General features: G+C 71.2%; 46 protein-coding genes (1 of these 46 running past the window's edge). 20 read left to right on the top strand and 26 right to left on the bottom strand.

What is annotated here, in order from left to right; all coding sequences use genetic code 11:
• From ACIRPK_RS32920 to ACIRPK_RS32910, 3 genes are all read left to right on the top strand, one after another.
• Positions 1 to 971, top strand: the 3' end of a protein-coding gene (locus tag ACIRPK_RS32920; protein ID WP_403045526.1) for an MMPL family transporter. 1189 nt of this gene lie to the left of the window's left edge; the window shows 971 of its 2160 coding nt (coding positions 1190-2160); the start codon falls outside the window, past its left edge; its stop codon occupies positions 969 to 971.
• Positions 972 to 1272: 301 nt separating this feature from the next.
• Positions 1273 to 1479 carry a cold-shock protein gene (locus ACIRPK_RS32915; RefSeq protein ID WP_403045523.1) on the top strand — a complete coding sequence of 69 codons (207 nt, stop codon included), beginning with the start codon at positions 1273 to 1275 and terminating at the stop codon, positions 1477 to 1479.
• A gap of 182 nt (positions 1480 to 1661) precedes the next feature.
• A complete protein-coding gene (locus ACIRPK_RS32910; protein ID WP_403045521.1) occupies positions 1662 to 3338 on the top strand; it encodes a DEAD/DEAH box helicase in 1677 nt (558 codons plus the stop codon).
• Positions 3339 to 3732: 394 nt separating this feature from the next.
• On the opposite strand, the gene ACIRPK_RS32905 is transcribed toward ACIRPK_RS32910, so the two are convergent.
• The 11 genes from ACIRPK_RS32905 to ACIRPK_RS32855 all read right to left on the bottom strand — a co-directional run bounded on the left by ACIRPK_RS32905 (position 3733) and on the right by ACIRPK_RS32855 (position 13418).
• Positions 3733 to 4494 carry a sirohydrochlorin chelatase gene (locus tag ACIRPK_RS32905; protein ID WP_403045536.1) on the bottom strand — a complete coding sequence of 254 codons (762 nt, stop codon included), beginning with the start codon at positions 4492 to 4494 and terminating at the stop codon, positions 3733 to 3735.
• A 10-nt stretch (positions 4495 to 4504) separates the two neighbouring features.
• The gene (locus ACIRPK_RS32900) at positions 4505 to 5413 is read right to left on the bottom strand and encodes an ABC transporter permease (RefSeq protein ID WP_403045518.1); all 909 of its coding nucleotides are present in this window, start codon (positions 5411 to 5413) and stop codon (positions 4505 to 4507) included.
• On the bottom strand, positions 5400 to 6203 hold the full coding sequence (locus ACIRPK_RS32895) for an ABC transporter ATP-binding protein (RefSeq protein WP_403045515.1): 804 nt from the start codon (positions 6201 to 6203) through the stop codon (positions 5400 to 5402). The genes ACIRPK_RS32900 and ACIRPK_RS32895 overlap by 14 nt, the downstream gene beginning before the upstream one ends.
• Before the next feature lie 130 nt (positions 6204 to 6333).
• Positions 6334 to 7458, bottom strand: a complete 1125-nt coding sequence (locus tag ACIRPK_RS32890; protein WP_403045512.1) for an aliphatic sulfonate ABC transporter substrate-binding protein — start codon at positions 7456 to 7458, stop codon at positions 6334 to 6336.
• Between the two features lie 228 nt (positions 7459 to 7686).
• Complete coding sequence (locus ACIRPK_RS32885) at positions 7687 to 9000, bottom strand: sulfate adenylyltransferase subunit 1 (protein ID WP_403045510.1); 1314 nt, start codon at positions 8998 to 9000, stop codon at positions 7687 to 7689.
• A gap of 2 nt (positions 9001 to 9002) precedes the next feature.
• Positions 9003 to 9938, bottom strand: coding sequence for a sulfate adenylyltransferase subunit CysD (gene cysD / locus ACIRPK_RS32880; protein WP_403045508.1), 936 nt, complete (start codon positions 9936 to 9938; stop codon positions 9003 to 9005).
• A complete protein-coding gene (gene cysC, locus ACIRPK_RS32875; protein WP_403045533.1) occupies positions 9935 to 10516 on the bottom strand; it encodes an adenylyl-sulfate kinase in 582 nt (193 codons plus the stop codon). Before cysC ends, cysD begins: the two co-directional genes overlap by 4 nt.
• A gap of 55 nt (positions 10517 to 10571) precedes the next feature.
• Positions 10572 to 11270 (bottom strand): phosphoadenylyl-sulfate reductase, encoded by a 699-nt coding sequence (locus ACIRPK_RS32870; protein ID WP_403045505.1) that lies wholly within the window; start codon positions 11268 to 11270, stop codon positions 10572 to 10574.
• Entirely contained in the window at positions 11254 to 11430 is a 177-nt protein-coding gene (locus tag ACIRPK_RS32865) for a hypothetical protein (protein WP_403045503.1), read from the bottom strand. Before ACIRPK_RS32865 ends, ACIRPK_RS32870 begins: the two co-directional genes overlap by 17 nt.
• Positions 11427 to 13151, bottom strand: coding sequence for a nitrite/sulfite reductase (locus ACIRPK_RS32860; protein WP_403045500.1), 1725 nt, complete (start codon positions 13149 to 13151; stop codon positions 11427 to 11429). Before ACIRPK_RS32860 ends, ACIRPK_RS32865 begins: the two co-directional genes overlap by 4 nt.
• Positions 13152 to 13334: 183 nt before the next feature.
• Complete coding sequence (locus ACIRPK_RS32855; protein ID WP_310593185.1) at positions 13335 to 13418, bottom strand: putative leader peptide; 84 nt, start codon at positions 13416 to 13418, stop codon at positions 13335 to 13337.
• A 168-nt stretch (positions 13419 to 13586) separates the two neighbouring features.
• Here ACIRPK_RS32855 and ACIRPK_RS32850 point away from each other — a divergent pair, with 168 nt between their 5' ends.
• Entirely contained in the window at positions 13587 to 14837 is a 1251-nt protein-coding gene (locus ACIRPK_RS32850) for a YihY/virulence factor BrkB family protein (protein ID WP_403045498.1), read from the top strand.
• 310 nt (positions 14838 to 15147) lie between these two features.
• Positions 15148 to 16248 (top strand): ribosome small subunit-dependent GTPase A, encoded by a 1101-nt coding sequence (rsgA, locus tag ACIRPK_RS32845; RefSeq protein WP_403045495.1) that lies wholly within the window; start codon positions 15148 to 15150, stop codon positions 16246 to 16248.
• Between the two features lie 63 nt (positions 16249 to 16311).
• Here the strand turns inward: rsgA and ACIRPK_RS32840 are convergent, their stop codons facing one another.
• From ACIRPK_RS32840 to ACIRPK_RS32825, 4 genes are all read right to left on the bottom strand, one after another.
• Entirely contained in the window at positions 16312 to 17736 is a 1425-nt protein-coding gene (locus tag ACIRPK_RS32840; RefSeq protein WP_403045493.1) for a GH1 family beta-glucosidase, read from the bottom strand.
• 32 nt (positions 17737 to 17768) lie between these two features.
• Positions 17769 to 18647, bottom strand: a complete 879-nt coding sequence (locus tag ACIRPK_RS32835) for a carbohydrate ABC transporter permease (RefSeq protein WP_403045491.1) — start codon at positions 18645 to 18647, stop codon at positions 17769 to 17771.
• A gap of 4 nt (positions 18648 to 18651) precedes the next feature.
• Complete coding sequence (locus tag ACIRPK_RS32830) at positions 18652 to 19590, bottom strand: carbohydrate ABC transporter permease (RefSeq protein WP_403045489.1); 939 nt, start codon at positions 19588 to 19590, stop codon at positions 18652 to 18654.
• A 65-nt stretch (positions 19591 to 19655) separates the two neighbouring features.
• Positions 19656 to 20960 carry an extracellular solute-binding protein gene (locus tag ACIRPK_RS32825; RefSeq protein ID WP_403045486.1) on the bottom strand — a complete coding sequence of 435 codons (1305 nt, stop codon included), beginning with the start codon at positions 20958 to 20960 and terminating at the stop codon, positions 19656 to 19658.
• A gap of 308 nt (positions 20961 to 21268) precedes the next feature.
• On the opposite strand from ACIRPK_RS32825, the gene ACIRPK_RS32820 reads away from it, so the two are divergent.
• From ACIRPK_RS32820 to ACIRPK_RS32805, 4 genes are all read left to right on the top strand, one after another.
• Positions 21269 to 24154, top strand: coding sequence for a glycosyl hydrolase (locus ACIRPK_RS32820; protein ID WP_403045484.1), 2886 nt, complete (start codon positions 21269 to 21271; stop codon positions 24152 to 24154).
• A gap of 96 nt (positions 24155 to 24250) precedes the next feature.
• Positions 24251 to 24802 carry a hypothetical protein gene (locus tag ACIRPK_RS32815; protein ID WP_403045481.1) on the top strand — a complete coding sequence of 184 codons (552 nt, stop codon included), beginning with the start codon at positions 24251 to 24253 and terminating at the stop codon, positions 24800 to 24802.
• A 111-nt stretch (positions 24803 to 24913) separates the two neighbouring features.
• Positions 24914 to 25483 carry an NADPH-dependent FMN reductase gene (locus ACIRPK_RS32810; protein ID WP_403045479.1) on the top strand — a complete coding sequence of 190 codons (570 nt, stop codon included), beginning with the start codon at positions 24914 to 24916 and terminating at the stop codon, positions 25481 to 25483.
• 25 nt (positions 25484 to 25508) lie between these two features.
• A complete protein-coding gene (locus tag ACIRPK_RS32805; protein ID WP_403045476.1) occupies positions 25509 to 26207 on the top strand; it encodes an RraA family protein in 699 nt (232 codons plus the stop codon).
• A gap of 91 nt (positions 26208 to 26298) precedes the next feature.
• On the opposite strand, the gene ACIRPK_RS32800 is transcribed toward ACIRPK_RS32805, so the two are convergent.
• Genes ACIRPK_RS32800 through ACIRPK_RS32790 form a run of 3 tightly spaced genes read right to left on the bottom strand, consistent with a single transcriptional unit; the run spans position 26299 to position 28304 of the window.
• Positions 26299 to 26862, bottom strand: coding sequence for a Fic/DOC family protein (locus tag ACIRPK_RS32800; protein WP_403045473.1), 564 nt, complete (start codon positions 26860 to 26862; stop codon positions 26299 to 26301).
• Between the two features lie 12 nt (positions 26863 to 26874).
• Positions 26875 to 27210, bottom strand: coding sequence for a type II toxin-antitoxin system Phd/YefM family antitoxin (locus ACIRPK_RS32795; RefSeq protein WP_403045471.1), 336 nt, complete (start codon positions 27208 to 27210; stop codon positions 26875 to 26877).
• Positions 27211 to 27245: 35 nt separating this feature from the next.
• Positions 27246 to 28304 carry a LacI family DNA-binding transcriptional regulator gene (locus ACIRPK_RS32790; protein ID WP_403045468.1) on the bottom strand — a complete coding sequence of 353 codons (1059 nt, stop codon included), beginning with the start codon at positions 28302 to 28304 and terminating at the stop codon, positions 27246 to 27248.
• Positions 28305 to 28505: 201 nt separating this feature from the next.
• Here ACIRPK_RS32790 and ACIRPK_RS32785 point away from each other — a divergent pair, with 201 nt between their 5' ends.
• A complete protein-coding gene (locus ACIRPK_RS32785) occupies positions 28506 to 30050 on the top strand; it encodes an AlkA N-terminal domain-containing protein (protein ID WP_403045465.1) in 1545 nt (514 codons plus the stop codon).
• Complete coding sequence (locus tag ACIRPK_RS32780) at positions 30047 to 30550, top strand: methylated-DNA--[protein]-cysteine S-methyltransferase (RefSeq protein WP_403045463.1); 504 nt, start codon at positions 30047 to 30049, stop codon at positions 30548 to 30550. The genes ACIRPK_RS32785 and ACIRPK_RS32780 overlap by 4 nt, the downstream gene beginning before the upstream one ends.
• Before the next feature lie 32 nt (positions 30551 to 30582).
• On the opposite strand, the gene ACIRPK_RS32775 is transcribed toward ACIRPK_RS32780, so the two are convergent.
• Positions 30583 to 31128, bottom strand: a complete 546-nt coding sequence (locus tag ACIRPK_RS32775; protein WP_403045460.1) for a MarR family winged helix-turn-helix transcriptional regulator — start codon at positions 31126 to 31128, stop codon at positions 30583 to 30585.
• Positions 31129 to 31266: 138 nt separating this feature from the next.
• Between ACIRPK_RS32775 and ACIRPK_RS32770 the strand changes: the two genes are divergently transcribed.
• Positions 31267 to 32700 (top strand): MFS transporter, encoded by a 1434-nt coding sequence (locus tag ACIRPK_RS32770; protein ID WP_403045457.1) that lies wholly within the window; start codon positions 31267 to 31269, stop codon positions 32698 to 32700.
• A gap of 73 nt (positions 32701 to 32773) precedes the next feature.
• Here ACIRPK_RS32770 and ACIRPK_RS32765 read toward each other — a convergent pair whose 3' ends face one another.
• The 3 genes from ACIRPK_RS32765 to ACIRPK_RS32755 all read right to left on the bottom strand — a co-directional run bounded on the left by ACIRPK_RS32765 (position 32774) and on the right by ACIRPK_RS32755 (position 34755).
• Complete coding sequence (locus ACIRPK_RS32765) at positions 32774 to 33469, bottom strand: DUF305 domain-containing protein (RefSeq protein ID WP_403045455.1); 696 nt, start codon at positions 33467 to 33469, stop codon at positions 32774 to 32776.
• Complete coding sequence (locus ACIRPK_RS32760) at positions 33451 to 34134, bottom strand: DUF3105 domain-containing protein (RefSeq protein ID WP_403045452.1); 684 nt, start codon at positions 34132 to 34134, stop codon at positions 33451 to 33453. The genes ACIRPK_RS32765 and ACIRPK_RS32760 overlap by 19 nt, the downstream gene beginning before the upstream one ends.
• Positions 34135 to 34272: 138 nt before the next feature.
• Positions 34273 to 34755: a hypothetical protein gene (locus ACIRPK_RS32755; protein ID WP_403045449.1), complete on the bottom strand. Its 483-nt coding sequence runs from the start codon at positions 34753 to 34755 to the stop codon at positions 34273 to 34275.
• A 251-nt stretch (positions 34756 to 35006) separates the two neighbouring features.
• Here ACIRPK_RS32755 and ACIRPK_RS32750 point away from each other — a divergent pair, with 251 nt between their 5' ends.
• Entirely contained in the window at positions 35007 to 36506 is a 1500-nt protein-coding gene (locus ACIRPK_RS32750; RefSeq protein WP_403045446.1) for a protein phosphatase 2C domain-containing protein, read from the top strand.
• A gap of 80 nt (positions 36507 to 36586) precedes the next feature.
• A complete protein-coding gene (locus tag ACIRPK_RS32745) occupies positions 36587 to 36916 on the top strand; it encodes a deoxyxylulose-5-phosphate synthase (protein ID WP_403045443.1) in 330 nt (109 codons plus the stop codon).
• Between the two features lie 7 nt (positions 36917 to 36923).
• Here the strand turns inward: ACIRPK_RS32745 and ACIRPK_RS32740 are convergent, their stop codons facing one another.
• Positions 36924 to 37523, bottom strand: coding sequence for a TetR family transcriptional regulator C-terminal domain-containing protein (locus ACIRPK_RS32740; protein WP_403045441.1), 600 nt, complete (start codon positions 37521 to 37523; stop codon positions 36924 to 36926).
• A gap of 145 nt (positions 37524 to 37668) precedes the next feature.
• Between ACIRPK_RS32740 and ACIRPK_RS32735 the strand changes: the two genes are divergently transcribed.
• Positions 37669 to 38115 carry a DNA-binding protein gene (locus tag ACIRPK_RS32735; RefSeq protein WP_403045439.1) on the top strand — a complete coding sequence of 149 codons (447 nt, stop codon included), beginning with the start codon at positions 37669 to 37671 and terminating at the stop codon, positions 38113 to 38115.
• On the opposite strand, the gene ACIRPK_RS32730 is transcribed toward ACIRPK_RS32735, so the two are convergent.
• On the bottom strand, positions 38100 to 38453 hold the full coding sequence (locus ACIRPK_RS32730; RefSeq protein ID WP_403045437.1) for an HGxxPAAW family protein: 354 nt from the start codon (positions 38451 to 38453) through the stop codon (positions 38100 to 38102). The two genes, ACIRPK_RS32735 and ACIRPK_RS32730, sit on opposite strands and share 16 nt — an antisense overlap.
• A gap of 112 nt (positions 38454 to 38565) precedes the next feature.
• On the opposite strand from ACIRPK_RS32730, the gene ACIRPK_RS32725 reads away from it, so the two are divergent.
• Positions 38566 to 39048: a MarR family transcriptional regulator gene (locus ACIRPK_RS32725; protein WP_403045435.1), complete on the top strand. Its 483-nt coding sequence runs from the start codon at positions 38566 to 38568 to the stop codon at positions 39046 to 39048.
• A 36-nt stretch (positions 39049 to 39084) separates the two neighbouring features.
• On the opposite strand, the gene ACIRPK_RS32720 is transcribed toward ACIRPK_RS32725, so the two are convergent.
• On the bottom strand, positions 39085 to 39798 hold the full coding sequence (locus ACIRPK_RS32720) for a hypothetical protein (protein ID WP_403045433.1): 714 nt from the start codon (positions 39796 to 39798) through the stop codon (positions 39085 to 39087).
• A 368-nt stretch (positions 39799 to 40166) separates the two neighbouring features.
• Between ACIRPK_RS32720 and ACIRPK_RS32715 the strand changes: the two genes are divergently transcribed.
• The 3 genes from ACIRPK_RS32715 to ACIRPK_RS32705 all read left to right on the top strand — a co-directional run bounded on the left by ACIRPK_RS32715 (position 40167) and on the right by ACIRPK_RS32705 (position 56652).
• Positions 40167 to 54815, top strand: a complete 14649-nt coding sequence (locus ACIRPK_RS32715) for an isopeptide-forming domain-containing fimbrial protein (RefSeq protein ID WP_403045430.1) — start codon at positions 40167 to 40169, stop codon at positions 54813 to 54815.
• Positions 54816 to 55086: 271 nt separating this feature from the next.
• Positions 55087 to 55650: a hypothetical protein gene (locus ACIRPK_RS32710; RefSeq protein WP_403045428.1), complete on the top strand. Its 564-nt coding sequence runs from the start codon at positions 55087 to 55089 to the stop codon at positions 55648 to 55650.
• A gap of 117 nt (positions 55651 to 55767) precedes the next feature.
• Entirely contained in the window at positions 55768 to 56652 is an 885-nt protein-coding gene (locus ACIRPK_RS32705; protein ID WP_403045425.1) for a spherulation-specific family 4 protein, read from the top strand.
• Positions 56653 to 56795: 143 nt separating this feature from the next.
• Here ACIRPK_RS32705 and ACIRPK_RS32700 read toward each other — a convergent pair whose 3' ends face one another.
• A complete protein-coding gene (locus tag ACIRPK_RS32700; RefSeq protein WP_403045422.1) occupies positions 56796 to 57320 on the bottom strand; it encodes a flavoprotein in 525 nt (174 codons plus the stop codon).
• Between ACIRPK_RS32700 and ACIRPK_RS32695 the strand changes: the two genes are divergently transcribed.
• A complete protein-coding gene (locus ACIRPK_RS32695; RefSeq protein ID WP_403045419.1) occupies positions 57270 to 57581 on the top strand; it encodes a helix-turn-helix domain-containing protein in 312 nt (103 codons plus the stop codon). The two genes, ACIRPK_RS32700 and ACIRPK_RS32695, sit on opposite strands and share 51 nt — an antisense overlap.
• The last annotated feature ends 90 nt before the right edge of the window (positions 57582 to 57671 follow it).

Genomic DNA, 57671 nt, shown 5'->3' with positions numbered 1-57671 from the left:
CGGCCGGCTCGATGCCGAAGACCAAGGAGTCGATGGTTGTCCAGGACACCCTGATGACGGCGTTCTCGGCCGGCGCCGCCGACCCGAGCCACGTCTACCTGACCGGCAAGGACGGGGCCAAGCTCGACCCGGCCTCGTTCGAGGGCTACGCCGCCGCGCTCGGCAAGGTCGACGGGGTGGCCCAGGCATTCCCGAAGCCCAACCTGAGCCAGGACGGCGGCACCGCCGACTTCACCGTCATGCTCAAGGACGGCCCGGCCACCAACAAGGCGATCGACACCGTCACCGGTCTGCGCGAGGTGGCCCACGCCTCCGCCCCGGCCGGCACCGAGGCGTACGTCGGCGGTCTGACCTCCGTCTACAAGGACATCAACTCCGCGATGGCCCGCGACTACTCGCTGGTTTTCCCGATCGCGGCCGTGCTGATCATGCTGATCCTGGGCCTGCTGCTGCGCAGCGCGGTCGCGCCCTGGTACCTGATGGTGGCCGTCGGTCTCGGCTTCACCGCCACCATCGGCGCCACCAGCCTGATGTTCCAGCACGTCCAGGGCGAGAGCGGCCTGATGTTCATGCTGCCGATGCTGATCTACCTGTTCGTGGTGGCGATCGGCACCGACTACAACATCCTGATGATCGCCCGGCTCCGTGAGGAGGCGGCCGAGGGCCACAGCCCGCGGGAGGCCGCGGCGCTGGCGGTCAAGCACGGCGGTCCGACCGTCGCGGCGGCCGGCTTCATCCTGGCCGGCACCTTCGGCACGATGCTGCTCGCGGGCAACATCTTCTTCAGCGAGATCGGCTTCTCGGTGGCCTTCGGCATCATCGTGTCGGCCTTCGTGATGGCGCTGTTCTTCACCCCGGCGCTGACCGCGCTGCTCGGCAAGGCCGCCTGGTGGCCCGGCCACGCGGCGCTGCCCGGGCACGACCCGCAGCCCTCGCCGGACAAGCAGCCGGAGCCGGCCGGACGGCACTGACCCGGTGTCCGGAGCGGTGGGCGGCGATCATGCCGCCCACCGCTCCGGCGCAGGTGAGCGTGCTACGTGAACGGCGTGTGTCGGTGGGCCGATCGGGGGAAATTCTCCGATCATCTCGGGGGCCGTCGTGCTACAGTCGGAGCAGTTGCAGTTTTGGTTCCCATGAACGTACGTGTGCGCCTGCTGGTACCAACCAACAGGCGCATTTGTTTTGTCCGGTGTTTCAACCTCCGGATGGGGATCGCGGCTACTTGGGGCCTACGAAGTGTGGGTTCCCTTGCCCCAGTAGAAGGAGACGGTTATGGCTACCGGCACCGTGAAGTGGTTCAACAGCGAAAAGGGCTTCGGCTTCATCGAGCAGGAGGGTGGCGGCCCGGACGTGTTCGCCCACTACTCCAACATCCAGGCCAATGGCTTCCGTGAGCTCGTTGAGGGCCAGCACGTGGAGTTCGACGTCACGCAGGGCCAGAAGGGCCCGCAGGCCGAGAACATCCGCCTCGTCGGCTGAACCTGAACAACGCGTAGCGAGGGCCCGCACCGCACGGTGCGGGCCCTCGCTCATGCCGCCGAACGGCCGGGGCGGCACACGACTCCTGACGGCCGAACTCCCCCAGCTCCACGCCGGGGGTGCCACTTTCTGGTCCTTCGCCACGCACCCCGTGGCCATCGGCCGCCCAGGACGGAGAACACATGACCACGCCTGCCCGCCCGCCGCGCAACCGTCGCAGCCCGCAGCAGTCCACCGGCCGCCCGCAGCAGCAGCGCACCGGTACCAGCAGCGGCGGCCTCGCCCGCACCGGCGGTGGCAACCGCCGCCCGCAGCGCGCCGCCGCCCAGCAGCAGCAGCCCGCCGACTTCGCCGTCGTCGAGGGCACCCCGGCCAAGCCGCCGGCCGCCACCTTCGCCGAGCTGGAGATGCCCAAGGGCCTGCTCTCGGCGCTCGGCAAGGAGGGCGTCACCGAGCCCTTCCCGATCCAGTCCGCCACCCTGCCGGACGCGCTGGCCGGCCGTGACGTGCTCGGCCGCGGCCGCACCGGCTCCGGCAAGACCCTCGCCTTCGGTCTGGCGATGCTGGCCCGCACCGCCGGGAAGCGCGCCGACGCCCGCCGTCCGCTGGCCCTGGTGCTGGTGCCGACCCGTGAGCTGGCCCAGCAGGTCACCGACGCGCTCACCCCGTACGCCACCGCGGTCAACCTGCGGATCACCACCGTGGTCGGCGGCATGTCGATCACCCGGCAGGCGAACGCGGTCCGCCGCGGCGCCGAGGTCCTGGTCGCCACCCCCGGCCGGCTGGACGACCTGATCAACCGTCAGGACGTCCGGCTGGACGACGTGCAGATCACCGTGCTGGACGAGGCCGACCAGATGGCCGACATGGGCTTCCTGCCCCAGGTCACCAAGCTGCTGGAGCAGGTCGCCGAGGGCGGCCAGACCATGCTCTTCTCGGCCACCCTGGACCGGAACGTGGACCGCCTGGTGCGCCGCTTCCTGACCGACCCGGTGACCCACTCGGTCGACCCGTCGGCCGGCGCGGTCACCACGATGGACCACCACGTGCTCCAGCTGGACGTGGCGGACAAGGTCTCGGTGACGGCGCACATCGCCTCCCGCGAGGGCCGGATGATCATGTTCGTGCACACCAAGCACGGCGCCGACCGGCTGGCCAAGCAGCTGCTGGCGGCCGGGGTCAAGGCGGCGGCGCTGCACGGCGGCAAGTCCCAGCCGCAGCGCAACCGGGTGCTGGAGCAGTTCCGGGACGGGCAGATCTCCGCGCTGATCGCCACCAACGTGGCGGCCCGTGGCATCCACATCGACGGTCTCGACCTGGTCGTGAACGTGGACCCGCCGATCGACCACAAGGACTACCTGCACCGTGGCGGCCGGACCGCCCGGGCCGGCGAGTCCGGCACCGTGGTGACGCTGGTGCTGCCCGAGCAGCGCCGCGAGGTCACCCGGCTGATGACCACCGCCGGCATCCGGCCGACCACTACCAAGGTCCGCCCCGGCGACGCCGAGCTGGCCCGGATCACCGGCGCCCGCACGCCCACCGGTGTGGCGGTCACGCTGGTCCCGGTGGCCGCCCCCGGCACGGCGCCGGCCGCCCCGGCCCAGCCGCGCCGCCGCGCCGCCCCGAAGCGTTCCGGTCTGCCGGCCGACGTGGACATGAACGGCAACGCCCGCCGCCCGCGCGCCAAGCAGCGGATGGGCGCGGGTGCCGCCACCGGCGCCGGCTCCGGCCGGGCCGGTGCGGGCAACGGCCGGACGGCTGCCGGGTTCATCGGCAAGTCGGCCGCCAGCAAGCCGGGTTCGGGCACCAAGAGCGGCTCCAACTACGGCACCGGCCGGCAGCGCCGCAAGTCCGACTGATCCGACCCGACCCGATCAGGGTTCCCGCCCAGGGGCGACCGGCGAACAGCCGGTCGCCCCTGCGGCGTCTCCGGGCCGCGTTCAGCGGCTGACCGGCAGCCGGTCGAGCCACTCGGAGGTCTCCTGGTCCCGCGGCAGGAAGACCACCGACTGGAGGTCCTCCTCGGCCCGCAGCACCAGCTGGCCGGTCGCAGCAGGCCGGCAGTCTCGTGCGCGATGTCCTTGGCGCTGCCGGCCCGCTCCGGCACCTGGTGCTCGGCCAACCAGCGTGCGGCGTCAGGATGTTCGGTCCCCAGCCGGGCGATCAGCGCGGTCAGCCCCCGGGGACGTGGACCTGCTGGCGGCCGCTGCCTCGGCGGACGCGCTGCGCCTGGCCCGGCTCTGACGCTGCGTCTCAGGCCGCCACGGCGGCCGAGGCGCGGGCCCGGTCGTAGCGCTGGAGCAGCAGGTCGGCGATCTCCGGAGCGGCGCCGAGCACCGGTGCGATCAGCTCGATCCCGGCACCCCGGGCGGCGGTGGTGATCCGGTCCGGCAGCAGGCCCGGCGCCAACAGGTATGGGGCGACCGCGAGTTGACGCAGCCCCCGGGCCCGCAGCGCGGCGACCGCGTCGGCCGGCTGGGGCGGTGCGGCGGAGGCGTGCGCGACCTCGACGGCGGCGAAGCCCCGGGTGCGGCGGTACTCGGCGGCCACCGCGCGGGTGGCGGCGTTGGCGGCCCGGTCGGAGGACCCGGCGGCGGCCAGCACCAGGCCGGTGCGGTGCGCCTCGGCCGGGTCGAAACCGGCCTCGGCGAGCCGGCGGTCCAGGGCGGCCAGCAGCAGCGGCGAGGGCCCGAGCACGTCGGCCAGCGGCAGGTCCAGGCCCGCCTCGGTGAGCGCGGCCGGGATGTCGGTACGGGCGTGGAAGGCCCGGTTGAGCAGCAGCGGGACGGCGACGGCGGTCCGGAACCGGTCGGCCACCTGGGCCAGCCGGGGAGCGGAGTGCTCCAGGTAGGCGGCGCCGACCCGGAGCCCGGGGCGGGTCGAGCCGATCAGCCGGACCAGCTCGTCCACGGTGGCGGCGTGCCGGGGGTCGCGGCTGCCGTGGGCGATCAGCAGCAGGGCGGGACTGCCCGCACCGGTGGTGCGGGCGGGTGCGGGCAGCCGGCCGAGGTGCATGGTCACGGTCCTATCGGTTGCTGACCAGCAGGCCGCGGTTGCGCAGCACGAGGCGCTCCAGCGGGCTGAAGAACAGCAGGTCGATGGCGACGCCGACGATCAGGATCAGGATGATGCCGAGCAGCACGCCGGACATGTCGTTGAACTCGCGCTGGTTCTCCAGGAACCGGCCGAGGCCGACGCCGAGGTCGGGGGAGGCTGCGATCAGTTCGGCGGCCATCAGCGAGCGCCAGGAGAAGGCCCAACCCTGCTTGAGCCCGGCCAGGTAGCCCGGGAGTGCGCCGGGCAGCAGCACGTGCCGGGCCCGGGAGAGGCCGGTGGCGCCCATGGTCCGGCCGGCCCGCAGCAGCAGCGGCGGGACCTGGTCGATGCCGGCCACCAGGCCGTTGGCGACCGAGGGCACCGCGCCGAGCAGGATGACGGCGTACATGGTCGAGGGGTTGACGCCGAGCCAGATCACCGCGGCGGGGACCCAGGCCACCGAGGGCAGCGACTGGAGGCCGGAGAGGATCGGGCCGATGGCGGCGCGGACCGGCTTGACCTGGGCGACCAGCAGGCCGATCGGGGTGCCGATCACCACGGCGGCGGCGAAGCCGGACAGGCCGCGCCAGAGGCTGGTCCAGATGATGCTGAACAGCGTGCCCTGGGCCCACAGGTCGCTGAGCGAGGCCCAGACCATGCCGGGGCTGGGCAGCTTGTACTCGTCGGTCAGCTCCAGGTTGAAGGCGAGCTGCCAGACCCCGAGCACCAGCGCGACCGCGACCAGCGGGGGGAGGGCCTTCTCCCGGAGGACGGTGAGCAGCGGGGTCCGCTGGGTGACCACGGCGTCCAGGGCGTCCAGGCCGGCGCCGACGTCGGCCGCGCCGGTCTTGTCCAGAACGGTCTTCTCCGGGACGGGGGCGGTGTCAGTGCTGGCCATGGCGGCGGATCTCCCCACGGAGTTCGTCAGTGATCTCGATGGACAGGTCGGCCACACCGGCGGACTCGATCCGGCGGGGCTGCGGCAGGTCGATCCGCCACTCCTTGGCGACCCGGCCGGGGCGCGAGGAGAGCAGGACGACCCGCTGGGCGAGGCGGACGGCCTCGCGGACGTTGTGGGTGACGAACAGGACGGTGAGCTTGCGTTCGGCCCAGATCCGGGTGAGCTCGTCGTGCAGCACGTCGCGGGTGATGGCGTCCAGAGCGGCGAACGGCTCGTCCATCAGCAGCACGTCGCTGCCCTGGGCCAGTGCCCGGGCCAGCGCGACGCGCTGGCGCATGCCGCCGGAGAGTTCGTGGACCCGCTTGGTGTGCGAGCCGGTGAGCCGGACCAGCTCCAGCAGGCGCTCCGCCTCGGCGCGCCGTTCGGCCTTCGGGGTGCCGCCGAGCCGCAGCGCCAGCTCGATGTTCTTGCCGGCCGTCAGCCAGGGGAAGAGCGCGTGCTCCTGGAACATCAACGCGGGCCGGTGGCCGGGGAGTTCGATGCTGCCGGCGGAGGGCTTGTCGAGACCGGCGACCAGGTTGAGCAGGGTCGACTTCCCGCAGCCGGAGGCACCCAGCAGGGTGACGAACTCGCCGGGCGCGACATCGAGGGTGATGTCGTCCAGCACGTGGGTGGCGGCGCCGGGGCGGCCGAAGGACTTGTGCACGTGCGAGATCCGGACGGCGGGTGCGCCGTCGAGGACCCCGGCGCCCGTGGCGATCGTAGAGGTGGTCAGTGCCGTGGTCATCCGGGCACCTCCTGGGTGACTGGTCTGGCGGAAGGGGAAGTTCGGGAGCCGGGGTCCGGCCCCGCCCGGCCCGGCGACGGGCATCGACTGGGCTGGGCGGGGGCACGGACCACGGAGCTTGGGAGAACCGCTACTTGGTGCCGAGCCCGGCGTCCGCCACGGCGGCCTGGCTCTTCTCCTTGAGCACCTTGTTGAGCAGGGTCAGGTCGTAGATCCCGGTGAGGGTCGGCTTCTTGAGCAGGCCGGCGGTCACCGCGTTGTCCGCCTCGGTCTGGAGGGTGGCGGCCAGCGGGTCGTCGATGAAGTCGATGTCGGCCCAGGCCGGGTCGAGGACGGCCGCCTCGAGGGCGTTGCCCGCGGCCTCCTTGATCGCGGCGTTGGCGGACTCCTTGGCCTTCGCCGGGTTCGCCTTGATGAAGGCGTTGGTGTTCACCGAGCCGCGCAGCACGGCCTCCACCACGTCCGGGTGCTCCTTGAGGAACTTCTGCGAGACGATGATGTTGGTGATCACGAACTTCTTGTCCGGCCAGAGCGACTTCTCGTTCAGCAACTCCTTGGCGCCCAGCGTGACCAGCTTGGAGGCGGTCGGCTCCGGCACCCAGGCGCCGTCGATGGAGCCCGACTTGTAGGCGTCCGGGGTGACCTTGTTGTCCGAGCGGACCACCGAGACGTCACCGGCACCCGAGTTGGGGTCGACCTTCCAGCCCTTGCCCGCCAGGAAGCTGAGCAGCGCCACGTCCTGGGTGTTGCCGATCTGCGGGGTGGCGATCTTCTTGCCCTTGAGGTCGTCCACCGACTTGATCTTGTCGGGGTTGACGACCAGGCGGACGCCGCCCGAGGCGGAGCCGCTGATGATCTTCAGGGCCTCGCCGTTGGACTTGGTGAAGCCGTTGATCGCGGGGGAGGGGCCGATCCAGCCGATGTCGATCGAGCCCGCGTTCAGCGCCTCGATCTCGGCCGGTCCGGCGTTGAATATCTGGGTCTTGATCTGGGTGCTGCCCAGCTCCTTCTGGAACAGGCCCTCCTTGAGGCCGACCAGCGGGGTGCCGTGGGTCAGGTTGGCAAAGTAGCCGATCTTCACCGTGTCGGCGGAGAGCTTGGCCGCGCCGGAGGAGGAGGCGGCCGGAGCGGCCGCCTTGTCCTTGCTGTCGGAGCCGTAGCCGCAGGCGGTCAGCAGGCCGAAGGCGGTGACGGTGGCCACCGCGGCGACGGCGGTCCGTCTGGTGCGACCGGGGAGGAACTGGTGCGAAGTCATGGAAGTCGTCCTCTTCGTGCAGGAAAGAAAGTAAGTCGGATGAAGGCACGGAACGGTGCCGGCAAGCCGGGGGCGGCTTCTGCTGTGGGAAGCGGCCACCCCCGGTGACAGGGGGTCAGTGCCCCTGTCCGCCCGCACATCGCGTCAGTCCGCCCTGGCCACTGCCGAGGACGCCGCTGCCGATGCGGCCGCCTTCCTTGTCCATGCCCGAGAACGCCTCGCTGGGCATCAGACCCAGTCCTCCCCATCAGCATCGGTACGCACGGTGTCGAACGCCTCGCCCGCCATGCCGGCGGTGAGGGTGGTGCCGTCGGCCGGGTCGATCAGCAGGAACGATCCGGTCCGGCGGTTGACGCGGTAGTCGTCGAGGGCGAGCGGCTCGGCGGTGCGCAGCACCACGTGGCCGATCTCGTTGACCGTCAACCCCTCGGCGCCGGAGCGCTGTTCGAGGGTGTCGATGTCGATCCGGTAGGAGATCTCCTTGACCAGCGCGCGAACCGTCCGGGTGGTGTGCTTGAGCAGCACCTTCGCCCCGACGTGCAGCGGACGGTCACTGAGGTGGCAGACGGTGGCCACCACGTCCTTGGTGGGGACCAGGGTCGCACCGCCCGCGATCAGGTCGCCGCGCGAGATGTCGATGTCCTCGGCCAGGCGCACCGTCACCGACTGGGGTGCCCAGGCGATGTCGGTCTCGACGCCGAGCGCGTCGATCCCCGCGACGGAGGTGGTGTGGCCGCTCGGCAGCACCGTCACCGGGTCGCCGACCCGCAGCACGCCGGAGGCCAACTGCCCTGCGTAGCCCCGGTAGTCGAGGTGCTCGCCGGACTGCGGGCGGATCACGTACTGGACCGGGAAGCGGGCGGGCTGCTCGCTCGGGTCACTGCCCACCGGCACCGTCTCCAGGTGCTCCAGCAGGGTCGGGCCGCCGTACCAGTCCATGTGCGCGGACGGCTCCACCACGTTGTCCCCGGCCAGCGCCGAGATCGGCACCGCCACCACGTCGGTGACGCCCAGCGAGGCGGCGTACGCGGTGAACTCCTCGGCGATGGCCGCGAAGACCGGCTCGGCGTACTCCACCAGGTCCATCTTGTTGACCGCCAGCACCACGTGCGGCACCCGCAGCAGCGCGGCCACCGCGGCGTGCCGACGGGTCTGCTCGACCACGCCGTTGCGGGCGTCCACCAGCACCACGGCCAGCTCGGCGGTGGAGGCACCGGTCACCATGTTCCGGGTGTACTGCACGTGCCCGGGGGTGTCGGCCAGGATGAACCGCCGCCGGGCGGTGGCGAAGTAGCGGTAGGCCACGTCGATGGTGATGCCCTGCTCGCGCTCGGCCCGCAGGCCGTCGGTGAGCAGCGCCAGGTCGGGGGCCTCCTGGCCGCGCTTGCGGGAGGCGTGCTCGACGGCCTCCAACTGGTCGGTGAGCACCGACTTGGAGTCGTGCAGCAGCCGGCCGACCAGGGTCGACTTGCCGTCGTCCACGGATCCGGCGGTGGCGAAGCGGAGCAGCGAGGTGGCGCTGGTCTGGATGATGGTGCTCATGGCTAGAAGTACCCCTCGCGCTTACGGTCTTCCATGGCGGCCTCGGACATCTTGTCGTCCGCCCGGGTGGCGCCACGTTCGGTGAGTCGGCTGGCGGCGATCTCGGTGATCACGTCGGCGATGGTCGCCGCGTCCGAGTCCACCGCACCGGTGCAGGACATGTCGCCCACCGTCCGGTAGCGGATCAGCCGGTTCTCGACCGTCTCGGTGTCCTTCGGGCCGCCCCACTCGCCGGCCGTCAGCCACATGCCGTCGCGCTTGAACACGTCGCGGTGGTGCGCGTAGTAGATCTCCGGGAGCTCGATGCCCTCCCGCTCGATGTACTGCCAGACGTCCAGCTCGGTCCAGTTGGAGAGCGGGAAGACCCGGACGTGCTCGCCGACCGCGTGCTTGCCGTTGTAGAGGCTCCACAGCTCGGGGCGCTGGCGGCGCGGGTCCCAGGCGCCGAACTCGTCCCGGAGCGAGAACACCCGCTCCTTGGCCCGGGCCTTCTCCTCGTCCCGGCGGCCGCCGCCGAACACCGCGTCGAACTTGTTCGACTCGATCGCGTCCAGCAGCGGGACGGTCTGCAGCGGGTTGCGGGTGCCGTCCGGGCGCTCGCGCAGCCGGCCGTCGTCGATGAAGTCCTGGACGTGCGCGACGTGCAGGCGCAGGTTGTGCTTCGCGACGGTGCGGTCCCGGTAGTCGATGACCTCGGGGAAGTTGTGGCCGGTGTCCACGTGCAGCAGGGTGAACGGGACCGGCGCGGGCCAGAACGCCTTGAGCGCCAGGTGCAGCATCACGATCGAGTCCTTGCCGCCGGAGAACAGGATCACCGGCCGCTCGAACTCACCCGCCACCTCGCGGAAGATGTGCACCGACTCCGCTTCGAGGGCGTCCAGGTGGGACAGCGTGAACGGGTTGTCGACGGCCGGCAGACTGTCCGTGGCGGTGGTCATGCGAGGCCCCTCTCGGTCAGGAAGGCGTACAGCTCGGCGGCCGACTCGGCCACCGCGCGGCCCTGGGTCTGCAGGCGCAACTCCGGTTGCTCCGGAGCCTCGTACGGGTCGTCGACCCCGGTGAGACCGGAGATCTCGCCGGCGGCCTGCTGGGCGTACAGGCCCTTGACGTCGCGCTCCGAGCAGAGCTCCACCGGGGTGGCGACGTGGATCTCCAGGAACTCGGTGCCCAGCGCCGCGTGCCGCTCGCGCACCGCCGCCCGGGAGTCGGCGTAGGGCGCGATCACCGGGGCGAGCACCTTCACACCGTTGGCGGCCAGCTTCTCGGCCACGAAGCCGATCCGGGCCACGTTGGTGTGCCGGTCCTCCTTGCTGAACCCCAGCCCCTTGGAGAGGAACTCACGGATCTCGTCACCGTCCAGCACCTCGACCTTGTGGCCCTCGGCGCGCAGCCGCTCGGCCAGCGCGAAGGCCAGCGTGGTCTTGCCCGCGCTGGGGAGCCCGGTCAGCCACACGGTGGCGCCGCGCTCGCAGGCGGCGGCCTGCGGGGCCGCCTCTGCGGCTCCGTCGGCGGCCAGTGTGTCTGTGCTCACGGGGTTCTCTCCTGAAGGTTGTTGACGGCGGATCAGAGGTCTAGAGGTGGATGCCGCACTCGGTCTTGCCCGAGCCGGCCCAACGGCCGGCCCGGCCCTGCTCGCCCTCGCCCGGCTTGGCGGTGCAGGACAGCGGCGAGCAGCCGATCGAGGTGTAGCCCTCCCACAGCAGCGGGTTGAGCAGCACCCCGTTGGCGGCCACGTACGCGTCCACGTCCGCCTGGGTCCAGCGGGCGATCGGGGCCAGCTTGACCTTGCGGCGCTTGGCGTCCCAGGCCACCACGGGGGTGTTCGCCCGGGACGGGGACTCGTCCCGGCGCAGCCCGGTGGCCCAGGCGTCGTAGCCGCCGAGCCCCCGGTTGAGCGGTTCGACCTTGCGCAGCGAGCAGCACAGGTCCGGGTCGCGGTCGTGCAGGTTCGGCCCGTGCTCGGCGTCCTGCTCGGCCACCGTGCGCAGCGGCTTGAGGGTGATGACGTTGACCGGCATCACCGCCGCAACCGCGTCCCGGGTGCCGATGGTCTCGGCGAAGTGGTAGCCGGTGTCCAGGAACACCACGTCCACGCCCGGGTAGACCGAGGAGGCCAGGTGGGCCACCACCGCGTCCTCCATCGAGGACGTGACGCAGAACCGCTTGCCGAAGTGCTCGGCGGCCCACCGCAGGATCTCCTGCGCCGGGGCCTCCTCCAGCTCGACGGCGGCGGTGTTCGCCAGCGCCTCGTAGTCAGTCGCGAGACTCATGTGCCGCACCCCCGTTGGTGGTTGACAGCAGGCCGAGGAACTTCAGCTGGAACGCCCGGCGGCAGCCGTGGCACTCCCAGGACCCGTGCCCGGCCTCGGACGGGCGCAGGTCCTCGTCGCCGCAGTACGGGCAGTGGAAGGGGGCGGCGCGCTCGCTCACGACAGCTGCTCCTCACTGGCCCGGGCGGTCCACTGGGCGAACCGCTCGCCGTCCTTCTTCTCCGCCTGGTAGCGGGTGAGCACGCGCTCGACGTACTCGGGCAGGCCGTCCTTGGTGACCTTGAGGCCGCGGACCTTGCGGCCGAAGCCGGCCTCCAGGCCCAGCGCGCCGCCCAGGTGCACCTGGTAGCCCTCGACCTGCTCGCCGTTCTCGTCGGTCACCAGCTGGCCCTTGAGACCGATGTCCGCGACCTGGATCCGGGCGCAGGCGTTCGGGCAGCCGTTGATGTTGATGGTGAGCGGCTCGGCGAAGTCCGGCAGGCGGGTCTCCAGCTCGTCGATGAGCGTGCGGCCGCGCTCCTTGGTCTCGACGATGGCGAGCTTGCAGTACTCGATGCCGGTGCAGGCCATCGTGCCGCGCCGGAACGGCGAGGGGTTGACCCGCAGGTCCAGCGCCTCCAGGCCGGCCACCAGGGACTCGACCCGGTCGGCCGGGATGTCCAGCACGATCATCTTCTGCTCGGCGGTGGTGCGCAGCCGGTCCGAACCGTGCTCGGCGGCCAGGTCGGCCACCTGGCCGAGCAGCTTGCCGTTGACCCGGCCGACCCGCGGCGCGAAGCCGACGTAGAAGCGGCCGTCCTTCTGCCGGTGCACGCCGACGTGGTCGCGCCAGGTGCCGCTGGGCTCCTTCGGCGCGGGACCGTCGATCAGCTGGTACTTGAGGTAGTCGTCCTCCAGCACCCGGCGGAACTTCTCCACGCCCCAGTCGGCGACCAGGAACTTCAACCGGGCCCGGTTGCGCAGCCGGCGGTAGCCGAAGTCGCGGAAGATCCCGATCACGCCGCCGTACACGTCGGCGACCTCGTCCAGCGGGACCCAGGCGCCGAGCCGGACGCCCAGCTTGGGGTTGGTGGAGAGCCCGCCGCCGACCCAGAGGTCGAAGCCGGGGCCGTGCTCGGGGTGCTCGACGCCGACGAACGCGATGTCGTTGATCTCGTGCGCCACGTCCAGCAGCGGCGAACCCGAGACCGCCGACTTGAACTTGCGCGGCAGGTTGGAGAAGTCCTTGTTGCCGATGAAGCGCCGCATGATCTCGTCGATGGCGGGGGTGCCGTCGATGATCTCGTCCTCGGCGATCCCGGCGACCGGGGAGCCCAGGATCACCCGGGGGGTGTCACCGCAGGCCTCGGTGGTGGAGAGGCCGACCGCTTCCAGCTTCTGCCAGATCGCGGGCATGTCCTCGATCCGGATCCAGTGGTACTGGACGTTCTGGCGGTCGGTCAGGTCGGCGGTGCCCCGGCCGTACTGCTCGGAGACCTCGGCGATCGCCTTCAGCTGGGCCACCGTCAGACGGCCGCCGTCGATCCGGACCCGGAGCATGAAGAACTCGGCGTCCAGCTCGTGCGGCTCCAGGATCGCGGTCTTGCCGCCGTCGATCCCCTCCTTGCGCTGGGTGTACAGACCCCACCAGCGCATCCGGCCGCGCAGGTCGGCCGGGTCGATCGAGGCGAAGCCCTGCTGGGCGTAGATCGTCTCAATGCGTGTCCGCACGTTGAGACCGTCGTCGTCCTTCTTGAACTGCTCGTTGGGGTTGAGCGGGGTGCGGTGACCCATCCCCCACTGGCCCTCGCCACGGTGGCGGGTCACCTTGCGGGCGGCGGCGGGACGGCGCGCCGGGGCGGCGTCGACCGGGGGCTCGACCGGTTCGGGGGTGGGGGCCATGGTGAAGTCCTTACGGCAGTGGCTCTGGTGGCGGCTGTGAGCATCCAGGCGTGGCCCTGCTGTGACCTGCGGTGTTCCGCGAGGATCGGGGAAGCAGTGACCTGGCCGGGGGCTCGCACATCCGCTGCGGCGGGGACGGCGAGGTGGTAAGCGCCGGGTGCGGTGGTGGCGGCGGGGTGGGGCTCAGGTCACCGGACAGATGGCGCTGGACACGCGAAGGAGATCGACGTGAAGTCGACCAACTAGGGTGGTTCCGGCGCTCGGCATGGCAAGAGATTCGCACGGCGCACTGTCCCCGGTCCACTATCGTCCGCATAGTGGACGGAATGGTTTCACGGAGTGAGACTCCGGCGCTGCGCGGCACGCCGGGGGCGGTGGTGAGGGAGCATCAGGCGCCTCGTCGGCCCGCCGTCGTCCGACCGATACCGTAGGGGCGTGCAGCCAGCAGGGGAAACCACCAGGACAACAGCCGAGCGGCCCTCGCGACGACGGGGCAAGGGCGGGCGGCGGGCGCGGCGGTCGACGTGGCGTCAGACGGTCTGGAGCCTGATCAAGGACACCACCAACACCTGCGTCGAGTACCGGGTGACCGGCCTCGCGGCCGAGGCGGCGTTCTTCACCCTGCTCTCCATCCCCCCGCTGCTGCTCTGCCTGGCGGGCACCCTGGGCTACCTCGACGACATCCTCGGGGCCGGCACCATCGAGCGGCTGGAGGAGGACATCATCACGGCCGCCGGGACGGTGCTCTCGCCCAGCTCGGTGAACCAGACCGTCCGGCCGTTGCTCAACAGCGTGTTCGCCGACGGCGGCCGGCCCGACCTGATCTCGATCGGCTTCCTGCTCTCGCTCTGGTCCGGCTCCCGGGCGCTGTACATCTTCATCGACACCATCACGGTGATGTACGGCCTGGACGGCAAGCGCGGCCTGGTGAAGACCCGGCTGATGTCGCTCGGCCTCTACCTGGGCGCGCTGGTGATCGGCTCACTGGTGCTGCCGCTGCTGCTGACCGGCCCCGGGCTGGTGCTGAACGCGCTCCCCGAGTGGTCCGGGCTGATCGACGCGCTGTACTGGCCGGTCGCGATCACCCTGCTGATCGTCTTCCTCACCACCCTCTACCACGTGGCCGTCCCGGTCTCCACGCCCTGGCGGGAGGACATTCCCGGCGCGCTGGTGGCCCTGGTGGTGCTGGTGTTCTGCTCGGTCCTGCTGCGGATCTACCTGGTCAGCTCGGTCGAGGGGCGCTCGGTGTACGGCTCGCTGGCGGCGCCGGTGGCGGTGCTGCTGTGGATCGGCGTGGTCGCGCTCGCGGTGCTGATCGGCGCCGCGATGAACGCCGCCATAGACCGCCGCTGGCCGACCGTGCAGACCGCCGACGCCCGCGCCGAGAACGAGCGGGCCAGCGAGGAGGCGGCCGCCGCCGTGGTCCGCGAGGTCACCGCCCGGCGCGCGGTGGAGCGGGCCCGGCTGGCCCGCGAGCTCGGCCTGGCCGAGGGCGTGGAGGAGGACCTGGACGAGGACGACGACGACCACGTGCCGTCCGAGTACCCCGAGCGCTGGGCCGACTTCCTGCCGCCGGGCAACGTGCGCGGCCGGATCTCCTCCGGCGGCGCGCACCGCCGTCGCCGCCCGCCGCCGCCCCCGGACACCGACCGGCCGGCCCCGCGCAGCCCGTGGGACGGGATCTGACCGTCCGGCCTTCTCAGCATCCGAGACGACGGTCTTACCGTCCGTGCGGCCCGGAGAACCGCAGGTCAGAAACGGGATGCGCGCCCTCGGACCGGTCCGCTAGCGTGATCGTCTGTTGGCGCCCGTGGAAGAAGCGGGCCGAGTACGGAAAACAGGAGGTGAGCCTCGTGGCTGTCACCCAGGTCACGGCTGCCCAGGGCAGCTCGCGCACACACCTCTCCGTCCCGGCCGTCGGCTGACCTCGTCACAGCTCTCCACGCAGCAGCCGCCGCCCACCGGGACAGCATTCCTCCCGAAGGGCCCCACCGCGTTGCTTCACGCATCCAGCATTTCCCCTGACACCTCCGTCCTCGCCGACTACGGCTGGACTCCCGAGCTCGACGAGCTCTTCGCCCCCCTCGCCGAGGGCGGGCTCACCCCCGCGCGGATCACCCGGGTCGACCGGGGGATGTGCGACGTGCTGTTCACCGACCCAGGGTCGGGCGAGCTGTGCACCGTCCGCGCCGACATCCGGCCGGTCCGCGATCCGGACCCGGCCAACTGGGCCTGCACCGGCGACTGGGCGGGCGTCGACCTGACGGCCGCTCCGATGCCGACGGTCTCGGCCCTGCTGCCGCGTTCCACGGCGGTGATCCGCAAGACCGCGGGCAGCCGCTCGGAGGGGCAGGTGCTGGCGGCCAACGTCGACACCGTCCTGATCGCCTCCTCGCTCGCCGCCGAGCCCGACCTCGGCCGGATCGAGCGCTTCCTGGCCCTGGCCTGGGAGTCCGGCGCCCTGCCGGTGGTCGCGCTGACCAAGGCCGACCTGGTGGACGACGCCGAGTTCGTCAAGGCCGACGTCGAGCAGATCGCCCCCGGCGTGGCCGTGGTGGTGGTCAGCGCCGAGACCGGTGAGGGCATCGACGTGCTGCGGGCCTGCATGGGCAGCTCCACGGCGCTGCTCGGCCAGTCCGGTGCGGGCAAGTCGACCCTCACCAACGCGCTGATCGGCACCGAGGTGATGGCCGTTCAGCAGACCCGCTCGGTGGACGAGAAGGGCCGGCACACCACCACCACCCGGGAGCTCATCCCGCTGCCCGGCGGCGGCGTGGTGATCGACACCCCCGGCCTGCGCGGCGTCGGCCTGTTCGGCGGCGAGGGGCTGGCCCAGGCGTTCGCGGAGATCGAGGAGCTGGCGCAGGAGTGCCGGTTCCACGACTGCGGGCACCGGAGCGAGCCCGGCTGCGCGGTGCGGACCGCCGTCGCCGACGGGGTGATCTCCGAGCGGCGCTGGGAGAGCTACGAGAAGCTCCAGCGCGAGAACGAGTGGATCGCCTCGCGGACCGACGCCCGGCTGGCCGCCGAGCGGCTGAAGAAGTGGAAGTCGATCACCCGGACGCACCGCGCCATGGGCGGTTCGCCGAAGAAGTGAGCACAGCGGTGGGCCGCCGCCCCGGAGTCAGGTCCGGGGCGGCGGCCCACGTGCGTGACCGCCTCAGCGCGGCAGTCGGCCGGTGCGGATCACCTCGGCGTACCAGCGGGCGCTGTCCTTCGGCGTCCGGCGCTGGCTGGCGAAGTCGACGTGCACCATGCCGAAGCGCTTGCCGTAGCCGTACGCCCACTCGAAGTTGTCCAGCAGCGACCAGAGGAAGTAGCCGCCCACCGGCACACCGTCGGCCGCCGCCCGGCGGACCGCGTCCAGGTGCCCGTGCAGGTACGCCACCCGCTCCGGGTCGTGCACCGCGCCGGACGGGTCGCTGTAGTCGTCGTACGCGGCGCCGTTCTCGGTGACCAGCAGCGGCAGCCCGGGCAGGTCGTCGCGCAGCCGGGTGAGCAGCTCGTACAGGCCGTCCGCGTCCACCGGCCAGCCCATCGCCGTCCGGCTGCCCTCGGCGGGCAGGAAGCGCACGCCGGTGTCGGCGGGCCAGGGCGAGAGCTCGCCGGCGTGGCCGTCCTGACGCGGTGCCGGGTGCTCCGGGTCGTCGGCGGCCACCACGGTCGGCGTGTAGTAGTTGATGCCGAGCGAGTCGATCGGCCGGGAGATCTCGGCCAGGTCGCCGTCGTGGACGAAGGACCAGTCGGTCACCTCGGCCGTGTCGGCCAGCACGTCGGCCGGGTAGCTGCCGCGGAACACCGGGTCGAGGAAGATCCGGTTGGCCAGCCCGTCGATCCGGCGGGCCGCGTCCAGGTCGGCCGGATCCCCGGTCAGCGGGCGGACCGCGGCCAGGTTGAGGGTGAGCGAGACCTGCGCGGTGGCGGGCAGTTCGGCCCGCAGTGCGCCGACGCCCAGGCCGTGTGCCAGCAGCAGGTGGTGATGCGCCGTCAGCGCTTCGGCCGGGCTGGTCCGGCCGGGGGCGTGCACGCCCGAGCCGTAGCCGAGGAAGGCGCTGCACCACGGCTCGTTGAGGGTGGTCCAGGTGCCGATCCGGTCGCCCAGCCGACGGGCGGTCAGACTCGCGTACTCGGCGAACCGGTGGGTGGTGTCGCGATTCAGCCAACCTCCCTGGTCCTCCAGGGTCTGCGGCAGGTCCCAGTGGTACAGGGTGGCGACCGGGGTGATGCCGTTGGCCAGCAGCTCGTCGACCAGCCGGTCGTAGAAGTCCAGCCCGGCCTCGTTGGCCGGCCCGCTCCCGGCGGGCTGGATCCGCGGCCAGGCCAGCGAGAACCGGTAGGCGCCCAGGCCGAGTTCGGCCATCAGCGCGACGTCCTCGCGGTAGCGGTGGTAGTGGTCCGCGGCGATGTCGCCGGTGTCGCCGTTGCGGACCTTGCCGGGGATCCGGCTGAAGGTGTCCCAGATCGACGGGGTGCGGCCGCCCTCGGCGGCGGCGCCCTCGATCTGGTACGCGGCGGTGGCCGCGCCCCAGACGAAGCCGGTGGGAAAGTCGGTACGGACGGGGGCCGGCAGGGCTTCTACGGACATGTCGCCTTCCATGGGTACTCAGAGTAGGTGGGTCAGCCCTTGACGGCGCCCTGCATGATGCCGCCGACGATCTGACGGCCCAGCAGGGCGAACACCACCAGCACCGGGAGGGTGCCGATCAGGGTGCCGGCCATGATGATCGACTGGTCCGGGACGTAGCCCTGGCCGAGCGACTTGAGGGCGACCTGGACGGTGGGGTTCTGCGAACTCAGCGCCACGACCGGCCAGAAGAAGTCGTTCCAGGTGGCCATGAAGGTGAGCATGCCCAGCACCGCCATCCCGGGACGGGCCACCGGCAGCACGATCGACCGGAAGATCCGCAGGCTCGACGCGCCGTCCATCCGGCCCGCCTCGATCAGCTCGTCCGGCAGCGCCTGGACCAGGAACTGCCGCATGAAGAAGACCCCGAAGGCGGAGACCAGCGCGGGCAGGATCACCGAGGGCAGCTTGTTCTGCAGGTCGAGCTTCACGATCACCATGAACAGCGGGATCACCCCGAGCTGCGGCGGGATCATCATCGTGCCCACCGTGATCGCCAGCAGCAACCCCCGCCCCCGGAACCGGAGTTTGGCGAAGGCGAAGCCGGCCAGCGTGGAGGAGAGCACCACCCCGGCGGTGACCGCGGCCGAGACGATCAGCGAGTTCACCAGCGCGGTGCCGATGGCGGCCTGGTCGAGCGCCGCACCGATGTTGTGGAACAGGTTCGGGCCCGGGGTGAGTGCCGGAGTGGCCGAGCTGAGTTCGGAGTTGGAGCGGCTCGCGGCCACCAGCGTCCAGTAGAACGGGAACACGAAGGCCAGCGTGGCGGCGATCAGCACGCCGTAGGCCAGCGGGCCGCCGTGCAGCGGTGAGCGCGCCTTGCGGGCCGAACTCCGCTCGCGGACGGCGGGCTTGGGCAGGACGTGGGTCATCGGGTCACCGGTCCGTACGGTTGCGCCGGGCCGCGACGGCCGCGTTGGCCAGGGCCAGTACGACGATCAGCAGGAACATCACCCAGGCCACGGCGGCGGCCCGGCCCAGGTGGAAGAAGGTCCAGCCCTGCTCGTACAGGTAGAGCCCGAGGGTCTGGTACTGGTGCGAGATGCCGCCGCCCGAGTTGCCCTCGTAGAGCAGCGGTTCGCCGAACAGCTGGGTCGCGCCGATGGTGGAGACCACCACGGTGAAGACGATGGTCGGCCGCAGCCCGGGCACGGTGATGTGCCGGAACTGCTGCCAGCGCGAGGCGCCGTCCACCGCCGCCGACTCGTACAGCTCCTGCGGGATGGACTGCATGCCGGCCAGGTAGATCAGCGCGTTGTAGCCGGTCCACCGCCAGGTGACGATCAGCGAGACGCCGAACTGCGAGGCCCAGGTGTTCGCCTGCCAGTCGACCGGGCTCAACCCCACGGTGGAGAGCACCCAGTTGATCAGCCCGTAGTCCCGGCCGAACAGCTGGGCGAAGACCAGGGTGGCCGCCGCGACCGAGGTCGCGTACGGCATCAGCATCGCGACCCGGAAGAAGGTCCGGCCGCGCAGGCGGTAGTTGAGCAGATGGGCCAGGCCGAGCGCGAGCAGCAGCTGCGGGACGGTGGAGAGCAGCCCGATGGTGAAGGTGTTGCGCAGCGCGTTCCAGAAGAACGGGTCCTCGAACAGCCGGGTGTAGTTCTGGAAGCCCAGCCAGTCCATCCGCTCCGAGGTCTGCAGCTCCACCCGGTGCAGCGACACGTAGGCGGTGTACAGCAGCGGGAACAGGCCGAAGGCCGCGAACAGGACGAAGAACGGGGCGAGGAAGCCGTACGGGGCGAGCCGGGCCCCGCGGCGCGGCCGGGTGGCCGCGCGCCGCGAGCCGGGCAGCGGGGCGGAGAGAGTGGCCATGGTGGTCCTTCGGTGGTCACTCCGGCCCGGGGCGGGCAGCGCCCCGGGCCGGAGTTGATCGGGCGTCAGTTGCCGCTGGCCTTCTTGACGTTGTCCAGCGCGTGCTGCCAGGCGGTGGCCGGGGCGGTGTTGGTCCGCTCCACCTCGCCGAGGGCGTCGGTGAACGCCTTGCCGACCACGCCGTCCTCGGTGCCGAGCACCTGGGCGGGCATGTTGGCGGCCGCCTCGCTGAAGATCTCGCCGATCGGGGCGTTGTTGAAGTAGGCGTCCTTGACCGACTTGATCTCGCCCTGCGCACCGGTGCTGGACGGGAAGGAGCCCTGCTTGGTGAACAGCTTGACCTGCTGGTCCTTGCCGTTCAGCCACTTGATCAGCTCGGCGGCCTGCTTCGGGTGCTTGGCGGTCCTCGGCACGGCCAGGTAGGCACCGCCCCAGTTGCCGGTCTTGCCCGGGCCGGCCGCGATGTCCCACTTGCCGGCGAAGGCGTCGCCCGCCTGGCCCTTGATGTAGCCGATCATCCAGGCCGGGCAGCTCAGGGTGGCGAACTTGCCGGTGCTGAACGCCTTGTTCCACTCCGGGGTCCACTGCGGCAGCTTGGCCGAGAGGCCGTCGGCGACCAGGCTGGTGGCGTCCGCCCAGGCGCTCTGCACCGCCGGGCTGCTCTCGTGCACGGCCTTGCCGCTCTCGTCCGCGTAGCGCACCTTCTGCTGGCCGACCTCGGCGGTGAACATGCCCGCCGCGCTGTCGGTCCAGGCGTCGCCGGGCTTGGCCTTGGCGACGTACTCCTTGCCGAGGGCCAGGTAACCGCCCCAGGTCGCCCACTTGGCGGCGAGCTCGGTACGGTCGGTCGGCAGCCCGGCCTGCTTGAACAGGTCGGTGCGGAAGCAGACCGCCTCCGGGCCGATGTCGGTGCCCGCGCCGAGCACCTTGCCGTCGGCGGTCTTCACGGCGGCGGCCTTCCACGGCACCAGGCCGTCGTTGACGTCACCGGCGCCGAGCGTCCGCAGGTCGGTGAACTTGTCCGCCTGCTTCTGCATCACGCTGGCGATCCGGCCGACCTCCAGGCCCTGCACGTCGGCCAGGCCGCCGCCGCCGGCCAGCTTGGTCTGCAGCGCCTGCCAGTACTGGCCCTCGTCCTGGGTGTCGCTCTGCTTGACGGTGATGTTCGGGTGCAGCTTCATGTACTCGTCGTAGAGGCCGGCCTCCTTGAACCCGAAGGTGCCGAACAGGTCGACGGTCAGCGTCACCTTCTCGTTCGCGTCCTGCGCACCGGTGGTGCTGCCGGAACCGCAGGCGGAGAGGAGCAGAGTGGCGGCGAGAGCGGCGCTGCCGACGGTCACGGCGGTGCGGCGGGCTCTGAAGGGGCGCATGCGGATGCCTCCTGGCGCGGCTGAGTGGAGTTCGAGCAGTGGTGCCGAGCTGATCCGAGAGGCTCTCTGAGAGCGCTCTCAATCGCTGGGAGGAGCGTGCCGGGTGCGCCGTACTCCCGTCAAGTGCCCGAAACCTGAACGTAATCTCCGGGTGGGAGCCCGTCCTGCTTTCGAGAGCTGAAGTCGGCCGGGTTGCGCCCGATCGCGTTCAGAGCGTTGACACCCCTTGTCGGGCGCCTCTACCGTCCGGGTCTTGAGGGCGAACTGAGAGCGCTCTCATCCCCCCACTCCCACCCGAGGTGTCAGACATGAAGCCGCCACGCGCTCGGTCCCCGAGACGTCTGGTCCGCCCGGCCGCCGCCCTCACCGCGATCGCGCTCACCGCCGCCGCGCTCACCGCCACGGTCGGTGCCTCCCCCGCCTCCGCCGCCACCGTCAAGGTCGGGCTCGGTGGGTACGCCGACACCCGCCCGGCGGGCACCATCGGCCCGAGCAACTCCGACGGCGCACCGCTCACGCCCAAGGTGACCGCGCGGATGGCCGGCCAGGCCGTTCCCACCAACGACTGGTGGTCCTCGCTGGTCTTCCAGCGCTACGCGGGCAACCCCTACTCGGAGAACCTGTACGCCCACCCGTTCACGTTCAAGGCCGCCGCAGGCGGTCTGGAGGTCGGCTACCCCACCAACCCGACCATCACCCCGGACGGGCGCCAGTACGACTTCACCCACACCAAGGACCTCACCGTCGGCGTGGCCGGGCTGAACGCTCCCGACACCAAGGTGGACGGCTGGACCGACTGGACCGTCACCCCGCAGTGGACCGACGGTGCGCACACGCTCTCGGCCACCATCGGCCACGGCCTGCCCTACGTCTACGCGCACGCCACCGGCGGCGCGGCGCAGATCACCGCGGTCGGCACCCCGACCGTCTTCGCCAACCAGGGCAACGTGCTGGGCATCACCGTCGGGGGCCACCACTACGGCCTGTTCGCTCCGACGGGCACCAGCTGGAACGTGAACGGCACCGTGCTGAGCGCCGCGCTCGGCGCCAAGGACTACTACTCGGTCGCCGTGCTGCCCTCGCCGAACGACCTGGCGCTGTTCCGCACCTACGCGTACAGCTTCGTCACCGACACCAAGGTGGCCTGGAACTACAACGCGGGCTCGGTGACGACCAGTTACACCGCCACCACGACCGCCCAGGAGGGCAGTCAGACCGGCACCCTGCTGGCGCTCTACCCGCACCAGTGGAAGGCCGCCACCGACCCGCTGACCGCGCTCACCTACACTTCGCCGCGCGGACAGATGAAGGTCCGTCAGGGCAGCGGCTTCAGCACCACCATGAAGGCCGACGCCATCCTGCCCTCGCTGCCGGACGTCGGCAGTCAGGACAAGGCCGCACTCGGGGCGATGGTCCGCGAGGTGGCCAACTCCGCCGATCCCTTCATGGGCGCCACCGACACCTACTGGACCGGCAAGGCGCTCGCCCGGCTCGGGCAACTGGTCCCGATCGCCGACCAGTTGGGTGACACCGCGACCCGGGACAAGCTGCTCGGGCTGATGAAGGGCCGGTTGCAGACCTGGTTCGCCGGCACCGGCTCGACGGCCTTCGCGTACGACAACGTCTGGAAGACGCTGATCGGCTACCCGGCCTCCTACGGCAGCGACGGCGAGCTGAACGACCACCACTTCCACTACGGCTACTACATCCAGGCCGCCGCCACGGTGGCCCGCTACGACGCCGCCTGGGCCGCCGACTCGGCCTGGGGCGGGATGGTCAAGCTGCTCGCCAAGGATGCCGCCAACGCCGACCGGGCCGACACCCGCTTCCCGTGGCTGCGCAGCTTCGACCCGTACGCGGGCCACGGCTGGGCGGCCGGCCACGCCGCCTTCGCCGCCGGGAACAACGAGGAGTCCTCCTCCGAGTCGCTCAACTTCAGTGCCGGGCTGATCCTCTACGGCTCGGCGACCGGTGACACCGCGCTGCGCGACCTCGGCATCTACCTCTACACCACCGAGTCGCGGGCGGTCGAGCAGTACTGGTTCAACGCCGACCAGTCCGCCTTCCCGGCCGGCTTCGGCCACCAGACGGCCGGCATGGTCTGGGGCAGCGGCGCCGCGTACTCCACTTGGTGGACCGCCAGCCCCGGCATGATCCACGGCATCAACTACCTGCCGATCACCGGTGGTTCGCTCTACCTGGCGCGCCGGCAGGACGACATCAAGGCCAACCTGGCCGAGTACAAGGCGAACAACGGCGGGGTGTTCACCGACTGGCGGGACCTGGCCTGGGAGTTCCAGGCGCTGGCCGACCCGGCCGCCGCCAAGGCCAACTGGGACGCGGGCAAAGACGGTTACACCCCCGAGGAGGGCGAGTCCAAGGCGCACACCTACCACTGGATCCTCAACCTCGCCGCCCTTGGCACCCTCGACCCGGCGACCACCTCCGACCAGCCGACCTCGGCGGTTTTCGTCAACGGTGGCACCCGCTCCCACGTCGCGCACAACTACTCGACGGCGGCGCGGGCGGTGCACTTCTCGGACGGCTACACGCTCACCGTGCCGGCCAGGTCCACCGCGAGCGAGCGGGGCAGCTTCCAGGACGGCGGGTCGGGCGGGACCCCGTCGCCCTCGCCGATGCCCTCCTCTTCCCCCTCGCCCTCACCTTCGCCGTCCCCGTCCACGTCGGTGCCGCCCACCAGCGGCAGCACCTTCCGTCTCCAGCCCGGCGGCGGCCTGACCACCGCCTACGGCACCGGCGCCACCGCCAGCACCATCGCCTCGGGCGGTGGCACCAACCACGACGGGACGCCGTACCAGCCCACCGTGTACGAGCTGCGCAACGTCAACGGGACCCTGCGGGCTGGCGCCGCAACGGAGTTCGACCTCTTCCTGGACGCGGGGACGGCGGTCGGCCTCGGCCAGCAGGTCCGGATCTCCTACGACCTGACCGGCAACGGGAGCTTCGACCGGGTCGAGACCTACCGCTACTTCGCCACCGATCCGGTGACGGGCTGGGAACGCTACTCGGCGACCGCCGGTCTCGCCTCGGCCACCGGCAGCCTCGGCAACCTGGCCAACGGGACGGTGCGGGTGGAGGTCTGGTCCGCGATCGGCAACGGCCCGGCCCAGCTCCGGACCGGCGCCACCCAGGCGCAGGGGAACGTCTCGGAGCTGCGGATCCCGTTCAACTGATCGGCTCCGCCCGGTGACCGGCCTCCGGCAGCTGCCGGAGGCCGGTCACCGGGAGGGCATGATCCAATAGTGCCTCGGACTGTCGAGGGGTGGGCGATGCGACGCAGGGCGTTCCTGGCGGTACCGGCGGTGCTGGCGGCCGGCTGCGGCAGTGGTGGGTCCGGCGGAGCGGCGAAGCCGTCGGTGGAGCCGGAACTGTCGACCAGCACTGACGAGTTGACCAAGCTGCTGCCGAAGCTGGGCCCGATCACCGCCGCGCTCTGGCGGGAACGGTCCTCGAACGAGGGTGGGTCGGACCGGTCCGTTCCCGGCCCGACGGATCTCTTCCTGCACGCGCTGATCCGTCTGGCCCCGGGCGGGGTGGCCACCCTGACGGCGGGTCGGCATCCGGTCCCGGCTCAGCCCCGCTCCGGGACGGGGCAGCTCGCCATCCCGGCCGCGATGGTCGCGGCCTTCCCACTCGGCGCCCGCTGGGTGGCGGACCCGGAGCTGAGCAGGCAGGTGGTGGCTGCGGAGAGCACCAGGGAGCTCTACCTCGACCCGGCCTCGGACACCGGCTACCTGTTCGCCGTCAAGGCGTCCGCCCCCGGGTCGGCGATGGTGGACCAGAACGGCGCCACCGTCCCTCCGGCGCCGTCGAAGAGCTGACGACCGGGCTGGGCCGGGCGGGACTGGGCTGGGCCGGGCGGGTGAGTCGGGTCGCCGGCCGGGCGGGTGCTGGGGCACGATGCTCCGGGGGCCTTCCGGAAAGGGACTCGTGTGACCACGTATCAGGTCGGGTATTTCGTCGGCAGCCTGTCCGAGAAGTCGATCAACCGGGTACTGTCCCGGGCGCTGATCCGGCTGGCGCCGGCGGAGCTGGAGTTCCGGGAGATCCCGATCAAGGACCTGCCGCTCTACAACCACGACTTCGACGCGGACTACCCGCCGGAGGGCCGGGCGCTCAAGGAGGCGATCGCCGCCTCGCAGGCGCTGCTGTTCGTCACCCCCGAGTACAACCGGGGCATCCCCGGCGCGTTGAAGAACGCGATCGACTGGGCCAGCCGCCCGTGGGGCACCAACTCCTTCACCCACAAGCCCTCGGCGGTGATCGGCGCCTCGCCCGGCAAGATCGGCACCGCCGTGGCGCAGCAGAGCCTGCGGTCCGCGCTGAGCTTCTGCAACGCCCCGCAGATGTCCGCCCCGGAGGCGTACATCCAGTTCACGCCGGGCCTGTTCGGTGACGACGGCGAGGTGACCGACCCGAACACGCAGCAGTTCCTCGGCGACTTCATGGCCGACTTCAAGACCTTCGTCGAACGGGTGTTGACGGTACTTCCGTCCCAGTGACCTTACGGCGTGGCAGAGTTCGGGTATGACGCACCGTGAGCTGTTCGCCTCACTGTCCACGCCGCTGGTCGCCGACGCCTGTGTCCGGCTCGGAGTGCCGCTGCGGGTGGCGCCACCGGGCATCGGCGCGGTGGTGCCCGGGCAGCGGGTGGCCGGCCGGGTGCTGCCGGTCCGGCACTACGGCAGCGTGGACGTCTTCCTGGAGGCGTTCGGCGAGGTCGGCCCCGGGGACGTGCTGGTGATCGACAACGGTGGGCGGACGGACGAAGCCTGCGTGGGCGACCTGGCGGTGCTGGAGGCCGGGGTGGCCGGGCTGTCCGGCGTGGTGATCTGGGGGCAGCACCGGGACACCCCCGAGCTGGTCGAGATCGGCCTGCCGGTGTTCAGCTACGGCGCCTGTCCGCTCGGTCCGGTCCGGTTGGCCGAGCGGGAGCCGGAGGCGCTGCTCAGCGCCCGGTTCGGCGCGCACACGCTGACTGCCGAGGACGTCGCCTTCGGCGACCGGGACGGCGTGCTGTTCGTGCCCGCCGCCCGCGCCGCCGAGGTGCTGGACACGGCGGCGGGCATCCACGTCACCGAACGCGCGCAGGCCGAAAAGATCAGGGCGGGGGAGACCCTGCGTCGGCAGACCGCCTTCGACGACTACCTGACCCGCCGCGCGGCCGACCCGGCCTACACCTTCCGCCGGCACCTGCGGGAGCTCGGCGGCGCGATCGAGGTCTGATCCCGAGCGACGGCCACTCGTTGCCCAGCGGCTGTCGACGAGTTCTGCTGCCGCTGCGCGCGACACGATCGTGTCCGGGAATGGTCGAGGATCAGCTCACCAGGTCGTCGACCATTTTGTGGAGCAGAGTGTTGTCGCCCTGGAAGCTGCGGATCGAGGCCAGCTGGTTCTCGGCCGGATCGAGGTTGTCCCAGGAGAGCAACCAGTCGGACTCCGAAGCCAGTTGGCCGAGAAAGGCCCTCTGAGCTCGGCCGTTTCCCTCCCGGAACGGGTGCAGCGCGTTGATGTCGCCGTACAGCTCGGTGAGGGTGTCCACCAGATCGGAGCGGGAGGCTGCGGCGAGCTGGGCGGGTGAGGGTGCCCGGGAGAAGATCTCGTCTGCGTAGGGCTCGAGGTTCCGCAGCGGGCAGAAGCCGGTGTGCTTCGAGATCTCGACCGTCCGAAGTTTGCCGGCCCAGGCGTAGACGAGTCCGAACACCGCCTGGTGAACTGCGCGCAGATGGGCCAGGTCGAACCGGCCGGGAACCGGGTGCTCAGCGATCCGGCTGAGGGTGGCCCTGGTGATGTCGGCCTCGGCAGCTGCGAGCTGCGCAGCATCGTCGATGCCCAGGAGGTTGCGCAGAGTGCCGTTCGGCAGCGCGTAGGGATCGCTCATCAGGCCCGTCGTTCAGGGCTGGCCGACACGGTGGCGGGCGACGGCTCGGGCGACCAGCTCGTCCGCGTCGATGCTGCCACGGACGTACTCGTCGGTGTCGGCGTCGGAGGCTGCGGAGGGCTGCAGCCCCTCTGCGCGAACGGAGCCCGTGGCGGAAGCGGCGCCGGCCCGGCGCCGGGCTCCGGTGAGCTCCTCGTAGAGCGCGATCGACATCAGCACACCCTGGGGCTTCCGGTGCGCGCCGATGACGACCGGCGCTGCTGTCGGGCCCTCCAAGGCAAGGGTGCCGAGTATCTGGGAGAGCTGCGTTCGCGCGTCGCTGACGGAAATGATCTCCTGGATCTCCATCTCCTTACCGTACCGAAATCTGTACAGATTTCCAGTCAGGCGGACTCGCGGCGGATCAGCCGGGTCGGGGTGATCACCGAGGTGGGGGCGAGCGGCTGGGCCGGGGTGGCCAGGCGGCGGAGCAGCAGGCGGGCCATCAGGCGGCCCATCTCCTCGATGTCCTGGCGGATGGTGGTGAGCGGGGGGTCGGTCCAGGCGGCGATCGACTCGACGTCGTCGAAGCCGACCAGGGCGACGTCCTCGGGGATCCGGCGGCCGTGGGCCCGGAGCACCCGCAGGGCGCCTGAGGCCATCGCGTCGGAGGCGGCGAAGACGGCGTCCAGGTCGGGCCGTCTGGCCAGGAGTTCGGTCATCGCGCGACCGCCGCCGTCCGGGGTGAAGTCGCCCTCGGCGATCAGGGCGGGGTCGCCGTCGGGGATCAGGTCGCGGTAGCCGTCGAGGCGGTCGGTGGAGGAGGTCTGGTCGAGCGGGCCGGTGATGGTGGCGATCCGGGTGCGGCCCAGCGAGCGCAGGTGCTGGACGGCCGTCCGGGCGCCGCCCCGGTTGTCGCTGTCGACGTAGACCAGCTCGCGGTCGGACTCGGCACCCGGCCAGCCGGGGCGGCCGCCGATCACCGTGGGCAGACCGACCCGGCGGGCCATCTCGGGCAGCGGGTCGCTCCGGTGCAGCGAGAACAGCAGCGCGCCGTCCACGTGGCCGCCGGCCAGGTAGCGGCCGACCCGCTCGTAGTCCTGCTGGGCCTCGATCAGCAGCAGCACCATCTGGTTGTCGGCGGCGGAGAGCTCCCGGCTGATGCCGCGCAGGTGCTGGGCGAAGAACGGGTCGGAGAACAGCCGGCTCTCGGGCTCGGCCACCACCACGGCGACGGCGTGGTTCCGCCGGGTGACCAGGGTGCGGGCGGCGAGGTTCGGGGCGTAGCCGAGCTCGTCGACCGCCTGCTGGACCTTCTCCCGCAACGCCTCGCGGACCCCGGTCCCGCCGTTCACCACCCGGGAGGCGGTGGCCCGGGAGACACCGGCCCGTTCGGCGACGGACTCCAGGGTCGGACGGTGGAGGGCGCCGGCCGGCTGGGCCTCGGGCTGCGGCTGGGCCACTGCGGACTCCTCGGGCTACGGGGGATGGGTGGGGCGGTGGGCTTGTCAGTGCAGAGCTTATCTGGTGGGGGGAATGATTGAGAGCGCTCCCAGGCACCGTCCGGTGCGGTCTGGTGGAGTCGGCGCGCATGATCGTCAGGTCCGACCTGGGCGTCGCATTTCCGCCAGTCGACGGGTCCGGAGTGCCGCAGACTGGAGTGCGTGACCGAGACTCTGACCGACGACGACACCCGCTACCGGGCGGTGGACAGCCGGGACTCCCGTTTCGACGGGGTGTTCTTCACGGCTGTCAGCAGCACCGGTATCTACTGCCGGCCGAGCTGCCCCGCGGTGACTCCGAAGCGGGTCAACTGCACGTTCTACCCGACCGCGGCGGCCGCCCAGGGCGCGGGCTACCGGGCCTGCCGCCGGTGCCGCCCCGACTCGGTGCCGGGGTCACCGGAGTGGAACCACCGGGCCGACCTGGTCGGCCGGGCGATGCGGCTGATCGGGGACGGCGTGGTGGACCGCGAAGGCGTCTCCGGCCTGGCCCAGCGGCTCGGGTACAGCTCGCGGCAGGTGCAGCGGCAGCTGACCGCCGAGCTCGGCGCCGGGCCGATCGCGCTGGCCAGGGCGCAGCGCGCGCAGACCGCCCGGTTGCTCCTGCAGACCACCGCGCTCCCGGTCACCGAGATCGCGTTCGCGGCCGGCTTCTCCTCGGTACGGCAGTTCAACGACACCGTCCGGGAGGTCTACGACCGCACCCCGAGCGGCCTGCGGGCCGAGACCAACGGCCACCGCAAGGGCACCGCGACACCCGGTTCGATCGGGCTCCGGCTGGCGTACCGGGGTGCGCTCGACAGTGACCACCTGCTGGACTTCCTGGCCCTGCGCGCGGTGCCCGGCGTCGAGGAGGTGGTGCCCGGCGCGGCGCCCGGTGTCCGCACCTACCGGCGGACGCTGGCGCTCCCGTACGGCCACGCGATCGCCGAGGTGGACGGCCTGGCCGCCGGTGACCCGGCGCACCGGGGCTGGCTGGACTGCCGGCTCCAGCTCACCGACCTGCGGGACCTGACCACCGCCGTGCACCGGCTCCGGGCGCTGTTCGACCTGGACGCCGACCCGGACGCGGTGGACGGCCAGCTCGGTGCCGACCCGCTGCTCGGCGATCTGGTGCGGGCCCGCCCCGGCGTGCGCTCGCCGGGGCACGTCGACCCGCACGAGCTCGCGGTCCGCGCCGTCCTCGGCCAGCAGATCACCGTGGCGGCCGCCCGGACCCTGGCCGCCCGGCTGAGCGAGCGGTACGGCGTCGCGCTGCCCGAGCCGAGTGGCGGTCTGCGGCTGCTGTTCCCGGTCGCCGGGGCGCTGGCGGAGGCCGACTCCGCCGATCTGGCGATGCCGGACGCCCGCCGCCGTGCCCTGCGCGGACTCTGCGCGGCGCTGGCCGAGGGCACCGTCCGGCTGGACGGCGGCGTGGACCGGGAGGCCGCCGCCGCCGACCTACTCGCCCTGCCGGGCATCGGCCCCTGGACGGTGGGTTACCTGCGGATGCGCGCGCTGGCCGATCCGGACGTCTTCCTGCCGAGCGATGTCGGCGTCAAGCACGGTCTGCAACGGCTCGGCCACCCGGGCGACCCCAGGGCGGCGGCACTGGCGGGTGCGGCCTGGGCGCCGTGGCGCTCGTACGCGGTGCACCGGCTGTGGGCCTCGCTGACTCCCGTGGCGGGCGCGAAGGTTGACGACGTGTCGGAAGGAGTGCGGGCATGACCACGGTGTTCACGACGATGGAGAGCCCGCTGGGCCGGCTGCTGCTCACCGGCACCGTGGAGCCGGACGGTTCGTTCGCGCTCCAGGCGGTCACCGCGCCCGGCCAGAAGGGCGCCCGGGACGAACCGGCCGACGGCTGGCTGCACGACCCGGAGGCGTTCGCGGCCGTGATCGAGCAGCTCGACGCCTACTTCGCGGGGGAGTCGACCACCTTCGACCTTCCGCTGGCACCGGTGGGCACCGAGTTCCGGCGGCGGATCTGGGCCGCGCTGGCCGAGATCCCGTACGGCGAGACGGTCACCTACGGCGAACTGGGCGCGCTGGCGGGCCAACCGCCGACGGCCGTCCGCGCGGTGGGCGGTGCGGTCGGGGCCAATCCGCTGCTGGTGATCCTGCCCTGCCACCGGGTGCTCGGCGCGAACGGCGCGCTGACCGGCTTCGCGGCGGGCATCGACCGGAAGCGGCACCTGCTGGCGCTGGAGCGGGGCTCGCTGTTCTGAGCCGCTGTCAGCCGATCCGGGGTCAGCGGGGCTCAGGGCGCGGTGCCGCCGGACAGGGCCTTGGCGAGCAGCTCCAGGGCGGGCAGGGCGTGCATGACGGCCTCCCGGTCGGTGGCCGGGAGGCTCTCCAGGGCGGCGGCGAGGCGGCGCTCGTGGGCGTGCTGCCAGTCGTGGAGCTGCTGGTGCCCGGCCTCGGTGAGCGCGATCCGGGCGGTGCGGCGGTCGCCGGGGTCGGGCTGGCGGTCGACGAAACCGGCCTCCAGGAGCTTGCCGATCAGGCCGCTGACGGTGTTGGGGGCGAGGCGCTGACGGGCCGCCAGCTCGCCGACCCGGAGCGGTGCGGCGGCCAGTGTCTGGAGCAGCTCGACCTGGGCCATCGGCAGCGACTCCCAGGGGTAGTCGGTGCGGATGCTGCTGCGCAGGGCGCGGCGGAGCCGGGTGATCACGTCGGTCAGTCGCTGGGCCCGCGCGACGGCCGCGGCCTCCTCGAGGGCCGACCCGCCGTCCGCGACCGTCCCGCCGTCCGCCGGATCGGGGAGGTGGCCGGCGGTCGGATCGGGGTTGGGCTGCGACGACATGGGCGACAGCGTAGCGCGCGGGGTCCGTACACCTGTCGGTAGGTGACCAGCTCTGCTCACGAGCACATCCCGTAACGATCCGATCGCCATCCGATCAGTTCGATGGCAGAACAGTTCGGTGGCCGATATATTACTCGGGTGAGCACCCTGAACCCGAGTCTCGCCCAGCGCCTGCTGGCCGAGCGCCCCCGCCCCCGCGCGGTGGCCGGCTGGCGGCACGCGCACTGGCTGGCCGTCGGTACGGTCTGCCTGGGCGCGTTCCTCGGGCAGCTCACCGCGAGCATCACCGCGCTGGTCTTCCCGGAGCTGGAGCGGGCCTTCGGCGCCAACTTCGCCGCCGTCGAGTGGGTCGCCCTCGCGTACCTGCTGGTCCTGGTCGCGCTGCTGGCCCCGATCGGACGGCTGTCGGACCTGGTCGGGCGGAAGACCGTCTACCTCGGCGGCTTCGGGGTCTTCGCGCTGGCCTCGCTCGGCGCCGGGCTGGCCGACAGCCTCGGCCTGCTGGTCGCCTGCCGGGCCGTCCAGGCGGTCGGCGGCGCGATGATGCAGGCGAACAGTGTCGCGCTGGTGGCCCGCGGCGTCCCCGAGCACGCGATGCGCAGCGCGCTCGGCATCCAGGCCGCCGCGCAGGCCCTCGGCCTCGCGCTCGGGCCGACCCTCGGCGGGCTGCTGGTGCAGCACGTCTCCTGGCGCTGGGTGTTCTGGATCAACGTCCCGATCGGGCTGCTCGGCATCCTCGCGGGCTGGTTCCTGCTGCCCCGGACGTATCCGCAGGGGCGGCCGCAGGCACCGCGCCGCGACGGCCGGTTCGACCTGGCCGGGCTGGTGCTGCTGGTCGGCTGTTCGACCGCCCTGCTGCTGGCCCTCTCCACCGCCTCCGGCCTGCCGCTCCCCGCCTGGGCGGTGGCCGTCCTGCTGGTCGCGGCCGTCGTGCTGGCCCTGGCACTGGCCCGGCAGGAGCAGCGCGCCGACCGACCGTTGATCCCCCCGGGCCTGATCAACACCCCCGGCATCCGGGCCGGGCTGCTGATCGCCCTGGTCGGCTACCTGCTGCTGTTCTGCCCGCTGGTGCTCGGCCCGGTGATGCTGGTCGGTGCGGGAGCACCGGTGGCCACCGCCGGATTGGTGATCACCGCCCTGCCCGCCGCCTTCGCGGTCGCGGCCACGGTCGGGGCCGGGCTGCTTCCCGACTCCTGGTCGGACGCCGTCCGGTGCCGCTGCGGCGCGCTGGTCGCCGCGCTCGGCCTCGGACTGCTCGCGCTGGTGCCCGCCACCCCGTCGGCCACCGTGCTGCCGCTGGTGCTGACGGGCTACGGCCTAGGGCTGCTGCTGCCCGCGAACAACGCGCTGGTGATGCGGGCGATCCCGGTCGCGAGCTCCGCCGTCGGCGGCGGGCTGGTCAACATGGTGCGCGGTCTCGGCACCGCGCTGGGCACCGCGTTGCCAGTGCTGGCCGTCCACCTGGCGGGGCATCAGAACGGCGGCCGCGCCGTCCTCGCCCTGCTCACCCTGGTCGCGGTCGCGGCCGCCGGCCTGGCCGCCCGGGTCCGGACCGGCGCACCACGGGCCTGAGCGCCGCGCTCCCCGGCAACGCCGAAGGGTGCGGCCGGACGGTGACGTCCGGCCGCACCCTTCGGACGGGGTGTCAGGAGAGCGGCTTGGCGCCGCGCTTCGCCAGCAGGTCGGTGATCAGGTCGATCTCCGAGCGCTGGCCGTTCACCATGGTCTGGGCGAGCCGCTTCTCGACCGCGTTGGTGCCGAGGTCGACGTAGCCCTGCGCCATCGCGACGCCGCCCTTGTGGTGCTCGATCATCAGCTGGAGGTAGTAGACCTCGGCCTCCTGGCCGTTGAGCGAACGCAGCTTGTCGAGCTCGGTGTTGGTCGCCATCCCGGGCATCAGCGAACCGTCGTGCGGCTCGTACCGGTGGTCCATCCGCATCCAGGCCATCGGCTCGGCACCCGAGTGCTGGGTCAGGCCCCACTGGTCGAGCCAGCCCATCATCATGCCCCGCTGGTTGGCCTGGGTGTTGATGATGTCGAAGGCCAGGTTCCGGATGTCGGTGCTCTCGGTCCGGTCCCGGACGATGAACGAGAGGTCGATGGCCTGCTGGTGATGGGTCGCCATGTCCCGGGCGAAGCCGGCCTCCGCCGACTCCTGCGCGGGCACCGACGCCACCGAACCGCTGGCGTCCGAACCACCGGCCACCAGCGCGGGCACGCCGAGGCCGAGCGCCACCGCCGCCGCCAGGGCGGCGGGCCACCAGAGCCGACGCCGGCCGGCCCCGACGGCCGGCCCCTCGACCGTGTCCGCCTCGCCGGTGACTACTGGGCGGTGCTGCACGACGCCCCCGGCTCCTGGGTCTGCGGGCCCTGCACGTACTTGGTGAAGAAGCTCGCCACCCGGGGGTCGGCCGCGCTGTCCACCGTCAGCTGGGTGCCCCACGCGGTCAGCGTGATGGTGCCCGGCTCGTCCGGGTAGGGGCTGATGAAGGAGTACGGGGTGGTCTTCACCCGGCTGGAGAGCGTGCTGACGTCGTCGGCCGAGGCCTTCGCGTTGTACGTCACCCAGACCGCGCCGTGCTCCAGCGCGTGCACGGCGTTCTCGTTCTCGACCGGCTTGTCGTAGACGGTGCCCATGCAGTTCAGCCAGACCGGGTTGTGGTCACCGCCGACCGGCGGGGTCTGCGGGTACGTCACCTTGGTGGTGACGTGGTTGCGGGCGAGGTTGTCGAAGGTCCGGACACCGTCGATCGGCGCCTTGGCGGCGGCGGCCTCCTTGTCCTTCTTCTGCTTGGCGTCGAGCGCGATCCACGCGCCGCCGCCCACCATGCCGGCGAGCAGCACGGCGGCCGCACCGATCGCGATGAACTTGTTGCGGCGGTCGCGGCGCTGCTCCTCGGCGCGCAGCTCGGCGATCCGGGCGCGGCGGTCGGCGGTGCTCGGGCGGACGTTCGACTTGCCCTTGCCGGGCTGCTTGGTCGGCTGCTGCTTGGCGGCGGAACCCATGAAAGTTGTCCTTGTCCCCGTCGGGCGGTGCCCGCTCGGCGGTCTACGGATTGGCAGGGGAAGCGGAGCCGTCCGGGCCCGGCCGGCCGTCGGCCTCGGTCGGCCGTGGTCGGTCGGTGCGCGGACGGTGGGTTCCGCTCAGCTCCGTTGGATCTGGAGCGCGTGCAGGTCGGGCGCCAGGTCCGGGCCGCTCAGCGGTGTGAGCACCGGTGGGGCGGGTCTGGCCTGCGGCGCGATCAGCCGGGCGGGCACCGCGGGCACGGGCTGCGGCGGCGCGTTCGGCAGCTGCGACTCCTGGCCGCAGTACGGGTGGCTGGAGCAGCCGCTGCCGGGGGTGGGCTGCTCGCCGTCCACCGTGCACCAGACCAGCGGCGGCCGTTCGGTGCCCTGGACCTGCGGGGAGCGGTGGTGCCGGAGCCCGTGCGCGGCCGCCACGGCGGCGGGCTGCGCCGTCACCGTGGTCACCGGCGGGGGGCCGGTCCGGGCGACCGCGTGCGCGCGGCCCGCACACGGGAGCACCGCGAGCAGACCCGCCAGCAGCAGGATCCACAGCGCGGCCGCCGGGCGGCCGGCGATCGCGGGCCTCCCCGGCTGCGGTGTGTGAGCCCCCGGCACGGTCATGCGCACATATTAATCAGCCGAACGGGTGAGGGTGGAGTCCCTCGGGGAGTCTCGTTCCCTGCCGTTCACGTCGAGTACGTGCAGTTCGGCACGGTTTCGGCCGGTCCCGACCGGCTGTCGCGGCACTGCGCTCACGGGGTGACCGGTTGTCGTCGATTCCCGGACACCGTCGTTCTCCTTGGGGACAATGACGTCGAGCCCGGGGCCCAGGCCCGCTCGACAGTCGGCAGACACGGACGAGGAGCAGCCGGATGAGCAACCAGGGCGCACCACCGCAGCGCGGCGACGGCTGGTGGCACGAGGTCTACACGGGCCCGGCCGCCACCCTGCGGGACACACCGGAGACCCCGGACGACGACGCCACGGTGGACGACCGGTTCGACTCGGCGGCCGGGATGATCGGGACGCAGCGCACGGCCGAGGCGGTGCCGGTCGCCGGAGCTGCGGCGGACGCCGAGATCGAGGCCGACGCCGACGCCGGACCGGACGCCGGCGGGCTGTCGGTGGACGACTGGTTCGACTCGGCGCTCGGGATGATCGGGACGCAGCGCAGCACCGAGGTCACCGTGGTGACCCGCTCGGCCGAGGGCGACCCGGACGAGGACGATCTGGACGAGGAACAGCGGCCCGAGACCGACGAGGTCGACGGTGACCTGGCCCCGGGCGACGTGACGGACGCCGAGGTGACGGACGCCCACGTGGCGGACGCCGAGGTGGCGGAGCCCGAGCCGGCCGCGCTCCCCGTGGTCGCACCGACGCCCCCGTCCGCCGACGCGCTGAGCTCGGTCGAGCCACTGCCGCCCGCCGCCCGCCGCGCGTACGACCAGCAGCCGGTGCCGCACGTCGGCGACCGCCCGCCGACCTACGGGCCCGAGCCGACCGCCGTCGCGGTCGCCGACCCGGAGGAGCTCGCGGTCCTCACCCCGGACACCGTCCTGGAGGGCGCCCAGTACGGCACGGCCACGCTGCGCGCGGTCTCGGTCCGGGGCGACTCCGCCCGCTACCGGGGTGAACTGCGCCGGGACGCCCTGCTGATCACCCGGTTCGGGGAGGGCGCGGAGGGGCTGCTGCTCGCGGTGGTGGCCACCACCTCCGCCTCGGCCCCGCCCTCACCGCTCGCCGCCGAAGCCTGCCGGCACCTGGCCGCCGCGATCGGCCGCAGCCGCGCGGAGCTCGCCGCCGACCTGCGCGACGGTGCGCGCGACCGTCTCCGCTACGGCCTCCAGCGCCTCACCACCAGCGCGTTCGCGCCGCTGCGCGCCCCGGGTGCGACCCCGGACGCCGCCCCGGGCCAGGACGCTGACGGAGCGTCCGCCCCCGCCCTCGCGCCCGACGGCCGGTCCGCCGCCGCCCTGCACTGCCTGCTGCTCTCGCTCGACCCGGCGGCCACCCACCGCGCCGCCTTCGGGCTCGGCCCGAGCGGGCTGTACCTGCTCCGCTCGGGGCACTGGATCGACGCCTACGCCGCCCGGCTGCTGCACCACCCGGACGGTCAACTACCGACCCCCACCGGCCCGTTGGTCAAGCCGTTCCGGTTCCGGCTGGTGCCGGCCACACCCGGCGACATCCTGCTGCTCTGCACCCCGGGCCTGGCCGATCCGCTGGCCGACGAACCGGCCGTCGCCCACTTCCTGGCCAACCACTGGGCCCACCCGCACCCGCCGGGCACGGTCGACTTCCTCCGCCAGATCCAAACCCGCGCCAAGGGCTACTCCGCCGACCGCACCGCCGCCGCCCTCTGGACCGAGTGATCCGCCGACCGGCCGACCCCGGGGCCGAGGGCCCGGAAAATCCGCTCGATCCGTCGGCCCGGCCGATCTACGCTCCGGGTATGACGCCGACCAGAACCTCCTACGTCTGCCTGCCCTGCCGGGCCTCGTACAAGCAGTCGCCGACCGGCGACCACCGGCGGCCCTGCCCGCGCTGCGCCCGGCCGCTGCTCCGGGCCGGTTCGGCGTTCGCCGCACCGCGCCGCCGGGACACCGCCGCCTGGCGGACCCTCTCGGTGCTGCTGAACGCGGGCGTCGACTTCCACAAGAGCTGCTGCGGAGGCCCGGGCTACCGTCCACGCACGCTGTTCGAGGTGCGCGAGCGGATGGCGTACGCCCGGCGGACGGGGGAGCCCTTCGCCCGCGCGCTGGTCCGGTCCGCGCTGCCCTGACGGGCGGTCAGCCGCCGAGCAGGGCCCGGGCCACCGAGGCGAGCTGGCCGACGGCCTCGGTCCGGTCGGCGCCGGGCAAGCCGATCGCGACCGGCACCGCCAGGCCGTCCAGCAGGGCACGGAGCTGGACGGCCCGGGCGGCCGCGCCGCCGGCGGTGAACTCGCCGCCCGCCACGCCCTCCTCGATCAGCGCGACCAGGTCGGTCTGCCAGGGGGCCTCGATCTCCAGCTGGCCCTGCCGGATCTCCGCACTGGCGGGGGACCGGCCCCAGACCTCCAGCCAGAGGATCCAGCGCGGATCGCCGGGGCCTTCGGGCAGGTACAACTCGGCGTACCCGGCCAGTCGCTGACGTGTCGTCAACTCCCGGTCGGCCAGCATGGCGCGACGCCGCTCGCCGAGCTGCTCCTCGCTCCAACGCAGGGTCTCCAGCAGGAGTTGGTCCTTGCTGCCGAAGTAGTAGAGCAGGTGGCCGGCGCTCATCTGCAACTGCTTGCCCAGCCCGGCCATGGTCAGCTTGGCCAGCCCGTGCTCGGCGATCGCCGCCCGGGCGGTGGCGAAGACCTCCTCGCGCGGCCGCGCGGGGCGCCGCGTCCGTGGCTCCGCCATCTGCCGTTCCTCCTGCTCAGGGATGGATCAGGCCAGCTTCTCACGGTCGGGCGGGCGGGGGCGGTGGTGTCCCGGCAGGCGGATTGAACGAACTGTTTGCAATGGCCCGTTGTCAACAAGTGCCGCATTCGCCTACGGTGGGGGCATGACCGAGGACAGCAAGGTGAAGCTCTCCGCCCCGTTCGACGTACCGGACGCGGCCGCCGCGCACGAGAAGCGGCAGTACCCGGCCCTGCTCCGGATCACCGAGCGGCACGCCCACGGCGAGGCCCGCACCCGCTGGGAGGAGCGGCGGATGCCGCTCGGTCCGGTGGACGCCTGGCGGCGGGTTGTGCTGCTGGCCGGTGGCAGCGAGTTCCCCGAGGAGGGCGAGGCGCCGGTCGACGCGGACGACCTGGCGGCCGCGCTGGCCCTGGTGCAGTGGGCCCGGGCGGAGGTGGACGAGTGGGAGCTCGGCCTGCTGGAGATGGCCCGTGGCCGGGGGCTGACCTGGCAGCAGATCGCCGTCAACCTCGGCCTCGGCTCGGCGCAGGCGGCCCGGCAGCGGCACCTGCGGCTGGCCGAGCGGGCGCCGGATCAGTCCGCGGGCTGAACGGCCGTCAGCTCGCCGCGCCGGCCGGGTCGGTCCGGGGTCTGCGGCCGGGCCGCGAGGCGGCAGCCCAGGCAGTCGGGGTGCCGGGAGACGTCCCGGACGCGCCAGTCCCACTGCGCCTCGGGACGCGGTCCGCTCCGCTTGCCCCAGCCCGCGAGGTGCAGCAGCCAGCTGGCCAGCGCGCCCGCGACGACCAGCCCGGCGCCGAGCCAGAGGCCCGGCACCCAGGCCGCGCACATCGCGACGCCGGCCGTGGTGAATCCCGCGAACACCAGGGCGGAGCCGGTCCATCCCGCGACGGTGTGGCCCATGTCGTGGTGGCCGTGCATGCCGCTCATCCGGGCACTCCTTCGTCATGCTGGGTGGGCCGAGGTGGCTCGGCCGATCGAGCTCGCACGTGATCCCAGTTGTCTCACGTGCTAAGTATCTTAGACTCTAAGGAGATTTCAGGTGGAGGGCAAGCCCCGTCCGGCCGCATCCCCCGCGCAGGCCCTGACGGCCATGGACCAGCTGATCGCCCTCAGCCTGGTCAGCCAGCAGGACATCGCGCAGCGCCTCGGCCTCGGGGTCACCGACCTCACCTGCCTGGGCCACATCCTCGGCGCGGGCGAGCAGCCCATCACCGCCGGCGACCTGGCCGACCGCGCCAACCTCACCAGCGGCGCCGTCACCGGCGTGCTCAACCGGCTCGAACGCGCCGGGTACGCCCACCGGGCCGCCGACCCGGCCGACCGACGCCGGGTCAGGATCGTCGCCGACGAGTCGGCCGCCGCCCGGCTGTACGCGGTCTACGAACCCTTCTACCTCCGGATGAACGAGCTGTTCGCCGACTACACCTCCGACGAAGTCGCCGTGCTGGCCGACTGGTTCACCCGCGCCACCGCCCTGATGGGCACCCGGCTCGACGAGCTCCGCACCACCGGCCAGGCATGAAGGGTGCCTGCGGCGAGGTGCCGCAGGCACCGGTGGTCAGGACGGTTTCTTGTCGATCTCTAGGTCGGCCTCCGGGGTCCTGACGAGGTTTCCGGGCGGGCCGGCCGCGTTGCCGGTGTTGTTGTCGAGGGCCGGGTCGTTGGTGGGCGAGCTCGCGGTGGCGATGGTGCGGATGTCGGAGCCGTTGCCGGTGTAGGTGGGGTCCAACTGGACGGTGAACACCCAGCGATGCGACGCGCCGGAGGTGATCGAGGCCGGCCCGCAGCTGACGGACTGTCCGCTGGCGGTGCAGCCGTCGGCGGAGGAGACGAAGAGCAGCTGGGCGGGCAGCGAGTCGCGGACCGCGACGTCCAGGGCGTCCGAGGGGCCGTTGTCGGTCGCGGTGATCACGTACTGGAAGGTCTCGCCGGGGGCGATCGGGGTGGAGGTGACGGTCTCCTTGGCGGTGGAGACGTCGGCGGTCGGCGTGCCCGCCTTGCCGTCGGGCAGTCCGGCGGTGGAGCTGTCGTTGTCGGTCCTGGGGTCGATGTTGTCGGCGGTGACCTTGGCGCTGTTCTTCAGCGCGGTGCCGTCGCCCCGGTAGGCGGGGTCGAGCCGGACGGTCAGGACGCACTGCTCGCCCTCGACTCCCGGGACCCGGCTCTGACGGCTGGTCAGACCCGCGACGCTCTTCGCGCAGTCGGTGCCCCCGAGCGCGGCCGACCCGCCCGGCATGAGACAGACCCCCACCATGGCCAGCGCCGCGGACACGACCGGACGCAGCCGGCACGCCGGTGTGAGCCGCCGAGGTGGACTCGGCTCGCCGGCTGCCATCACTCGCCACTTCCAGGTGGGGAGCGCTTCCGCTGCCTCCCTCAGCATCCCGGAAGTATCGGGAGACATGACAGGTAGTCAGCATGTCACCGGCGCGGACGAACTGCGTTACCTCGTGGGCGGTGTGGCTTGAGGCCCACGCGGTCGCGACATCACCGGACGCGCGCGGGCACGGCACTGCGCTGGACGGGTTCATCTTTGCCGATCATCGTGCGGCCCTGGAGTGTCCAGCCAAATTCACCCCATATAAGGCCCTTATATACAAAACGAACGGTATGCCTTGATTCGGAGAGAACGGGAACACGATGGCCGCCTTTCTCAAGCGCCTGATCGCGGTGGTAGTGGCCTGGGTCCTGGCCATGACCGTGTCCCCGTTCTCGTCTGTCGCCGTGGCCCCGGTTGATGACGCCGCGCCGCAGCCGCGTGCTGCGGCAGGCGCCTGCGCGGCGAAGACGTCGGGCTTCAACCAGTGCCAGGTCTTCCGGAACACCGGTTCCACCCAGACCTTCACGCCGCCGGCCGTGGCGACGGCGGTGCGGTTCCACCTGTGGGGCGGCGGCGGTGGCAATGGGATCGGCACCCCCTCCGGGTGGGGCGGCGGTGGTGGCTACTCCCTGGGGACGGTCTCGGCACCGCTGGCGGCGTCGTACTCGATCAACGTGCCTGCGGCGGGTGGCGGGTCCTTCAATTCGGGGAAGGGCGGCGGTGCGGCCTGGGTGAAGGACGCGTCCGGCGCGTTGTTGCTGGTCGCCGGAGGCGGGGGCGGCGGCGGCCGGGGGATCACCTCCGCCGTGGGGGGCGACGGCGGGGCCGGTGGCGGTGTGAACGGTGAGGTCGGCGCCAATGGCGGAGGCGGTGCCAAGGGCGGCCAGGGTGCGACCGGTGCCACTGGAGGCGCGGCAGGGAACATCGGTGCTCTCTCGGGAAAGGCGGGCGCCAACGGTCCGCTCGGGGCGGGTGGTGACGGCGGAACGAGTGGGAACATCAGCACCAGCGATGCGGGTGGCGGTGGTGGCTCCGGCTATGCCGGTGGCGCGGGCGGTGACGGCAACGCGGTGGGGGGAGGCGGTGGTGGTGGCGGCGGCAGCGGTTTCGTGGACACGGCGAAGGTCCCGGGCGGCACCACCGCTGCGGGGTCGGGGAAGACCCCCGGTGGGACGGGTGACCCGTTCTACGACGCCGACAAGTACGGCGACCCGAAGGCGGCCGGCGCGGTCGTGGTCGAGTGGACGATCCCTGCCGTGAAGATCACGTCGCCGGACGACGGCGACACCATCGGCACCGACACCGAGTTCACCGGGACCGGCGCGCCCGGCGCCACCGTGACGCTCACCCGTGGCACCTCGACCACGGTCATCGGCACCGCGACCGTCGCGGCGAACGGCACCTGGACGATCGTCGCCAACGGTCAGGCCACCAGTGCCACCAAGGTGGCCTACAAAGCATCCCAGACGCTGACTGCGGGTCAGACGGCCCTCAGCGACACGGTCTCGGTCGTGGTGGTCAGTACCGGCACCATCACGGGTAAGCCGGTGACGCTGATCCAGACCACCACGACTGGCGCATGTCAGACGAACTACAACGACGCAAAGCAGTTCTACGGCTCCGACAGCTGCGGCACGGGCATCAGCGTGGGTACGGCCGTCTACGGCGGTGCGGCATACGTACAGAATTCGAGTGGCGGATCCACCAAGAGTGTCAACCAGAGCCCGACCACCGGTGCCGGCACCTCGGCGGACCCGTTCAAGATGACGACGGACTTCACGGCCGCCAGTACGCTGCGCCTCTCCCAGCAGGAGACGTACGTCAACGGTGAGAACGGGTTCCGGATCGACATCACGGTCACGAACAACGGCACCGCAGCGCGGTCCGGCAACCTGTACCGGGGCGGCGACTGCTACCTGCAGGGCGCCGACTCGAGCTACGGCGCGGTCCTTCCGGCGGCGCCGGGCATGGGCAATGGCATTGCGTGCGTGAAGAACGCCAACGGCACCGGACAGGCGATGATGTTCGTGCCGCTCACCCCGGGCAGCTCCTACTCGGAGGGGGGCTACAGCACAGTCAAGGGCCATATCCAGACCGGCAAGGCGCTGCCGAACACCTGTGACTGCACGAACAACGTCGACAGCGGTATGGCCATCTCGTGGCCGTACTCGCTGGAGCCGGGCGCGTCGACGACGATCAGCTTCGTCACCTACTTCCGCCCGGCGGACGTGAAGCCGATCCTGACGGAGAAGACGGTGGCGCCGGGCAAGGCGAAGCCGGGCGACACCGTCACCTATACGGTGAAGCTGACCAACAAGGACAACGCCTACCCGGTGACCACGTTCGGTTTCAACGACACGCTGGACAGCCGCCTGGACTACGTCGCCGGCTCGACCAGGGGCACGGATCTGCACGAACCGGCGGTGACCGGCTCCCAGTTGGGCTGGGGCACGTTCATCACGCTGCCCGCCGGAGGGTCGTACACGTTCACCTTCCAGGCGAAGGTGAAGAGCACGGCGACGCTGGGCACCGCCACCAACGACTTCACCGGAGACGGTCTCACCACCCTGTCGAAGGTGGCGCCGCTGCTGATCGGGCCGCTGGCGGGGCTGACGGTGACCAAGACCGTGGACAAGTCGGCGGTGCTGATCGGTGATCAGGTGGTGTTCACCGTCGCGGTGAAGAACGACGGCCCGAACGCGGCGGCCAACGTCGTGCTCACCGACCAACTGCCGGCCGGTCTCACCTACGTCTCGGACGACTCGGCGGGCAAGTACAACAGGACCACCGGCCTGTGGACGGTCGGCGCCCTGGCCAACGGCGCCACCGCGACCTTGAAGGTCACGATGAAGGGCACCCAAGAGGGCGACTTCCTCAACGCCGTGACGGCGGTGACCTCGGACACGACCAACGAGAACAAGCTGTGTACGGACCCCTCGACCCCGTCCACCTGCCCGAGCGCCAGGGTCCTGGTGCGCTCCAGCGACCTGGTGATGACCGCGGCGACCGCCCCGAACCCGGTGGCGCCCGGCGGCACCTCCACGGCAACGCTGACCGTGACCAACAGCGGTCCGTCGACGACCGTGTCCGCGGCGACCGTGACGTTCACGCTGCCGCAGCGCACGACGCTCGGTGCGCCCCTCCCGTCCGGCTGCACTGCGGCCGCTGACGGCAAGTCGGTCACCTGCACCATCGCGGCGGGCCTGGCCAAGGACGCCAAGGCCATGTTCGCGATCCCGCTGGTCGTCGACTCGAACGCCCCGGTCGCGACCGCGCTCACGGGCGGTTCGGCGGTGGTGGCCTCCGCGGACGATCCGAACACGGCGAACAACACGGCGGCCGTGCCGCTGTCCACGACGGCCAAGGGCTCCAACGACCTGGCGATGTCGGTGACCTCGCCGGCCTCTCCCGTAACCCCGGGCACGGCGGGCACCGTGACCGGGATGGTGACGAACGGCGGCCCGTCGGACACCACCTCGGTGTCGACGGTGACGTTCACGCTGCCGGGCCGCACGACCGCCGCCGCGACGCAGCCTTCGGGTTGCACGGTGGCGGCGGACAAGAAGTCCGTGACGTGCAACATCCCGGCCGGGCTCAAGAAGGGCGCCACGGCCTCGTTCCCCATCTCGGTGGTGGTCGATCCGGCCGCGCCGCTCGGCACGGTGCTGTCGGGCGGCAACGCCGCAGTGGTGAACGGCGAGGACCCGCTCGCGACGAACAACACGGCTGACTTCTCGGTGACGACCACGACCACGGGCTCAGCCGACCTGTCGATCACGAAGAAGGCCGAGGGCACCACGTCCGTCCCGCCCGGTGGGAACCTGGTGTACGACCTCGTCGTGGCGAACGCCGGCCCGTCGCAGGCGACGAACGTGGTGGTCACGGACACCCTGCCCGTCGGGTTGAAGTTCGTCTCCGCCGACTCGGGGTGCACGGCTTCGGGGCAGGTGGTGACCTGCCCTCCGGTCGCGACGCTGAACCCGGGTGCGACGAGGACCGTCAAGATCACGGTGCAGCTGGATCAGGCCTACACGGGTGACGGTTCGGACATCAGGAACCAGGCGTCGGTGAAGTCGGACACCACTGACCCGGACCCGTCGAACAACACCTCGGATGCGTCGACCGGCGGTCTGCCCGGTCCGGGGCCGGGTCCGAACCCGCCCGCGCCGGTGAAGGCCGATGTGGCGATCACGAAGAAGCCCGCTTCGACGGCTCCGGTCGTGCCCGGTGAGACGTACGACTACACGGTGACCGTCACGAACAACGGTCCGTCGCAGGCTTCGGGTCTGGTGGTCACGGATTCGCTGCCCGCTGCGTTGAAGTTTGTTTCTGCGAGCGACGGTTGCACGGCCGTGGGCCAGAACGTGTCCTGCCCGAAGCTGGCCACGTTGGCGGCGCAGACGTCGAAGACGTACACGGTCAAGGTGCAGCTCGACCCGGCCTACACCGGTGACGGAACCGACGTGCGGAACCAGGCGAAGGTCGCCACGGACAGTGCCGACCCGGACCAGAGCAACAACACCTCGGACTCCTCCACCGGCACCCTGCCGGGCCCTGGTCCGAACCCGCCCGCGCCGGTGAAGGCGGATGTGGCGATCACGAAGAAGCCCGCGAGCACCACTCCGGTTGCTCCTGGTGAGTCGTTCGACTACGCGATCACGGTGACGAACGTCGGTCCGTCGGATGCCAAGGGCCTGGTGGTGACGGATGCGTTGCCGTCGATGCTGAAGTTCGTGTCGGCGAGCGACGGTTGCACGGCTGTGGGCCAGGACGTGTCCTGCCCGAAGCTGGCCACGTTGGCGGCGAAGGCGTCGAAGACGTACACGGTCAAGGTGCAGCTGGACCCGGCTTACGCCGGTGACGGGGCGGATGTGCGGAACCAGGCGAAGGTCGCGACGGACACGGCCGACCCTGACCTGACCAACAACACCTCCGGCGCGACCACTGGTGGTCTGCCGGGTCCGGGGCCTGGGCCGAACCCGCCCGCGCCGGTGAAGGCGGACGTCGCCATCACGAAGAAGCCGGCCTCGACCACTCCGGTCGCCGCTGGTGAGTCGTTCGACTACACGGTCACTGTCACGAACAACGGTCCGTCGGACGCCAACGGCCTGGTCGTGACCGACGCCCTGCCGTCTCCGCTGAAGTTCGTTTCGGCGAGCGACAGTTGCACGGCTTCGGGCCAGAACGTGTCCTGCCCGAAGCTGGCCACGTTGGCCGCGAAGGCGTCGAAGACCTACACGATCAAGGTGCAGCTCGACCCCGCCTACGCGGGCGACGGGACGGATGTGCGGAACCAGGCGAAGGTCGCCACGGACACGGCCGACCCGGACCAGAGCAACAACACCTCGGACGCGTCCACCGGCACTCTCCCCGGCCCGGGTCCGAACCCGGCCAAGGCGGACGCGGCGATCACGAAGAAGCCGGCCTCGGTCACTCCGGTCGCCGCTGGTGAGTCGTTCGACTACACGGTCACCGTCACGAACAACGGTCCGTCGGACGCCAAGGGCCTGGTGGTGACGGATGCGCTGCCGGCGATGCTGAAGTTCGTTTCAGCGAGCGACAGTTGCACCGCGACCGGCCAGAACGTGTCCTGCCCGAAGCTGGCCACCCTGGCGGCGAAGACCTCGAAGACCTACACCATCACCGTGCAGCTCGATCCCGCCTACAGCGGCGACGGCAGTGACGTGCGGAACCAGGCGAAGGTCGCGACGGACACGGCTGACCCTGACCAGAGCAACAACACGTCGGATGCTTCCACTGGTGGTCTGCCGGGTCCGGGCCCTGGTCCGAACCCGCCTGCCCCTGTGAAGGCGGACGTGGCGATCACGAAGAAGCCGGCCTCGGCCACCCCGGTCTCACCGGGCGAGACGTTCACCTACGAGATCGCAGTGACGAACAACGGGCCTTCGGAGGCGAAGGGTCTGGTGGTGACGGATGCGCTGCCGTCGATGCTGAAGTTCGTTTCAGCGAGCGACAGTTGCACGGCGACCGGCCAGAACGTGTCCTGCCCGAAGCTGGCCACGTTGGCGGCGAAGGCGTCGAAGACGTACACGGTCACGGTTCAGCTCGACCCGGCGTATGCGGGTGACGGCAGTGACGTGCGCAATCAGGCGAAGGTCGCGACGGACACGGCTGACCCTGACCAGAGCAACAACACGTCGGATGCTTCCACTGGTGGTCTGCCGGGTCCGGGCCCTGGTCCGAACCCGCCCGCGCCGGTGAAGGCGGATGTGGCGATCACGAAGCAGCCGGCGTCGGCCACTCCGGTCGCTGCTGGTGAGTCGTTCGACTACACGATCACCGTCACGAACAACGGTCCGTCGGACGCCAACGGCCTGGTCGTCACCGATGCACTGCCGCCCGTGTTGAAGTTCGTCTCGGCGAGCGACAGTTGCACGGCGACCGGCCAGAACGTGTCCTGCCCGAAGTCGGCCACGTTGGCCGCGAAGGCGTCGAAGACCTACACGATCAAGGTGCAGCTCGACTCCGCCTACACAGGCGACGGGACGGACGTCCGCAACCAGGCGAAGGTCGCCACGGACAGTGCCGACCCGGACCAGAGCAACAACACCTCGGACTCCTCCACCGGCACCCTGCCGGGTCCTGGTCCGAACCCGCCCGCGCCGGTGAAGGCGGACGTGGCGATCACGAAGAAGCCCGCGAGTACCACTCCGGTTGCTCCTGGTGAGTCGTTCGACTACACCGTCACAGTGACGAACAACGGTCCGTCGGACGCCAAGGGTGTGCTGGTGACGGATGCGCTGCCGTCGATGCTGAAGTTCGTTTCGGCGAGTGACAGTTGCACGGCTGTGGGGCAGGATGTCTCCTGCCCGAAGCTGGCCACCCTGGCGGCCAAGGCGTCGAAGACTTACACCATTACCGTCCAGCTCGACCCGGCCTATGCGGGCGACGGCAGTGACGTGCGGAACCAGGCGAAGGTCGCGACGGACACGGCTGACCCTGAACAGAGCAACAACACCTCCGACGCGACCACTGGTGGTCTGCCTGGTCCGGGGCCGGGTCCGAACCCGCCCGCGCCTGTGAAGGCCGATGTGGCGATCACGAAGAAGCCCGCCAGGACCACTCCGGTGGCACCGGGTGAGTCGTTTGACTACACGGTCACCGTCACCAACAACGGGCCGTCCGATGCCAAGGACCTCGCGGTCACCGACGCTCTGCCGTCGATGTTGAAGTTCGTGTCGGCGAGCGATGGTTGCACGGCGACCGGTCAGGACGTGTCCTGCCCGAAGCTGGCCACGTTGGCGGCGAAGGCCTCGAAGACGTACACCATTACCGTCCAGCTCGCCCCGGGGTATGCGGGTGACGGTAGCGATGTGCGGAACCAGGCGAAGGTCGCGACGGAAAGTGCCGACCCCGATCCGAGTAACAACACGTCGGATGCGGCGACCGGTGGTCTGCCGGGTCCGGGTCCGGGTCCGAATCCGCCGGCACCGGTGAAGGCAGATGTTGCCATCACCAAGAAGGCCGCGAGCACCACTCCGGTTGCTCCTGGTGAGTCGTTCGACTACACGGTCACCGTCACGAACAACGGGCCTTCGGAGGCGAAGGGTCTGGTGGTGACGGATGCGCTGCCGTCGATGCTGAAGTTCGTTTCGGCGAGCGATGGTTGCACTGCTGCCGGTCAGGACGTGTCGTGTCCGAAGCTGGCCGCGTTGGCGGCGAAGGCCTCGAAGACGTACACGATCACGGTGCAGCTCGACCCGGCGTACAGCGGTGACGGCAGTGACGTGCGGAATCAGGCGAAGGTCGCGACCGACAGCGCCGACCCGGACCAGAGCAACAACACGTCGGACGCGACCACTGGTGGTCTGCCTGGTCCGGGCCCTGGTCCGAACCCGCCTGCCCCTGTGAAGGCAGATGTCGCGATCACCAAGAAGCCCGCGAACACCACTCCGGTGGCACCGGGTGAGTCGTTCGACTACACGGTCACCGTCACGAACAACGGGCCTTCGGAGGCGAAGGGTCTGGTGGTGACGGATGCGCTGCCGTCGATGCTGAAGTTCGTTTCGGCGAGCGACGGTTGCACGGCTGTGGGTCAGGACGTGTCCTGTCCGAAGCTGGCCACGTTGCCGGTGAAGGCGTCGAAGACGTACACGATCACGGTGCAGCTCGCCCCGGCGTATGCGGCTGACGGCAGCGACGTGAAGAACCAGGCGAAGGTTGCGACAGATACGGCCGACCCCGACCAGAACAACAACACCTCCGACGCGACCACCGGCGGTCTGCCGGGGCCGGGCCCTGGCCCGAACCCGCCTGCGCCCGTGAAGGCGGATGTCGCGATCACGAAGAAGCCGGCGTCGGTCACTCCGGTCGCTCCGGGTGAGACGTTCACGTACGAGATCGCGGTGACGAACAACGGTCCGTCGGACGCCAGCGGTGTGGTGGTGACGGATGCGCTGCCGGCGATGTTGAAGTTCGTTTCGGCGAGCGACGGTTGCACGGCGACCGGTCAGGACGTGTCCTGCCCGAAGCTGGCCACCCTGGCGGCCAAGGCGTCGAGGACGTACACGATCACGGTCCAGCTCGACCCGGCCTACAGTGGTGACGGCAGCGACGTGCGCAACCAGGCGAAGGTCGCGACCGACAGCGCCGACCCGGACCCGAAGAACAACACCTCCGCCGCGACCACTGGTGGTCTGCCTGGTCCCGGTCCTGGTCCGAACCCGCCCGCGCCGGTGAAGGCGGACGTGGCGATCACCAAGAAGCCCGCGAGCACCACTCCGGTTGCTCCTGGTGAGTCGTTCGACTACACGATCACCGTGACCAACAACGGGCCGTCCGACGCGAAGGGCTTGGCGGTCACTGACGCTCTGCCCGCGATGCTGAAGTTCGTTTCGGCGAGTGACAGTTGCACTGCTGCTGGGCAGGATGTCTCCTGCCCGAAGCTGGCCACCCTGGCGGCCAAGGCGTCGAAGACCTACACCATCACCGTGCAGCTCGACCCCGCCTACAGCGGTGACGGCAACGACGTGCGCAACCAGGCGAAGGTCGCGACCGACACCGCCGACCCCGATCCGACCAACAACACCTCCGACGCGACCACCGGTGGTCTGCCTGGTCCCGGTCCTGGTCCGAACCCGCCCGCGCCGGTGAAGGCAGATGTCGCGGTCACGAAGAAGGCTGTGGGCAGTGCATTGGTGGCTGCCGGTGAGTCGTTCGACTACACGGTGACGGTGACGAACAGCGGTCCGTCGGACGCCAGCGGTGTGGTGGTGACGGATGCCCTGCCCGCGATGTTGAAGTTCGTTTCGGCGAGCGACGGTTGCACCGCCACGGGTCAGGAGGTCTCCTGCCCGAAGGTGGCGACTTTGGCGGCCAAGGCGTCGAAGACTTACACCCTCAAGGTGCAGCTCGACCCGGCGTACAGCGGTGACGGCAGCGACGTGCGCAACCAGGCGAAGGTAGCGTCCGACAGTCCTGACCCTGATCCGAGTAACAACACGTCGGATGCGGCGACCGGTGGTCTGCCTGGTCCGGGGCCGGGTCCGAACCCGCCCGCGCCGGTGAAGGCGGACGTCGCCATCACGAAGAAGCCCGCGAGCACCACTCCGGTTGCTCCTGGTGAGTCGTTCGACTACACGATCACCGTGACCAACAACGGGCCGTCCGACGCGAAGGGCTTGGCGGTCACTGACGCTCTGCCGGCGATGTTGAAGTTCGTTTCGGCGAGTGACAGTTGCACTGCTGCTGGGCAGGATGTCTCCTGCCCGAAGGTGGCCACTTTGGCGGCCAAGGCGTCGAAGACGTACACCCTCAAGGTGCAGCTCGACCCGGCGTACAGCGGTGACGGCAGCGACGTGCGGAACCAGGCGAAGGTCGCGACCGACACGGCCGACCCTGACCAGAGCAACAACACGTCCGATGCGGCGACCGGTGGTCTGCCGGGTCCGGGGCCGGGTCCGAACCCGCCCGCGCCTGTGAAGGCAGACGCCGTGGTCACCAAGAAGCCCGTAGGCGACACCCCGGTCGCCCCTGGCGAGACGGTTACGTACGAGATCACGGTGACGAACAACGGGCCGTCACAGGCGTCCGGACTGGTCGTCAGCGACGTGCTTCCGTCCATGCTGAAGTACGTCTCGTCCGACCCGACCGGCTGTGTCGCCACTGGTCAGGACGTGTCCTGCCCGAAGGTCGCGACGCTTGCGGCGAAGGCCTCCACCACCTACAGACTGGTGGTGCAGCTGGACCCGGCGTATGCGGGTGACGGCAGTGACGTGAAGAATCAGGCGAAGGTCGCGACGGACAGTGCCGACCCTGACCAGAGCAACAACACGTCGGATGCTTCCACTGGTGGTCTGCCTGGTCCTGGTCCGGGTCCGAACCCGCCCGCGCCGGTGAAGGCGGACGTGGCGATCACGAAGAAGGCCGCGCGCACCACTCCCGTTGCTCCTGGTGAGTCGTTTGACTACACGATCACCGTCACCAACAACGGTCCGTCGGACGCCAACGGCCTGGTGGTCACCGACGCCCTTCCGGCGATGCTGAAGTTCGTTTCGGCGAGCGACGGTTGCACGGCGGCTGGGCAGGATGTGTCGTGTCCGAAGCTGGCCACGTTGGCGGCGAAGGCCTCGAAGACGTACACGATCACGGTGCAGCTCGACCCCGCCTACTCCGGCGACGGTACGGATGTGCGGAACCAGGCGAAGGTCGCGACGGACAGTGCCGACCCGGACCAGAGCAACAACACGTCGGATGCTTCCACTGGTGGTCTGCCCGGTCCGGGCCCTGGCCCGAACCCGCCTGCGCCGGTGAAGGCTGACGTGGCGATCACGAAGAGGCCGGCGTCGGCCACTCCGATCGGTGCTGGTGAGTCGTTCGACTACACGATCACGGTGACCAACAACGGGCCTTCGGAGGCGAAGGGTCTAGTGGTGACGGATGCGCTGCCGTCGATGTTGAAGTTCGTTTCGGCGAGCGACGGTTGCATTGCCACTGGTCAGGACGTCACCTGCCCGAAGCTGGCCACGTTGGCGGCGAAGGCGTTCAAGACGTACACGGTCACGGTCCAGCTCGACCCGGCCTACGCCGGCGACGGCAGTGACGTGCGCAACCAGGCGAAGGTCGCGACCGACACCACCGACCCGGACCCGACCAACAACACCTCCGACGCGTCGACCGGCACCCTCCCGGGACCGGGTCCGAACCCGGCGAAGGCCGACGTCGCGATCACCAAGAAGCCCGTGGGTGACACTCCGGTCGCTCCCGGCGAGTCGTTCGACTACACGATCACGGTCACCAACAACGGCCCCTCGGACGCCAAGGGCCTAACGATTACCGACGCGCTGCCCGCCGTGCTGAAGTTCGTTTCGGCGAGCGACGGTTGCACGGCTGTGGGTCAGGACGTCACCTGCCCGAAGCTGGCCACCCTGGCGGCCACAGCATCGAAGACGTACACCATCACCGTGCAGCTCGACCCGGCCTACACCGGCGACGGTACGGATGTGCGGAACCAGGCGAAGGTCGCCACGGATACGGCCGACCCGGACCAGAGCAACAACACCTCGGATGCGTCCACGGGGACACTCCCGGGTCCGGGTCCGAATCCGCCGGCACCGGTGAAGGCAGATGTTGCCATCACCAAGAAGGCCGCGAGCACCACTCCGGTCGCGGCTGGTGAGTCGTTCGACTACACCGTCACGGTGACGAACAACGGTCCGTCGGACGCCAAGGGTGTGGTGGTGACGGATGCGCTGCCGGCGATGTTGAAGTTCGTTTCGGCGAGCGACGGTTGCACGGCTTCGGGCCAGAACGTGTCCTGCCCGAAGCTGGCCACGTTGGCGGCGAAGGCGTCGAAGACCTACACGATCACGGTTCAGCTCGACCCGGCGTACAGCGGTGACGGCAGCGACGTGCGGAACCAGGCGAAGGTCGCGACCGACAGTGCCGACCCTGACCAGAGCAACAACACGTCAGATGCGGCGACCGGTGGTCTGCCTGGTCCGGGGCCGGGTCCGAACCCGCCTGCCCCTGTGAAGGCAGATGTCGCGATCACCAAGAAGGCCGCGAGCACCACTCCGGTCGCGGCTGGTGAGTCGTTCGACTACACCGTCACGGTGACGAACAACGGTCCGTCGGACGCCAAGGGCGTGGTGGTGACGGATGCGCTGCCGGCGATGGTGAACTTCGTTTCGGCGAGTGACGGTTGCACGACCAGTGGTCAGGACGTCACCTGCCCGAAGCTGGCCACGTTGGCGGCGAAGGCGTCGAAGACCTACACCATCACCGTGCAGCTCGACCCGGCCTACGCCGGTGACGGGACGGACGTCCGCAACCAGGCGAAGGTCGCCACGGACACCACCGACCCGGACCCGACTAACAACACCTCTGACGCGTCGACCGGCGGTCTGCCGGGTCCGGGCCCTGGTCCGAACCCGCCTGCCCCCGTGAAGGCGGATGTGGCGATCACCAAGAAGCCGACCTCCTCGACACCGGTTGCTCCTGGTGAGTCGTTCGACTACACGATCACCGTCACCAACAACGGGCCGTCCGACGCCAAGGGCCTGGTCGTCACCGACGCCCTGCCGTCTGCGCTGAAGTTCGTTTCGGCGAGCGACAGTTGCACCGCCACCGGTCAGGACGTCACCTGCCCCAAGCTGGCCACCCTGGCCGCGAAGGCGTCGAAGACCTACACCATCACCGTGCAGCTCGACCCCGCCTACACGGGCGACGGAACGGACGTGCGCAACCAGGCGAAGGTCGCCACGGACACCACCGACCCCGACCCGACCAACAACACCTCCGACGGAGCAACCGGCACCCTCCCCGGCCCCGGCCCCAACCCGCCCGCGCCGGTGAAGGCGGACGTGGCGATCACCAAGAAGCCCGCCTCGGCCACCCCGGTCGGCGCCGGTGAGTCGTTCGACTACACGATCACCGTCACCAACAACGGCCCCTCGGACGCCAAGGGCCTGGTCGTCACCGACGCCCTGCCGTCTGCGCTGAAGTTCGTTTCGGCGAGCGACAGTTGCACCGCCACCGGTCAGGACGTCACCTGCCCCAAGCTGGCCACCCTGGCGGCCAAGGCATCGAAGACCTACACGATCACCGTCCAGCTCGACCCGGCGTACACCGGGGACGGCAGTGACGTGCGCAACCAGGCGAAGGTCGCCACGGACACCACCGACCCCGACCTGACCAACAACACCTCCGACGCGGCGACCGGCACCCTCCCCGGCCCCGGCCCGAACCCCGCCAAGGCGGACGTCGCGATCACCAAGAAGCCGGTCGGGACCAAGCAGGTCGCGCCGGGCGAGACCTTCGAGTACACGGTCACCGTTACCAACAACGGCCCGGCCCAGGCGTCGGACGTGAAGACCACCGACGCGCTCCCCGCGCCCCTGGCCTTCGTGTCCTCGGCCGACGGGTGCACCGCGGTCGGTCAGGACGTGACCTGCCCGGCCCTTCCGATCCTGGCGGCCAAGGGGACGAGGACGTTCACCTTCACCGTCAGGCTGGACCAGGACTACGAGGGCGACGGTTCGGACATCGGCAACATCGCCAAGGTCTCGGCCGCGACCCCGGATCCGGACCTGTCGAACAACTCCTCGGCCGCCGCCGGGCTGCCCGGCGGAAAGCCCGCCCACGGTCAGGCCGACCTCGCCGTCGACAAGTCGTCGAAGGGCAGCGCGGTCGCCCCCGGTGAGACCGTCGACTACACGATCACCGTCACCAACAACGGCCCGTCGTCCGACGGTTACCAGGTGGTCCTCACCGACCAGCTGCCGGCGGCGCTGACCTACGTCTCCTCCCAGCCGGCTGGCTGCACCGTGAATACCACGACCAGGACGGTTACCTGTCCGGCCAAGGGGCGGCTGAAGGTGGGGGAGAAGTTCACCTACGTCCTCACCGCCCGACTGGACCCCTCCTACGCGGGCGACGGCACCGACGTCGTCAACCGAGCCGTGGTGCACGCGGACAACATCGACCCCAACCGCGCCAACGACAACGACACCGCCCCCCTGCCGGACGGCGGACGGCCCGCCGCCCACAAGCGCGACCTGGCGGCGCAGGCGCTCCTGGCCCGGGAGACCGCGGTACCCGGCGAGACGGTGGACCTGACCGGCCGGATCAGGAACCACGGGCCGTCGACCCACAACGGTGAGGCCACCTTCGCGGTGACCCTGCCCGATCAGCTCTCCTTCGCCCAGGCGCTGCCCGGCCACTGCACGGCGGACACCCCGCATCACGCGACCTGCAAGCTCCCCGCAGGCATCCTGCCCCTGCCCCGGTCCGGGAACCGGGCGGCGTCGGACGGCTACGTGGACACCGGGTTCGGCCTGCGGGTGTCCCCGGACGCGGTGGGCGGCCAGACCCTGACCGGCAAGATCCGGGTCACCGACCCCGCCGACCGGTTCCCCGACAACGACGAGGACACTTTCACGCTCCGGATCGGAACCCCCACCGCGGACCTCGCACTGACCAAGTCCGCCGCATACCCGGCCGGCAAGACCAAGGTCGACCCGGGCGACACGTTCACCTACACGCTCACCACCACCAACCAGGGCCCGTCCACGGCGGTCAACACCCGGGTCACCGACCCGCTCCCGGCCGCGCTGTCGTTCGTCTCCTCGCCGGACGGCTGCGCCGCCAACGGACGGACCGTCACCTGCGGCCCGACCGCACGACTGGCGCCGGGGGAGAAGGCGGTCCACCGCATCCTGGTCAAGCTCGACCCCGGGTACGCGGGCAGCGGGAAGGGCGTCGACAACATCGCCACCACCTCCTCCGACACCCCCGACCCGGACCAGGGCAACAACAGCAACAAGCCCGGGACCAACGGCCCCGACGGCGGTCCGCTGAACACCGGCAAGGTCCAGCCGTCGCCCAAGCCCCTCCCGTACACCGGCGCCGCCGTGACCCTGGCAGCCGCAGCCGCAGCCGTCCTGCTCGCGGTCGGACTCGGGTGCGTCGTCCTCGCGGCCAAGCGCAGGAGGCGGGGCCGGATCTGACGGCGGGTACTTCCCGGAGGCCGCGCGGGCCCGGAACGGCACCAGCCGTTCCGGGCCCGCGCGCATACCCGTACACGCGCCCCGACGCCGCCAAGCGGCGGCACGGCGATACCCCGAAGGAATGACCTGGCGGGGGCGCGGCCACCGGCTGGTACGCAACGCGCTCCCGTCCCCGCAGAGTTGCAGAGACGCGTCGGCACGACCGGTGCGGCACGGGCATCTGGAGGTCGAGGCATTGGCCAGTTCGAACGCACGATGGAGGACCACTCTGGTGGTCGCCGCAGTACCGGTGGCCGCATGGTGCAGCCTGGCCACTGTCGCTTCCGCCGAGGCCCCGGCGCCGCCACCTGCGCTGGTGGCGGTGTCGATCGACGCGGGCCGGGCCGAGGCGCAGGCGGGCGGCACCCTCACCTACACCGTCAAGGTGCGCAACGACAGCGACCGGCCCATCGCCGGGGCCGAGATCTCCCAACTGCTCCCGCCCGCACTCGAAGCCCGCTCCGCCGACCAGGGCGGACAGCTCGGCGCCACCCAGGTCACCTGGACCGCCGACCTGCCGCCCCGTCGCGACGTCACGCTCACCCTGACCGCCGGGGTGGCCGAGAACACCGCCCACACCGACAAGTTGGTGACCACCGCCTGCGTGCGGACGGTGGCGGACCAACCGCTGGCCGGTTGTGCCTCGAGCCGTCTCGCCTGGGCGCCGGACGACGGCGGGGTCTGGCCGATGGCAGCGGTCGCGGCCGGTGCCGGTGTGGTCGCCCTGGTGGGCGGCGCCTTGGTCGTCCGGGCGCGCCGGCGCAGGAGCTTGGGGTCGGGGGCGGAGTTCGGCTGAGCGTGCCGTTTCCGTTGGGTGCTGTCGGGTCGTCAGATGTTTTCCTTCCTGTTGGGGAGTGCGGATAGCATCCGGGGCGAGCGGTGATGATCATCGCTGACGACTGGGGGGATTTTCATGCGTATGCACAGCAAGGGCCTGCTGGCCCTGGCCTTCAGCTCGGTGCTGGCTCTGACGTCCGGGGTCTCGGGTGCCGCGGCCGACAGCCGGGGGCTGGAGATCGCCGTGCCGGCCTATGTGTGGCCGGAGGACCCGATGCTGACCGGGCTGCAGGCCGCGTCGCCCGCCGCGTCGGTGGTGGTGCTCAACCCGGGGAACGGGGACACCCCGTTCAACGCCACCTGGCAGGCGCAGGCCGACACCCTGCGCGGGAGGACCACGGCGACCGGAGCCAAGACCAAGGTGCTCGGCTACGTCCACACCGACAACGCCACCCGCCCGCCGGCCGACGTGAAGGCGTCCGTCGACAACTACCTGAAGACCGCCGACGGCAAGCTGCACGTGGACGGCATCTTCTTCGACGTGGTCAGCCGGGACTGCGGGCCCGGGAACAGCTCGCGGGACTACTACCTGGCGCTGCGTCAGTACGTGCAGTCCACGGTCGACGCACTCGACCCGGCGGCCCAGGAGCTGGTGGTGGACAACCCGGGCACCGCGATCGCCGACTGCTACCTGGAGCCCGGCCACCGCACCGCCGACACCTTCGTGACCTACGAGGGGACCTACGCCGACTACACCGGCGCGGGCTGGCTCGGCGGCAACGTCTTCAACCTCACCGCCGGCTACTACTCGGGCGCGACCTTCGACCCCAGCGGCACCGCCTTCTGGCACCTCGTCTACGGCGTGCCCGGCGCCCCGCAGATGCGCACCACCCTCGACACCGCCTTCACCCGCGGCGCGGGCTACGCCTACGCCACGGACGACGTGCTCGCCAACCCGTGGGACGCCGCACCGAGTTGGGGTTTCGCCGCGCAGACCTCGTACGCGGCCACGATCGGCTGACGGCGGTCACTGCGGGGGTGGGTGCCTCGGACCTCAGGTCACCACCCACCCCTTCGGGCTACCGACAGCGCACCCTCGACGTGAGCCACCTGCGGCAGCCGCAGCCGGGTGCGTAGGCCGCGCTCGGACGTACCCAGCTCAGCTCACATGGTGTCGAGAGCGCCGAGCGCCGTCTCCCACGGGTACGGCGGGGCCTGCCTGGAGGCGTGCGGTACGAACTCGCCGAGCCCGAGCAGGACATGAGCACCCGCATCGCGGAGAGTCCGCACGCTCCGGTCGAACTGCGGGTGTGCGGCCATGGTGTCCTTCAAACAGGGCATCACCGCCAGCGGCGCGCGCCGTCCGAGCGCCTCGACCGCGTAGCCGATCGGCCATGACGGGGTGAGCCCGAGCGCCACCGAGTTGACGGAGTTCAGCGTGGCCGGCGCCAACAGTGCGACGTCAGCGGGCGGCCAGCTGTCACGCTCGCCCGGGCGCCGGCACCGGCTCTTCACCGGGTGGCCGGTCAGCTCGGCCAGAGCCTCGAGCTCGTCCCCCAGCCAGTCGGCGGCAGTCGGTGTGAGCCCGACGCAGACCGTCCAGCCACGCGCCTGTGCCGAGGCGACGACGACAGGGAAATGCAGCACGGGCGGGGCCGCAGCGCCCAGGAGATGCAGCACTCTCGACATGCCGACATGGTCTCAGCTCAGACCAGGCGCCTCCTCCGAGGTGTCACCCAGCGAGAGCTCGCGGGCCTCGCGCAGGTCTCCTACAGCTCGGTGCGTCAGGTCGAGCAGGGCACCCGCCGACCGAGTGCAGCACCGGGCGGCTTTGAGGCGTGCGGCCTCGACGGCCCAGTGTCGGGTCGGGGGCGACGGCGATCTCGACCACCCGGCCGCGGACGGCGTGCGTCCGCCAGTGTGGTGCGCCCGGGCCAAAGCTTGGTGTGAACCGCCCCGGGTTCGGTAGAGGCTCGATTTCGTGTAAGGATTCGAGTCATGGCACGTCCCTCTTCCTACCCGCCTGAGCTGCGCCGTCGT

Origin of the sequence: Kitasatospora sp. NPDC101801, assembly GCF_044766665.1 — a bacterium.
Taxonomy (GTDB): Bacteria; Actinomycetota; Actinomycetes; order Streptomycetales; family Streptomycetaceae; genus Kitasatospora.
The sequence above is the reverse complement of the archived record's forward strand: the minus strand, read 5'-3'. Positions and strand labels throughout refer to the sequence as shown.

Coding starts and splice junctions, on each gene's coding strand:
- ACIRPK_RS32885 (WP_403045510.1), bottom strand. CDS start 9,000: ATGAGCACCATCATCCAGACCAGCGCCACCTCGCTGCTCCGCTTCGCC.
- ACIRPK_RS32800 (WP_403045473.1), bottom strand. CDS start 26,862: ATGAGCGATCCCTACGCGCTGCCGAACGGCACTCTGCGCAACCTCCTG.
- ACIRPK_RS32895 (WP_403045515.1), bottom strand. CDS start 6,203: ATGACCACGGCACTGACCACCTCTACGATCGCCACGGGCGCCGGGGTC.
- ACIRPK_RS32910 (WP_403045521.1), top strand. CDS start 1,662: ATGACCACGCCTGCCCGCCCGCCGCGCAACCGTCGCAGCCCGCAGCAG.
- ACIRPK_RS32840 (WP_403045493.1), bottom strand. CDS start 17,736: ATGTCCGTAGAAGCCCTGCCGGCCCCCGTCCGTACCGACTTTCCCACC.
- ACIRPK_RS32780 (WP_403045463.1), top strand. CDS start 30,047: ATGACCACGGTGTTCACGACGATGGAGAGCCCGCTGGGCCGGCTGCTG.
- ACIRPK_RS32905 (WP_403045536.1), bottom strand. CDS start 4,494: ATGCACCTCGGCCGGCTGCCCGCACCCGCCCGCACCACCGGTGCGGGC.
- ACIRPK_RS32695 (WP_403045419.1), top strand. CDS start 57,270: ATGCAGCACGGGCGGGGCCGCAGCGCCCAGGAGATGCAGCACTCTCGA.
- ACIRPK_RS32760 (WP_403045452.1), bottom strand. CDS start 34,134: ATGGGTTCCGCCGCCAAGCAGCAGCCGACCAAGCAGCCCGGCAAGGGC.
- ACIRPK_RS32735 (WP_403045439.1), top strand. CDS start 37,669: ATGACCGAGGACAGCAAGGTGAAGCTCTCCGCCCCGTTCGACGTACCG.
- ACIRPK_RS32700 (WP_403045422.1), bottom strand. CDS start 57,320: ATGTCGAGAGTGCTGCATCTCCTGGGCGCTGCGGCCCCGCCCGTGCTG.
- ACIRPK_RS32775 (WP_403045460.1), bottom strand. CDS start 31,128: ATGTCGTCGCAGCCCAACCCCGATCCGACCGCCGGCCACCTCCCCGAT.
- ACIRPK_RS32805 (WP_403045476.1), top strand. CDS start 25,509: ATGACGCACCGTGAGCTGTTCGCCTCACTGTCCACGCCGCTGGTCGCC.
- ACIRPK_RS32745 (WP_403045443.1), top strand. CDS start 36,587: ATGACGCCGACCAGAACCTCCTACGTCTGCCTGCCCTGCCGGGCCTCG.
- ACIRPK_RS32715 (WP_403045430.1), top strand. CDS start 40,167: ATGGCCGCCTTTCTCAAGCGCCTGATCGCGGTGGTAGTGGCCTGGGTC.
- ACIRPK_RS32890 (WP_403045512.1), bottom strand. CDS start 7,458: ATGACTTCGCACCAGTTCCTCCCCGGTCGCACCAGACGGACCGCCGTC.
- ACIRPK_RS32820 (WP_403045484.1), top strand. CDS start 21,269: ATGAAGCCGCCACGCGCTCGGTCCCCGAGACGTCTGGTCCGCCCGGCC.
- ACIRPK_RS32900 (WP_403045518.1), bottom strand. CDS start 5,413: ATGGCCAGCACTGACACCGCCCCCGTCCCGGAGAAGACCGTTCTGGAC.
- ACIRPK_RS32815 (WP_403045481.1), top strand. CDS start 24,251: ATGCGACGCAGGGCGTTCCTGGCGGTACCGGCGGTGCTGGCGGCCGGC.
- ACIRPK_RS32740 (WP_403045441.1), bottom strand. CDS start 37,523: ATGGCGGAGCCACGGACGCGGCGCCCCGCGCGGCCGCGCGAGGAGGTC.
- ACIRPK_RS32870 (WP_403045505.1), bottom strand. CDS start 11,270: ATGAGTCTCGCGACTGACTACGAGGCGCTGGCGAACACCGCCGCCGTC.
- ACIRPK_RS32730 (WP_403045437.1), bottom strand. CDS start 38,453: ATGAGCGGCATGCACGGCCACCACGACATGGGCCACACCGTCGCGGGA.
- ACIRPK_RS32825 (WP_403045486.1), bottom strand. CDS start 20,960: ATGCGCCCCTTCAGAGCCCGCCGCACCGCCGTGACCGTCGGCAGCGCC.
- ACIRPK_RS32755 (WP_403045449.1), bottom strand. CDS start 34,755: ATGACCGTGCCGGGGGCTCACACACCGCAGCCGGGGAGGCCCGCGATC.
- ACIRPK_RS32855 (WP_310593185.1), bottom strand. CDS start 13,418: ATGCCGAGCGCCGGAACCACCCTAGTTGGTCGACTTCACGTCGATCTC.
- ACIRPK_RS32750 (WP_403045446.1), top strand. CDS start 35,007: ATGAGCAACCAGGGCGCACCACCGCAGCGCGGCGACGGCTGGTGGCAC.
- ACIRPK_RS32830 (WP_403045489.1), bottom strand. CDS start 19,590: ATGGCCACTCTCTCCGCCCCGCTGCCCGGCTCGCGGCGCGCGGCCACC.
- ACIRPK_RS32915 (WP_403045523.1), top strand. CDS start 1,273: ATGGCTACCGGCACCGTGAAGTGGTTCAACAGCGAAAAGGGCTTCGGC.
- ACIRPK_RS32835 (WP_403045491.1), bottom strand. CDS start 18,647: ATGACCCACGTCCTGCCCAAGCCCGCCGTCCGCGAGCGGAGTTCGGCC.
- ACIRPK_RS32860 (WP_403045500.1), bottom strand. CDS start 13,151: ATGGCCCCCACCCCCGAACCGGTCGAGCCCCCGGTCGACGCCGCCCCG.
- ACIRPK_RS32705 (WP_403045425.1), top strand. CDS start 55,768: ATGCGTATGCACAGCAAGGGCCTGCTGGCCCTGGCCTTCAGCTCGGTG.
- ACIRPK_RS32795 (WP_403045471.1), bottom strand. CDS start 27,210: ATGGAGATCCAGGAGATCATTTCCGTCAGCGACGCGCGAACGCAGCTC.
- cysD (WP_403045508.1), bottom strand. CDS start 9,938: ATGACCACCGCCACGGACAGTCTGCCGGCCGTCGACAACCCGTTCACG.